This is a genomic window from Amaricoccus sp. (assembly GCF_036846665.1).
Taxonomy (GTDB): domain Bacteria; phylum Pseudomonadota; class Alphaproteobacteria; order Rhodobacterales; family Rhodobacteraceae; genus Amaricoccus.
Genome location: NZ_DAIUBO010000004.1, coordinates 1 through 48,127, shown reverse-complemented (window position 1 = coordinate 48,127; position 48,127 = coordinate 1). Strand labels below are relative to the sequence as shown.

Genomic DNA, 48,127 nt, shown 5'->3' with positions numbered 1-48,127 from the left:
TGACCAGCAGCGCCAGGGTTTCTCCGCGGCTCTTGCTCAGCTCCAGACGCGGGCTCAGGGTCCGGTGGCGAGCCAGGTGGCGATCAAGCAGCTCGGCACCAACGGCGGCGGCTTCTTCGGGATCAATTCGGCGCATCCACTGGAGAACCCGACGATCGTCTCGAACCTGCTGCAGTGCGTCTCGATCCTGCTGATCCCGGTCGCCTTCGTCTTCCTCTTTGGGCGGATGGTCGGCGATCGCCGCCAGGGGCTTGCGCTCTTCGCCGCCATGGGCGTTCTGTTCCTGGCGGGGCTTGCGGTGATCTACGCCGGCGAGGCCGTGGGCAACCCGCTGCTCTCGGCCCTGCCGATCGACCAGGCCGCCGGCAACATGGAGGGCAAGGAGGTCCGCTTCGGCGCCGGGTTGTCGGCACTCTGGGCCGAGGCGACCACCGCCGCCTCGAACGGCTCGGTCAACGCCATGCACGACAGCTTCATGCCGCTGCCGGGTCTAGCGCTGCTTCTTAACATGCAGAGCGGCGAGGTGATCTTCGGCGGCGTCGGCGCCGGGCTCTACGGCATGCTGCTGTTCGTCGTGCTCGCGGTATTCCTGGCCGGGCTGATGGTCGGGCGCACGCCCGAGTACCTCGGCAAGAAGATCGAGGCGCGCGAGGTCAAGCTCGCGGTCCTCGCCTTCCTGTCGATGCCGCTCGGGATCCTCGTCTTCGGTGCGCTGGCGGCGACTGTTCCGGCGGCGCTCGCCGCGGTGCAGGACCCCGGCCCGCACGGCCTCTCCGAGATCCTCTACGCTTACAGCTCGGCGACCGGCAACAACGGCTCGGCCTTTGCCGGTTTCGGCGCGGCGCTGCCCTTCCACACCACGCTACAGGGGATCGCCATGCAACTCGGCCGCTTCGCCTTCATCGTGCCGATGCTGGCGATCGCCGGCAGCCTCGCGGCCAAGACGCCGGCGCAGCCGACGGCGGGAACCTTCCCGACCCACGGGCCGCTCTTCGTGGTGCTGCTGATTGCGACCGTCGTGATCCTCGGCGCGCTGACCTTCTTCCCCGTGCTGGCGCTCGGCCCGATCGCGGAAGCGGTCTCGCTCGCCGCCGGCCAGACCTTCTGACCCGGAAGCACGTCCCATGGCCCGCAAGCACGCGCAGCCGCGCTACACGCCGGCGCTCTCTACCGAGGCGCTCGCCACCTCGGTCGCCAAGCTCGATCCCCGCCGCCTCGCCCGGAACCCGGTGATCTTCGTCACCGCAGTGGTCGCGGCGCTTACCACGGTCATCCTCCTCCTGCGCCTCCTGCCTGGCGGCGGCGCAAGCGACACCGGCCTCATCCTGCAGATCGTCGTCTGGCTCTGGCTGACGGTGCTTTTTGCGAATTTCGCCGAGGCCGTCGCCGAGGGCCGCGGCAAGGCGCAGGCCGCCTCGCTGCGCGCCACAAAGGCGGAGACCAACTGCAAGAAGCTGCCGGCCGCCGATGCGCCGCGCGACGCCTGGAGCGAGGTAACGTCGTCGAGCCTCCGGCGCGGCGACGTCGTTCTGGTCGAGGCCGGCGACATCATCCCGGCCGACGGCGAGATCGTCGAGGGCGTCGCCTCGGTCGACGAGAGCGCGATCACCGGCGTGTCCGCGCCGGTGATCCGCGAGTCGGGCGGCGACCGCTCGGCGGTCACCGGCGGCACGCGGGTCGTTTCGGACTGGCTGGTGGTCAAGGTGACCGCCGAGCCGGGCAAGAGCTTCCTCGACCGCATGATCGCCCTCGTCGAGGGCGCCGAGCGGCAGAAGACGCCCAACGAGATCGCGCTCGACATCCTGCTGGTCGGCTTCACGCTGATCTTCCTGTTCGTCGTGATGACGCTCGAGCCCTTCGCCCGTTTCTCGGGCGCGACGATCCCCGTCGTATTCCTGGTGGCGCTCTTCGTCACGCTGATCCCCACCACGATCGGCGGCCTGCTCTCGGCCATCGGTATCGCCGGCATGGACCGGCTGGTGCGGGCGAACGTGATCGCCAAGTCCGGGCGGGCCGTCGAGCCCGAAGCTCTCGGCGCGGACGACCATCACCGGCATGGCGCCGTCGATCAGCGAGACGGGCACGTCGTCGATGACCTCCAGGGCCGCTCCGGTCGGAAGGAGCCGGCCGGTCTTGGCGCCGACCGCCTCGGTAAAGGCCAGGTAGACCGGCGCCGCAGTTCCAGGCACGCCGTCGATCGCGACGTCGCCTTGGTAGCGAACCCTGCCGCCCGGCGTCTGGACCATGGTCTCGATGATCTTGCCGGTATTGACGTTGTGAACCCGAACCTTGGTTTCCGGCCCGTTCGCCGGCACGAGCCCCGCCTCGATCGCGAACGGCCCTACCGCCGACAGCATGTTGCCGCAGTTCGGAGAGGTGTCGACGAACCGCTCCTCGACCTTCACCTGAGCGAAAAGATAGTCGACGTCGGCACCTTCCCGCGTCGCGGGTCCGACGATTCTCGCGCACCTTCGCGGGCGGTATCGAGGCTGCGGCCTCGTCCGGCGGCACGGTCATGCCGCCGGTGATGGGCGTGGCGGCCTTCATCCTCGCCTCGATGACGGCAGTGCCCTATGGCGACGTGATCGTCGCCGCTCTGATCCCCGCCATCGCCTATTTCTTCTGCCTATTCCTTTCGGTTGTCTTCCAGGCACGCCGGCAGAACATCCAGGCGGTCGGCGAGTTCACCCAGGACATGCACATGAGCCGTCAGGACATCCTGAACCTGGTCATGATCTTCGCGCCGATCTTCCTGATCACCGCCCTGCTGCTGACCTCGAAGGAAGCGGTCGGCTGCGGCCCGTTCGGCGCGCTTCTGGGCGCCGAGCAGACGATCACCGATAACGGCTGCTCCGCGCGGAACCTGCCCTGGGTGCTGCAACTCGTTCAGAACGCGGCCGGTGACGTGGGCGGGGCCGGATGGTGGGCGGTGCTGCTGCTGATGGGGCTCTTGTTCCTCGATCCGGCCATGCGGGCCGCACCGTGCAAGCTGATCGACGCGCTGTCCGATGCCGGTACGCTGATCGCTACCCTTTATCTGATGTTCCTCGTCGTGACGATCATCGACTTCAGCCTGAAGATGACCGGCATGCCCTTCTACATCTCTCTCGACGTGCTGCAATGGCTCAACAGCCTGAATCTCGGCGAAGGCGGTGCGGGCATCTTCCAGTTCCTGGCGCTGGCCGTGACGATGCTGCTGGCCATCCTCCTGGGCATGGGCATGCCCGCGGCGCCGGCCTTCATCAACGTGTCGCTGCTGATGGGGCCGGTGTTGGCCGGGCTGGGACTGTCGATATTCACCGCAAACATGTTCATCTTTTACTTCGCGGCGGCCTCGGCCATCACGCCGCCGGTGGCGCTGGCGGCCTATGCCGCCGCCTCGATCACCAAGGCCGATGCGATCATGACCGGCTTTTCGGCGGTCCGCTCGGGGATCGTGATGTTCGTCATCCCGTTCATCTTCGCAGCCTATCCGGAGCTCCTGCTGATCCCGCAGGCAGTCCTGGATCCGCAGGAAACCGGCATCGTCTACTTGCCGGGCTACGATGGCGAGGTCCACGTCCTGCACCTTCTGCTGCTGATCCTGCGGCTCACTGTCGCGCTCTATCTGTTGGCCAGTGCGCTCGCCGCGTTCGACTTCGCCCGGCTGCGGACCTGGCAGGTGGTGCTGCGTCTGGCGCTCGCTGTCGGGATCATCCTGCACGATCCGTTGATCCACGGCATCGCCACAGCTGCCGGCGTGGTTCTGGTGGTGGCCCACTACCTGATCGCCAGGAATTCGGGCTCTGCCCCGGTCAGGACTGCGGCCGAAGGTTAGGCCGGACGACCCGAGAAACGCTGATGGCAGGCTGGGCCCGGAACGCGACCACGCGTCTTTCGCCGCGTCGCCCCTGGCACAAGGACGTGACGCGGGAGACCCTGCGAAAGGACGCTTTCGCGGGCCTCACCGGGGCGGCCATCGTCCTTCCTCAAGGCGTCGCTTTCGCTCTGATTGCAGGTCTGCCGCCTGAATACGGTCTGTTCTCGGCCATCGTCGTCGCCGTGATCGCCGCGCTTTGGGGCTCGTCCCGGGTGATGGTGTCGGGCCCCACAACGGCGATTTCGGCTCTGGTCTTCGTGACCCTGTCTGCCTTCGCAACAGCGGGCACGCCCGCCTTCACCGCGCTGGCGATCACGCTGACGCTGATGGTCGGAGTGATGCAGCTGATCGCGGGCCTTGCCGGGCTCGGCGCGCTCATCGCCTTCGTTTCCCATTCGGTCATCGTCGGTTTCACCGCAGCGGCCGCCGTGTTGATCGCGGTATCGCAGTTGCCGGCGATCTTCGGCGTGGATGTCGGACGTGGCGGCGAGGTGGTCGAGCGGATTTCCCGCCTGTTGCCGGAGTTGGGCGCCGTGCATTGGAGCACGTTCATTGTCGGCTGCGTCACTCTCGCCAGCGTCGTCGTCATGCAGAAGATCGACCGGCGGCTCCCGGCCTTCGTACTCGCGCTCGTCCTCGGCGGCCTCGTGGCACAGCTTCCAGTCTGGCCCGAAGGCCAGATCGCGTTCTTCTCGCCGCTGGAGTCGGTCGTCCCGGCGCTGACGACACCGTCCCTCGATCTCGACCTCTGGGGTCAGCTTCTGCCGGGGGCCGCCGCGATTGCGTTCGTCGGCCTGCTCGAAGCGATCTCGATCGGCAAATCCTTCGCCGCGCGCCGAGGTGACAAGTACGACAGCAATCAGGAGCTGATCGGTCAGGGCCTGTCCAACGTCGTGGGCAGCGTCACGCAATGCTATGCAGGCTCCGGTTCCTTCACGCGCTCCGGCGTAAATCTGGATAGCGGGGCTCAAACACCCCTGTCTGCCGTCTTCGCGTCCGCATTCCTCCTGCTTGCCCTGCTCGTCGTCGGCCCGCTTGTGCCGCTCGTTCCCGCACCTGCGATGGCTGCGGTCATTCTCTACGTCGCGTGGCGGCTCCTGAACGTTCGCGAGGTCCGGCACATCGTGAAAAGCGGAGGCAGCGAAACCCTCATCCTGCTGTCGACCTTCTTCACCGGCGTCTTCTCCGAACTCGACTTCGCGATCATGGTCGGCGTCGTCGTGTCACTCGTCGTCTTCCTGAAAGACAGCGCACAGCCGCTTGTCGCGGTCGGCGCGCCAACCACGGCCCATGGCCGCAGAGTTTTCAGGAATGCCGAGACGCTGGGACTGCCGGTATGTCCGCAGATCCGCATGACGCGGGTCGAGGGGCCCATCTTCTTTGCCTCGGTCGAACACATCGAGCGCGAGTTCGACCGGATCGAGGCGCGCGCAGAGGGCCCGCAGACCCGCATTCTCGGACTGAAAGGCGTTAGCAAGATCGACCTCACAGGTGCGGACTTCCTGATCGAACGCGCGAAGAAGGCGCGCGAGCAAGGCGGCGACATGCATCTCATCGCGGCGGCGGCTCCTACATTGCGGACGCTGGAGCGGCTTGGGGTCTTGCGCTTCGTCGGGCAGGAAAACGTTCACACCCACAAGACCGAAGCCATCGCCGAAGCCGTGCGGCGCGCGGACGATCGCATCTGCCGGCAATGCACCCTGCGCGTCTTCAAGGAATGTGCGGGCAAGCCCGGACCGGACGACAAGGAGTGACCATGACCGACCGACCGGACTTTCTCGTCATTATGACCGACCAGCACCGCTGGGACTGGCTCGGGTGCAATGGCCATCCGGTCGTCAGGACGCCGAACATCGATCGCATCGCGGCGCACGGCACATCGTTCGACCAGTATTTCGTGGCCTCTCCGGTGTGCATGCCGAACCGCGCGAGCTTCATGACGGGGCGGTTCCCGACGGTTCACGGGCTCCGCTACAACGGCTGCCATCTACCGATCGAAGCCAATACCGTCGTCGATGTCCTGCGCGCGGGCGGCTACCGGACCGGGGCCATCGGCAAGTCTCATCTTCAGCCGATGATCGGGCGAAGGGTCCCGGCCAGGAGTGATGCCGGTCCGATCCCGGAAGCGTGGAAGGTCGATGAAAGCCTATACGAGGAAGAGCAGCCGAGCCGGTATCGCGGCGAGGATGGCTATCGCATTCCGTTGCCCTATTATGGCTACGATCACATCGATATGGTGACGGATCACGGCACCGAAGCCGGCGGACATTACCGCCAGTGGCTGCGTCGCAATTACCCGCAGGTGGCCGAAGATCCGATGCGCGGGCTGCCGCACAATTACACGGTGCCGCAGGCATTGCGCCCCGACATGCCGGAAGAGGCCTACACGACGTCCTACATCCGGGACCAAGCGATCGAGTATCTCGTGGATCAGGCGGGGTCGGAGCAGCCGCTCTTCACCTTCGTGTCGTTCCCGGACCCCCACCACCCGTTCAACCCGCCGGGCCGTTACTGGGACATGTACAGCCCCGACCAATTCGATCTGGGCACGCGCTATGTCGATCACAAGGCGCCACCCGTGCCGCTGGCAAAGCTGCGCGAAGACTACGAAGCCGGCACGCCGCCGGCCGCGCGCACGTTCTCGTTTATGGCGCCTGAACGGCATCTGCGCGAAGCGATGGCTCTAACGGCCGGAATGATCACGATGATCGACGAGGCGGTGGGCGGGATTCTCGCTGCCCTGGAGGCCTCGGGGCGTGCCGACAGGACCGTGGTGATATTCACCTCGGATCATGGCGACTACCTCGGGGACAGCGATCTTCTCCTGAAGGGGCCCTGGATGCGGGAGTCGATCAACAAGGTGCCCCTGATCTGGAGCGATCCGTCCGATCCGGAACAACCGGCCCGATGTGCCGCGTTGACATCGACGGTCGATATCGCGCCCTCGATCCTCCAGCGGGCCGGCCTCGTGCCTTACAATGGTATGCAGGGAAGATCATTCCTGCCCGTCCTCGGCGACGAAACGGCGGAACGGCGCTCCGATGTCCTGGTGGAATATAACGACGCCAACGAGCGGCAAGGCTACCGTTCTCCGGCCCGGATCAGAACCCTCGTTACCGAGGATTGGACATTGATCGTGCCCGCAGGCGAAGGGTGGGGCGAGCTCTATGATCGGAAGGCGGACCCGGAAAACATCGACAACAAATGGGTGGACCGGGATTTCGCGGACGTCCGGGCCAGATTGACCGATCGTCTTCTGGATCGCGTGATCGCGCAAATGGACGAGAGCCCGAAAGCAGTTCATCCCGCATAAGGTCGGCGCATGACGTGACTCGCGCGGATGCGTTGATGAGGACAAACCACTCCCTGAGCGAAGATCGTGCCGGGACCGTTCGAGATGAGCAGGCCGATCGGGATCTGGAGCGGGAGCGCCTGCTCTTCGGTGGTTTTGACCTTTCCCTTGACGTTGTCCCCGCGGGCCGGGCCATTGCGAGCTGGATTTTCCACCTTTGAATGAGCGAAGGAGGACGATCCATGAAGCGCGGCAGGTTCACTGACGAGCAGATCATCACCGTGCTGAAGGAGAACGAGGTGTCCGCCGTCAGCGCCCATGGGACGGTGTGAGGTGATTGAGCAACGGAGGGTTTCTGGCTCATCGTAACCGCCAAGGAGTGGAGATGAGCCAGAAACCCGGGACGCAGAGAGCGGCTGCCGAGAAGGCGGTGAAGGAGATCCGTCGGGCGACGCGGAAGCAGCATTCGGCGGAAGAGAAGATCCGGATCGTGCTGGCCGGGCTGCGCGGCGAGGACAGCATCGCCGAGCACTGCCGGCGCGAGGGGTCTATGTCATCGGCTTCTCGTTTCCGGTAGTGCCGCGCGGGCAGGCGCGCATCCGCACCCAGATGTCCGCCGCCCATTCCCCCGAGGACGTGGCGGCGGCGATCGAGGCCTTCGCCGCCGTCGGGCGCGAACTGGGAGTGATCGCATGAAGAACGAGATGCTGGCACTCGTGAAGGCGCGGCCGGAGCCGGGGCTCTGGATGCAGGAGGTCCCGATCCCCGAACCGGGGCCGAACGACGTGCTGATCAAAGTTACGAAGAGCGCCATCTGCGGCACCGACGTGCACATCTGGAACTGGGATGCTTGGGCGGCGGCGACGGTGCCGGTGCCGATGGTGGTCGGGCACGAATTCGTTGGGCGCGTCGCCGACACCGGCGCCGCGGTGACGCGGTTCAAGCATGGCGAGCGGGTGTCCGGGGAGGGGCATATCGTCTGCGGCTTCTGCCGCAACTGCCGCGCCGGGCGAGGGCATCTCTGCCGCAACACGCTCGGCGTGGGAGTGCACCGGCCGGGGAGCTTCGGAAGCTCGAGGCAATGCTCCCAAAGGCCGCCGCCAGAACCCTCGACATCCTCGGAGCTACCACAGCCGCGGCCCTTCGCGCCAGACGAATGTGCGAGCTACTTCAACACCTCGGGCGCCGAACCGGAATGATCGGAATCTGCTCAAATGGCGCCGGATGGGGTATGATCCGGTGCATGGCGACTCGCGGGGAGCTTCGCCGATCGGGATGACGCATCGGGGTATGCAGCAAACCTCACAGGAGCGCCCGCTGGGCTTCCTGAGGACGGCCGATCGGGCGGACAGGGCGCAGCGAGAAATGCCGATTCCGGCCTTCGCTTAAAAAGTTCCTGCCGCCCGTGTGCTGCATTTCGGAGATTCTGCTGGGACAGAATAGCCAAACTCATTGGCACAACGGAGCGATCCGAAGACGCAATCCGCGGCAGGAGTACCGGCGCGGTCGAAAAGGGGAGGATCTTTGTGGTTGCAAGCATCCAGGCTGTACCCCCCCACGAGGCGGCGCTTTCGGTGCGTGGGCTGACCGTAAGCTTGCCGAAAGGGATGGAACGGACCAACGCCGTCCAGGACATCTCGTTCGATCTCGAGCGCGGGCAGATCCTGTGCGTCATCGGCGAGTCCGGGTCGGGCAAGTCTGTCACCGCAAATGCGATCATGGGGCTTCTGTCCAAGGTGATCCGCGTCGCGTCGGGTGCAATCCACCTGGACGGGACGAACATCGTGGGCATGCCGACCGAGAAACTGCGCGACCTGCGCGGCCGGGTCGTGTCGATGATCTTCCAGGACCCGCTCTCGGCGCTCAATCCGCTGATGACGGTCGGCGCGCAGATCACCGAGGTGATGGCGGCGCATGGCGTCGGCACGCCGGAATCGCGTCGCGCCCGCGCCATCGAGCTTTTGGCCGAGGTGGGTCTGCCCGATCCCGAGCTCATGTATCACCAGTATCCGTTCCGGCTTTCCGGCGGGCAGCGGCAGCGGGTGATGATCGCCATGGCGCTTACGCTCGAGCCGACGATCCTGATCGCGGACGAGCCGACGACCGCGCTCGACGTGACCACCCAGGCGCAGATCCTGAAGCTGATCCGCGACATCCAGCGCCGCAAGGGTATGAGCGTGATGTTCATCACCCACGACTTCGGGGTGGTGGCCGAGATCGCCGACAGCGTCGTGGTGATGGAGAAGGGGCGCCTCGTCGAGCAGGGCAGCGCCGAGCAGGTCCTGAAGTCGCCCCGCCATCCCTATACCCGGCGCCTGATCGCGGCCGTCCCGCATCTGACCGGCAAGGACCGCCCTCCCCTGAAGACTGCCAGCGAGGCGCCGATCCTGAAGGTCGAGGGCCTGGTGAAGACCTATCGCAGCGGCAGCGCGCTGTTCGGCTCGCAGCGGATCGTGCCGGCGGTGAGGGAGGTGTCCTTCGACCTGGCGCCCGGCCGCACGCTGGGCGTCGTCGGCGAGAGCGGTTCCGGCAAATCGTCGCTGGGTCGGCTGCTGATCAAGCTCATGGACAGCGACGGCGGGCGGATCGTGTTCGAAGGCCGCGACATCGCCCAGCTCTCCGAGCCCAAGTTCCGAACGCTGCGGCCGCAGATCCAGATGATCTTCCAGGATCCATTCGCCTCGCTCAACCCGCGCTCGACGATCGGCCAGATCCTGACCGTCGGCCCGGTCGCGCACGGCATGCCCTATGCCAAGGCGCGCGAGGAGGCGCGGGCGCTTCTCGCCCACGTCGGGCTCGATGCCGGCGCCTTCGGCCGATATCCGCACGAGTTCTCCGGCGGGCAGCGCCAGCGAATCGGCATCGCGCGGGCATTGATGTTCAAGCCGAAGCTCCTGGTCGCCGACGAGGCGGTCTCGGCGCTCGACGTGTCGATCCAGGCCCAGATCCTGAAGCTCCTGGATCAGGTCCAGCGGGAGACCGGCGTGTCGATGATCTTCATCACCCACGACCTGCGGGTCGCCAGCCAGATCAGCGACGAGATCGCGGTGATGCAGAAGGGGCGGATCGTCGAGCACGGGCCGCCGTCGCAGATCTTCCTGAATCCGCAGTCGGCCTACACGCGCGAACTGGTGGCGGCGATCCCGGGAGAGCAGCCCGGGGCCGCCCGCTCGGTCGCGGCAAACGGCTGAGAACCAAGGCGAGCATCACCCTAATACGGAGGAGAAATCATGAACCAACGTCCTGAGACTATGGCCAACTTCCCGCGGCGCGCGGCGCTGCGACTGTTGGCGGTGACGGGGGCTGTCGGCCTCATCGCGCTCAATCTGCTGGGCGAGCCGGCCTTCGGGCAGACCCCCCCGGCGGCCCCCAGCGGCCGCGTCGTCGTTGGGCTTTCGCAGGAGCCCACGGTCTTCAATCCGCTGATGGCGAAGATCGAGACCGATGACGGCGTGCACTTCTCGATTTTCGACGCGCTCTTCCGCATCGATCCGCAGGGCGTCATCCAGCCGAACCTCGCGGTCGAGGTGCCGACCCAGGAGAACGGCGGCATCTCGCAGGACGGCCTCGAATGGCGCATCCGCCTGCGCGACGACGTCCGCTGGCACGACGGCGAGCCCTTCACCGCCGAGGACGTGAAGTTTACCCTCGAGCTCATCACCAACCCGGACTTCCGCGCCTGGCGCACGACCGGCCACTCGCTGCTGCGCGACATCACCGTGGTCTCGCCCACCGAGATCACCTGGCGGATGGAGGAGGCCTTCGCGCCCTATCTGTCGTTCCTGACCGAGACCTTCATCGTGCCCAAGCACGTCCTGGAGAAGGAGGCCGATCCCAATGCCGCCGCCTTCAACCAGGCGCCGATCGGCACCGGCGCGTTCAAGTGGGGGCAGCGGGTCGCGGGTGACCACATCGAGCTCGTCGCCAACCCCGACTACTTCGGCGAAGGCCCCTATATCGAGCGGCTGGTCTTCAAGTACATCCCGGATGTCACCGTCCTCTACACCCAATTCAAGAGCGGTGACATCGACCTGGTCGGCAATGCGTTCATCACCGCGGACAATTACGCGGAAGCCAGCAATCTGCCGGGGCGGGTCGTGACGCTGGTGCCGTCGCCCGCGGTCGAGTCGATCTACCTGAACCTCGAGCGCCCGCAGTTCAAGGACCCGGCGGTCCGCGAGGCGCTCTACGCGGCCATCGACAGGCAGGGGGTCATCGACGCGCTCTACTACGGCGTGCCGACGACGACCGAAACTTTCCTGCCGCCGCAGTCCCCCTACCGTAATCCGGACCTTCCGGCGCAGAGATACAACCTGGAGCGCGCGGCCCAGATCCTCGACGAGGCCGGCTGGCTACCCGGGCCGGACGGAATCCGCGCCAAGGACGGCGTGCGGCTGTCCTTCGCCAACTCGACCACCGCGGGCCACCACCTGCGGGAGCAGACCCAGCAGTTCCTGCAGCAGACGTTGGCCGAGATCGGCGTCGAGATGACCATCTCGAACCTGCCGGCGGCGGTGATGTGGGGCGAGTTCTGGTCGCAGTCGCAGTTCGACACGGCCATGGTGGGGATCACCTATCAGATCGGCGGCGACCCGGACGTCACCAACCGCTTCCACACGCGGGCGATCGCCGCGCAGGGCGGCAGCGGCTCGAACAACGCGCAATACTCGAACCCGGAGGTCGATGCCCTGCTTGAGGAAGGCGTTCGCACCTTCGATCCGGAAAGGCGGCGCGAGATCTATTATCGCGTGCAGGAGCTGGTCCGTGGCGACCTGCCTTTCCTGCCCCTTTTCCAGAACACGCAGGTGCGGGGGCACAAGGAAGGGCTGCACGGGGTCGAGGCCAACCCCAACACCCGCACGGAATCCTGGAACGCCGCGGCCTGGTACTGGGCGAGCTCGTGAAGGCGGCCGCCGCCCGGGCCCAGCCCCGGGCGGCGGCAACTCACCGACATCATCCTCGCACCCATGGAGGGCTGAATGCGCGCGTTCCTGCTTAGCCGCCTCTCGCAGAGCCTGGTGCTCCTGGTGATCGTCTCGATCATCGGCTTCACCATCCTGAACCTCATCCCCGGCGGCCCAATGGCGCAGTACGGGCTCGATCCGGGCATGACCGCGGACGATCTCGAGCGACTGAAGGAGCAACTGGGCCTGAACCGGCCGATCTGGGCGCAGTATCTCGACTGGGCCTGGCGGCTCGTGCAGGGCGACTGGGGCCACTCGTTCCGCGACGGCGCGCCGGTCGTGTCGGTGATCGGCCGGCATGTCTTCGCCACGCTGCTGCTGATGGGGTCCTCCACGGTGATCGCGATCGCGCTCGGCACCTGGATCGGCATTCGCGGCGCCACCCACCGCTACTCGGGCTTCGACTACGTGGCGACGATCGGCGCCATGGTCGCGCTGTCGATCCCGACCTTCTGGTTCGGCCTCGTCGGCATCTACGTCTTCTCGCTGCAGCTCGGGTGGCTGCCTGCGGGCAACATGTACACGATCGGCGACGGCTCGGTGCTCAATTACCTGCACCACCTGATCCTGCCGAGCATCGTATTGGCGCTCGTGCATGTCGCGATCTGGAGCCGCTACATGCGGACCGCGACGCTCGACGTCATCAGCCAGGAGTTCGTCAAGACCGCCCGCGCCAAGGGCCTGAGCGAGCGCCGGATCCTGATGAAGCACGTCGTGGGCAACGCGCTCCTGCCGATGATCACCCTGGCCGGCATGCAGCTGCCGAGCCTGCTGACCGGCGCGCTCGTCACCGAGACGGTCTTCACCTGGCCGGGGATGGGGCGGCTGTTCCTCGACAGCCTCGGCTACAGCGACTACCCGGTGGTGATGGGCCTTTTGATGTTCTCGGCCATCCTCGTGATCGCCGGCAACCTGATCGCCGACATCGTCATCGCCATCGTCGACCCGCGCATCCGTCTCGCCTGAGCGCGCAACCCCACGCCCGAACAGGAGTCAGCCGACATGACCGCTCTCGCCGACTACGTAGGTCCGAGCCGCTGGTGGCACAACCGCTCGGTGCGCCGCTTCATGAGTCACCGCCTGGCGCTGCTCGGGCTGGCGATGATCACCGCGCTGACGCTGGCGTGCGTCATCGGCCCCTGGCTGCTGCCCTACGACATGCTCCAGATCGACATCCGCGCCCGCTTCGCCCCGCCGCTGACCGGCGACCATTATCTCGGCACCGACCCCCTCGGGCGTGACCAGGCGGCGCGGCTGCTGATGGCAGGACGGGTGTCGCTGCTGGTGGGCTTCTTCGCCATGGTGCTATCGACGATTGTCGGAACGATTGTCGGCGTCATCGCCGGCTATCGCGGCGGCTGGGTCGGGGCGGCGCTGATGCGCACCGTCGACGGCTTCCTGGCCTTTCCCTCGATCTTCCTGGTGCTGGCGATCGCCGCGGCGCTGAAGCCGAGCCCCGCGATGATCACCGTCGTCATCGCGATCACCAGCTGGATGCAGGTCGCCCGCATCGTCGAGGCCGAGGTCCGCTCGCTCAAGGAGCGCGAGTTCGTCCAGGCCGGGCGGATGCTGGGCCTGAGCGGAACCCACATCATGTTCCGCGAGATCCTGCCGAACGCCACCGGCCCGATCATCGTGGCGGCCACCCTGACCGTCGCCCACGCGATCCTGCTCGAGGCCTACATCAGCTTCCTCGGCTACGGCATCCAGCCGCCGCTGCCGAGCTGGGGCAACATGCTGAACGGCGCCCAGCAGTATCTGGCCACCGCGCCGTGGCTCGCCATCATCCCCGGGGCCGCCATCACCATCGCGGTGACGAGCTTCAACTTCATCGGCGACGGCCTGCGCGACGCGCTCGACGTCCGCGACGACCACATCTGACCCAGGAAGGCCGGCCATGACGCTCGCGTTCGACAGTGGGGCCGCGCGCGGCGAGGAGCTGCGCGCGCCGGCCGCGGACAAGAACACGCCGTTCTGGTGGGAAGCGGCACCGGTCAGGCCGCTGCCGCGGCAGCCGCTGGCCAAGAAGGTCGACGTGGCGATCGTCGGCGCGGGCTATGCCGGACTTTCGGCCGGGCTGGTGCTGGCCCGCGCGGGGCGGTCGGTCGCGGCCTTCGATGCGATGAGGCCAGGCGAGGGTGCCTCGTCGCGCAACGGCGGAATCACCAGCGGAAGCATCCGGCCCGATTACGCAACGATCGCCCGGCGCTTCGGCGAGGAGAAGGCGATAGCCATCGAGGCCGAGGGCAAGGTCGCCCGAGAGTTCCTCTACGACTTCATCAGGACCGAAGGGCTCGAGTGCGACTTCCGACGGACTGGCCTGTTCAAGGGCGCGCTCGGATACGATCAGTACGGGACGATGGCCCGCGGCGCCGAGGCGCTGGCCAAGCGCCTCGGGATCGAGTCCTACGCCGTCCCGCATGCCGAGCAGCGCAACTACATCGGCACCGACTTCTACCGCGGCGGCACCGTCCGGATGGACATCGGCGGGCTGCACCCGGCCAAGTTCCACGCCGAGCTCCTGCGGGTGGCGCTGGCTTCGGGTCTGATCGTGCATGCGAGCACGCCCGTCACTGCGATCGAGCGGGACGTCGACGGATTCCGGGTCGCGACCTCGGCCGGGACGGTGCAGGCGCGGCAGGTCCTGGTCTGCACCAACGGCTACACCGACGGCGCGGTCCCCTTCCTGCGCCGCCGGCTGGTGCCGGTGCGCAGCCGGATCATCGTCACCGAGGAGCTCGCGCCCGAGATGATGGCGCGGCTGATGCCGAAGCTGATGATGACGGGCGAGAACCGCCAGCTCGGCTTCTACTACCGCCCCACGCCCGACGGCCGACGCATCCTGCTCGGCGGCCGCGACAGCTCGCGCGTGGGCGACCCGGCGGCGCCGACGCTGCGTCTGCGCAAGGGACTGATGGAGCTCTTCCCGGAACTGGCGAAGGTTCGGCTTTCGCACTGCTGGTTCGGCAACGTCGCGATGCACCGCGACATGCTGCCCCGCATCTTCGAGAAGGACGGCGTGGTCTATGCCACCGGCTTCTGCGGCTCCGGCGTGGTCTGGGCGCCGTGGGTCGGCACGCGGGCTGCCCACAAGCTGATGGGGGACGGCGAGCGCGCGCGCACCGCCTTCGACTTCCGGCCGCCTGCAGCGATCCCGCTCTATCGCGGCAATCCCTGGTTCATGCCGGCCGTCATCCAGGGCTATGGCCTGCTGGACCGCATCGCCTGGTGGCGCGCCAAACGTTGAGAGCCGGAAGTCACCAAGGCATTCCCGAGCTGAGAACGACGGGGCTTGGATCAAGCCGGCCCTTCAGCGGCCAGAGAGAAGAGCGTCATGCACTACATATCCACGCGCGGTGATCAACGCCCACGATCTCGGCCACTTCGAGCGCATGTCGCGCGTGCTCCAGGGCGAGACCGCACGGGCCGAGCGGCTGATCGCAAGTGTACTTTGAGCAACGAGGGCCCCAGTCGCGGCGTTCGCTTATTGGACCTCCTTGATGATCGGTGCATGCGACATGGCGAGGCTTTTCGCCATCGCCCAGCTGCTGTCCATCGCGCCGGTCGTGACCAGCACGACGTGAAGCAGCGCGAGGACGCGGATCATGGCGGCTACTCCTCCTGGGTGGAGCCGCGGCATCCGCCGATCCACTTGCCGCGGATGCGACGCTCGAAGGTAATCGCCAGCGCGTTGGGATCGAAGTCGAGCACCACAACTTTCCAGTCTCAAGGATACTGAGGAGCGTCAGCGGAAAGTGCGGGTCTGGGCGTCGCGATCGGCCGGAAGTATCGTTGTTGCGGACCGATCGAAAGAAATTGCCGCGAGAGAGGTCCGAGGCCCCGACTCGAGGGGCAGTCCGAAGACGGAAGTCCCGAAAAGCAACCGCCTGGCGACTGCTCGAGATTGCGGCGGTGCCGCGGCCGAGGGTGCAAATCCTCGGCCGTCAGGCGGGCTGACGGTCCTTAAGAACCAAGCAGCACCACTTCGCAGGTTGCGCCGCCGCCCCCGAACTGGAACTCGGTCGGGCTTAAGCAGATCGTATCTATCAAGCGATCAAAAGGCCCGCACATCTGGCGAAGTCCCAGGTGATTTCGGCACATTCTTTCGAGCGCACGATGCGATGAAGGGCTGATCGGAACTTTGCTTCCGCATTCTTGGCAGCCGAGGTTGGTGGAAACATGTCGCCCCGAGTCGAAAGCATTCACAGCGATGAGCGTCTTCCGGCCGAGGCCGATGTCGTCATCGTCGGCGGCGGCATCCTCGGCTCTACGGCCGCCTACTTCCTGGCGAAGCGTGGCCTCTCTGTGGCTCTGCTCGAGAAGGGCCACGTCGCCTGTGAACAATCGAGCCGAAACTGGGGCTGGTGCCGCCAGCAGAACCGCGATCGCCGCGAACTGCCGCTCTCGGTGCTCTCCATGCGACTGTGGGACGAGCTGACGCGCGATATCAATCGGGACCTTGGATTTCGACGCTGCGGTCTCGTCTATGCCACTCACGACGAGGCTGTGCTGGCCGGCTGGGAAAGGTGGCGCGAGGTCGCCAGGGAGTACGAGGTCGGCACCCGCATCCTGAGCCGGGCGGAGGTGGCTGAGCGCGTCCCCGAAGCGCGCGACAAATGGGTCGGCGGGTCCTATTCGGAGCGGGACGGTAAGGCCGAACCTGCGCTCGCCGCGCCGGCTATCGCCGATGGGGCCAGAGCTCTGGGCGCCACGATTCACCAGGAATGCGCCGCGCGGGCGCTGGACTTGGCCAATGGCAAGATTGCGGGCGTGCACACGGAGAAGGGCTACATCAGAACCAGCGCGGTGCTGTGCGCCGCTGGCGCCTGGTCCTCGCGCTTCCTTAGGCCGCTCGGGATCCGTTTCCCCCACCCGATGAACAGAAGCAGCTGATGCGCGACCTTGCGCAGGAGGATCGGCATCCGCCGCCTCGCCGATCATGCCGAGGACACCGCCGGCGCGATCATGACCGCCGACTATGCGACTCTTGGAGCGGACATAACCGCGCGCGAGGCGATTGCCGCGCTGCGCCTGGAGGCTCCCGACAAGGAGACGATCTACCGCTCCTACATCCTCGATGACAGCCGTCGCCTGATCGGCTCGATCCAGCTGCACGAACTGGTCCTGGCCGCCGACGACACGCTGGTCAGCGCGATCATGGATCCGCGGCCGATCTCGGTCACGGTCGATACGGATCGCGAAGATGTCGCAAAGACGATAGAGCGCTACGACATTCTGGCCGTGCCGGTCGTCGATGCGGAAGGCAGGCCGGTGGGCATCGTCACCCATGACGACGCCGCCGATGCGATACAGGCCGAAGCGACCGAGGACTTCCAGCGGATCTCGACCGTGTTGCCGTTCACGCAGAGCTTGCGCGAGGCGGGGATCGGCGTGCTCTATTCGAAACGCATCGTCTGGCTGACGCTTCTGGTGTTCGGCAATCTCTTTTCCGATGCCGGCGTCGCGCATTTCGGGGAGAAGATTCTCGCCTCTGGTGTTCTTCCTGCCGCTGCTGATCGACAGCAGCGGCAATGCCGGCTCGCAATCGGCCACGCTGATGGTCCGGGCCCTTGCGACCGGGGATGTGGCGCTGAGGGACTGGCGCGACCTAATCCTGCGCGAACTGGTCATCGCGGCGGCGCTCGGCGCGTCCATGGCGCTGGTGGTCCTTCCGCTCGGGCGCTGCGCGGCGGGCCCCAGATCGCGCTGGTCGTCGGGCTGACGATGTTTCTCGTGGTGATCGTAGGCAGCCTCGTCGGCATGTCGCTGCCGTTCCTGCTCAGCCGCCTGCGGCTCGATCCGGCGACGGCGAGCGGGCCGCTGGTCACGACGATCTCGGACGGCGTTGGCGTGGTGGTCTATTCTCGATCGCGACGCTGGTACTGGCCGCCTGACCAGGCCGTCCACCGGTCGGAGCAGGGTGGCAGATCAGGACGTCGCAGGCGGCATCGCGCAGCACCCGCCGGGTCACGCTGCCGATGAATGCGCGCCGGATCAGGCTGGCGCGGCCCGGGCCGAGCGCGATGAGGTTCACGTTTCGGGCGGCGCGTCGCGCGGACCAGCGTCCTTGCCGGCGGGCCGTGCAGCACGCGCGTCGTGGCGCGCGGCGCAACCGTGGCGGCAAGCGCGCGCAAACCGTCCCGGGCGCTCCGGGTCAGCGCGTCCCGGTGGGTAAGCGCCGCCCGATCGGTGTCGATACGCAACATCGCCTCTTCGAGTTGCGGTGCGATCTGGACGGCCTGGACCAGGTGCAGCCGGGCGTCCGGCAGCAAGGCGGCCACGAAGGCGAAGCCTCCGGATGCGTCGTCCGCGCCACCCGTCGCGAAAAGGACGCGGTCGTAGCTTCCGGTGTGGAGGCGCTTCACGACCAGGACCGGCGCGCGGCCCGCTGCGATCACCCTGTCGGTTGTCGATCCGACAAACCCGCGCGACCAGCCGGCCATCATGATGCACGCACATTACAGCGATATCCGGCCGGAGATCCGCGCAGATTTCGATGAGGCGCAGAGCAGGCGATCCGGCTTCGATACATATCACCGCATCAGACGCGTTCGCGCGATGCCGGGTCAGGGCCGCTTCGATCCTGACCTGCACGGCCCGCGCCGCCTCCCGATGCAGGTTGTCATGCCAGAGCGAGGCCTGCTTGTGCTCCCAAAGGTCGATGATGTGAACGATGGTCAGAGCGGCACGATGTGTTGCGCGGCGGAACAGGCCGTCATCACCGGTGTCATGGCAAACGCGACGCCATTTCGCACCAGGCCCGGCACTGCGTCGTCATCACACACGGACGGAACGATGTGGTGGGCCGGGAAACCGCGGAATGTCCGGCCCCCGTCATCCTCCCACCGGGCGATGCAGGCCTCGCCTGGCGATCTCGGTTCGGTGCCCGGTGCATGATGGCGCCGCGGTCGGGACATGGAAGGGAAGAGTTCGTCGAAGTCAGCTGCGGAGATCATGATCGGTCCTTTCCGTCCGTTCAAACCGTCCGGTGGGTGCCCGTGCGTCCGACGATCGCACGCACGGGCGCCGTTCACGCCGCCAGCTGAAACGCGTCAGATTCCTCATCTGCTTCGGTCTTGGGACCGGCCAAAGGGCTCATGCGGAGTTCCCGATCGGTGAGTTCTTCCGCAAAGCGCGGAATATCGGCGCGGTGAATTCCGATGTCGGCAAGCATCCAGTCATCCAAGTCATTCAGTACCTGGATCATCTTGCTCCGCTGCCAGCGCCGTACCGCCGCGGTCATCCACTGGCGGAGACGGTGGGCGCCGTCATTCGCGATGTGCCCGCGCCACGCAGGGTCGAGCATTTGGCTTGTCAGGTATCCGGACATGTCATCCTCCGATTCCGAGATTGCTGAAACCCAAAGCTTCAACGCGGCGCGGCCGGGAGCACGAGACACAAGCTCCGCGTGCAAGGAACCCGGCGGCGCAGGCGCCTCCGCTTCTTCATTCGATCAGTGGGAGATCACGAAAACCCCGGACGAGGTCAGGCCATACCGGCCAACCCCACCGGGGTTACCGGCGGTTCAGCAGCTTTCCCGCGAAAAGCAGGAACCTCGCATGAAGGCTGAACTTGGTCATGATGCATATGTAGGACTTGCGACTGAGCCTTTCAACACCCGCCGCGGCGGGGTGCAACCTTTCAGTACGAAAGCGCCCATGTCTGAACCACGCGTTGAAGATGCCGCCCGCGGGCGGCAACGGCGGCAACACTGACGTCCGCGGGCGATTGACTAATGCTGGGCGCGTGCCTAACTCAAAGGCCATGTCGGCATATGCAGATCATTTCCGGTTGCTCCTGCTGAACCGCCCGCTTCCCCGGGCGGTCTAGGCGCGTTCGCGCCTGTCGTACCGACCGGGGCCTCCTCACATTCCTTGAATGAGCCCATGACGCCAGTCGTCCGAAGAGAAGCCATGTTCAGCATTCGCCGTTTGCGGCTTTCGAGCCCGCGAAGACTCGTCGGCCAGGGGACGCCGCGTCGCAGGTGGCCATGTTGCCTGACGCCGACCACCGGAATCTCCCGCTGCATCCTGAGACATGCGAAACGGAAGACGATCAGACCCCGCCCGTTCTCGCCCATGTCCTGCTGCACAAGCTCACCTCATCCGGACCGCCCAGACGTACGGTGCCCGACGATGTCGTGGCCCGGGGGATGCCATGTCAGCTGTTCGATCGATGGCACCCAGTTGCGGACTGGCTTTCCGTTGCACAGGGCCAGGAAGGCGTTGGGCAGCGGAGTGATGCCGGCTTCCTCGCTTCTAGGTGCGACCTGATTGGGACGCGGGTCGGAGAACGCGCGCCGCTTCTGTGCGACGACGGCACGATCAGCGCGGTAGCCGTTCTGAAGGTCACTCGTCCCTCCTGAGCCGAAGACCGCTCCCCTCCGGATCCGTGCCGGGTTCGTGTTGCAATACCCGTTAAAGGAAGAATACCAATGGAACCTCATGTGACCCAGGCAGCCAGGAAACGCCGCACACGCGCTCCCGGTATCGTCATCAGTTCAGCCGACCTCGCCCATATCGAAGCGCTGGCGGACGGCGCCATGAAGCGCAATCCAGCGCTGGCGGACCGGCTTCTGGATGAGATCGGACGCGCGCGCATCGTCGCGCCCGCTAAGATGCCGAAGACTGTCGTTTCGATCGGCAGCACCGTGACCTACCGGGACGAGACCACCGGGCTCGAAAAGTCCGTGACGCTGGTGTTTCCGGAGAATGCGGATATCGCCCATCAGCGGGTATCCGTGATGACGCCGATCGGCGTGGCGCTCCTAGGGCTGGCCGAAGGCGCCGTCTTTTTCTGGGACACGAACGACAACCAGCGCCGGACACTGACGGTGATCCGCGTCGAGCAGCCCTCGGCCGCCAACGTCGATGCGGGCGGATCGTGACGCGATCCGCGACGCTGCACTGGCTGCGAGCGACTCCCCGCGGATCGGGTCGGCCGCGCTTGCTCGCCGATCAGTCTGGCAGGGTATAGCGCGCGTTTATCAGTTCGCAGATGATCTCCCGCGCTTGCCATGAGTCGATGTCGGAGCGGCGTTCGATCCGCTCGGCTTCGGCAGCAAGGTATTCGTCCCTGATTGCATGGCGAAACCAGCTGGAATAGTCGCCGCGGCGGAGATGGTATGTCCACGTCTGCTCGTCGATTCCCTCGGCGATCTGACAGAATACGACGAGATTCTGTGCCCGCAGGTTGTGGCTGCCAGTGGGACCGCGAAAATAGAAGCTGTGCCATCGCAGGTTGCCTTCCGCGTACTTGCGATGATGGCGAAGCCGCTCCGACCGGTTCGGCAGTGTCCGAATTGCGAACGGTGGCCGGTTGTCGGCCAGGGTCCAGGTGACGACATGACCCGGCTGGTGAACGAGATCAACAGGCCACGCGAGTTCCTGATCAGTCGCTTGGGCAAATCGCGTGAGTGTCTCCTCCGGCCTCGGGCCTACCGCGACCACGACATCGACCGGCCTGAGGATGTCGCGTGCCACATGCTTGGGATGGACGGTGACGAGGATCGTTTCGTGGAGCCGCAGCGGCAGCACGGACGCGGTATGCCCCCATGTGCTCGGCAGTAAGTGATGCGCTTCGTCCACGATGATCCAATGTGGTCTGCCGGTGCGGGCCCGCATGGCCTGGAGACTTGGAACCAGCTGTGCAAAGAATCCCGGCCGATCTTCCAGCGTGGTTCCGAGCAGATTCACACTGACGTTGACAGCCGGATCTTCCAGAATCGCCAGGACTTCGTCGATGCTTGGCGTGCGCCGCTGATTTCCGATGGCAACGACATTCCGGATGGTGCCGTAGTCGCCCTCGGGATCGAGTATGCACACCTGGTAGTCCTTGGCGATCAGGCGCTCAATGATCCCGGCGGTGAAAGTGGACTTGCCGCACCCTGAAGGACCCGCCACCAGGACATTGTGGCCGTATGGCGCAAGAGAAACGGCAGCTCCGTCCACGCCTTTGCCAAGGGTGATCCAATGCTGCGGAAGCTTGCCGCCCATTCTCTCCAGATCGCTCGCGATCAGTTCGTCGATGAGTTCGACCACTCCGCCGCCGTTAGGTGCGCTCGTCGCGAAGGCGGTGATTTCCTTGATGGACAATGCGGCGTTGGACACAGCCACGGGGCACTCACACTGCACGAGGAAGGAATGATCGTTCTCCGCGTCACCGACCCCCACGACCTCGTGGCGCGAGAGGCCTAGTTCGCGGAGCGCGTGCTGCAGGCCGGTTCCTTTGTTCGTGCCCGCCGGCAACAGCATTACCGATCCGCGATTCCCGATGACCTGCACTTCGAGACCCAGGTTCCAAACGACATCCTGGACCGCTCTGCGGTGCGGTTCGTGCGTTGCGATCAGGACCTCGCCGATCTCCAGGGGTTCGACACCAAGCGCCTTCAGGTCCTTCACCAATGCGTCAGGCGGCGGGTCGGCAAGTAGCCTGACCTCCCGACTCGCGGGAATGTAGAGCAAAGCGCCGTTCTCAGCGACGATCATTTCGAAGAGCTGCGGTCTGGGGCAGACGGTGAGAAGGTCGTCGAGCCGACGGCCAGTTACCAGAATGACGCGCCGTCCGGAAACCCGCAGGCGTTGCAATGCGGATTCGGTGGTCGCCGACAAGGTGTCGTTTTCGGCGAGAGTGCCATCGAAATCGGTGACGAGTGCAAGATATCGCATGTGCGGCGGGCGTTCCAGGGCAAGATGAAGCGCGTAGCCCGCCAGGAGCTTATGCGACCTGTCTTCGCTGTCGCAAGCGCCGCCGCTCCAACTCCGCTTGCGCGTCCAGCTTCAGGTAGCTGAACGCCTCGCTCCGCCGTGACTATAAGACCGCGCGCCGCGACGCCGATGCTGCCGCAACTTGGTTCGGGGAATTCAAGCCCGTTCTTCCACCTACCTGGCGCGCCCATGGCGGCGCGCCGGCCAAGGCTCGCCCGGAATGTGACCTATCTGAAGCTTCTCAGGCCCTCCTGACCAAAATTTCGGCGCGCGACGTGAGCCTTAGGCGGCTGCGTCCCGCTCCATCTTGACCTCGGCCTCGAGGCTTTCGATATCCCGGCGGATCGTGGCGACGGCGAGCGTCCGGTCGCGGCGCTTGAAGAGCAGCGAGCAGTCCCTGGCAGCAATTTCGCCATCGATCTCAAGCGTGTCCCATGCCTCGGCGTGGCCGACGTAGTTGATGCGGAGGTCGTAGTGGCGGCTCCAGAAGAAGGGGATGGCGGTGTGCTTCTCGCGGTAGCCGAGCATGTTGAGAGCCGCCGTCTGCCCCTGGCGCTCGGCAACCACCCAATGCTCGACGCGGATCGCATCACCGCCGCGCGGATCGGGCCACCGTGCGATGTCGCCGGCGGCGAAAATCCCCGGGACGCTCGTTTCGAGATAGGCGTCGACGACGACGCCGCGGTCAACGGTAAGCGCCGCCGCCTCGGCCAGCCGGATCCGGGGACGCACCCCGACGCCAAGGACCACGAGATCGGCCTCGAGCGTGTCACCGCCCTTGAGCTTCACCTGCTTGCCGTCGATGGCGATAGCGGTGTCCTCGAGGTGGAAGACGACGCCGTGTTCCTCGTGCAGGGAGCGGATGAAATCGCCCAGCTGCGGACCGAGGACTCTCTCCATCGGCCGTGCCTCGGGCGCCACGACGTCGACCTCGATGCCGCGGGCGCGCAGTGAGGCCGCGACCTCGAGGCCAATGAAGCTCGCGCCCATGACCACCGCGCGGCGCGCCGTCCCGGCAAGGTCGATGATCGCCCTGCAGTCGGCAAGCGAGCGCAGCGTGCGGACGTGCGGCAGATCGGCTCCCGGGATCGACAGCCGGACCGGCTCGGCGCCGGTGGCGAGCAGGAGCCGGTCGTAGGGAACGCTGCTCCCGTTGGCGAGCCGGACCTCGCGCGAGCGCAGGTCGACGCCGGTGGCGTCCGCACCTAGCCACACATCGATGCCGTTCTTGGCATAGAACCCGCCGGAGCGCAGGGGCATCCACGCCTCGGGCGCGGTGCCGGCGAGGTAGTCCTTGGAGAGGTTGGGCCGGTCGACGGGCAATGCCTCGTCGTTGCTCAGCATCACGATGCTGCCCTGGTAGTCCGCGCGCCGAAGCTGTTGGGCAGCGGCGAACCCGGCAGCCCCGCCACCAACAATTACGATTTTCCCCGGGGCATTCTCGATGACGCCGCGGGGCGGGCGCGTGGGTGCCGCCTTCTTCTCGCCGACGAAGACCTTGCCATCGCGCTGTGTCACCGACCAGCACGCGACCGGGCTCAGCGCCGGGGCGCGCAGGGCCTCGCCGGTCCGCAGATCGAAACAGGCGTGATGCCAGGGGCAGCGGATGGTGTCCTCCACCACAAGCCCGTCGACGAGAGGACCACTGTAATGCGTGCACTCGGCCGCGATCGCGTAGATCTCGGCCCCGTGCCGCACAAGCAGGACCCGGGAATCGCCCACATGGCCGACGAGCTTCGCACCGTCCGGAAGCGCGGCGAGCGCGACGCCCTCTGCCAGGTCAGGTCCGGTTCGCTTGGAATGCTCTTGAGCCATCGACTCCTCCCCGGCGTTGCAAGGATCGGGTTGCCGCGTGCGAAGGGCCGCACCGGACGTGGCCCCACCCGTAGCCGGCAGGGACCGAAAGTGTGACGGAGACTCGTTGCCTCCGTCGCCGTTTGTCGTAGCATGCCATCCCCACGCGCGGGTCCGGTCAGAATCGCTCCGCGAACTGCTGGGCGAGCGCGTCCGCCGTTGCATCGGCGATGACGTACATGTGCTGCGTCATCTCAGTCCACGTCCGCGCCTCTTCCAAGTATTCCTTGCCGAGCAACTGCTGGATCTGGGCGATGTGGTGGCCGCCATGCGCCTGCAAGAGCCCCTCGACGGCGTCCTTCGGCAGGTACGGGTTTGCAGTGCTCAGGAAATCGGCGATCCCCGTCGCATTGCCGAGCAGCATCGCCGTCGCGTCGGATTGCTCGCCGGTGTCCCCAGCGACGGAGGCATCGAGATAGGCCTTGACCGCGCCGTAGTGTCCGGCGAGCAGTTCGAAGAACTGCGCCCTGGCATCGGCCCCGTAGAACGGTTCAATCGAGGCAGCAATCGCCTGCGCATTGGCGACGACCTGAACTTCGGCCGCGTCCTGCGCGGCTGCATCGCCGGCGAGTTGGGCGACCACGACGTTGCGGACCCAGAAGACGTGACCGATCCAGAGATCGCGAAGCACCGCCTTGGTCGCGTCGACCTCGCTCTGGTCCGCCGTCGCCGCGGCGAGCACGACGGGCGCGTGGTCGTGCGCCTGCGTCTCCAGTGGGCTCTGCGCGTTCGCGGGCTGCGTCAGCAGTATTCCGAACGTCACGGATGCTGCGATCGTCACCAATCTTACTATTTGCATGGGGAGAGCTCCTGTTTGTGAGAAATTGCCAGCCTTTGCTCGAAGCCACGAACCTGCGCTGCCTATCCCTTATGTAACCGACCCATGCATCATGCAAACGAATATTATTACCAGTTAAGTGCATAATTTTTGCATCGTTCATGTGTCGCGAGAGGCCTGCGCCGCGAAGACCGCGGCCAAGCGCAGCACGCAGCGTCATCAGGACGTCTCGGAGGACCCGGCATCGTTGTCCAACTCATCCCGGGCGGCGTAAACGAGGGTTATCGTGTCACCGCGCTCCAGGTCTCGTAGTCGGTCAAGGTCACTGGATTCCGGCGCAGTTCCGTTGCAAAGCGTTGGTGAAACTCCTCCCATCAGGCGGGATCGTGTCCGAACCATTTCCGCAACTCGTGCTGGGCGACAGGTCTTTGACCCAATGATCGATTGCCGCATCCGCCCTTTTGACCCCACGCGGCCAAAGCCGGTCGACCAGGACCCGTGTCCCATCCTCGGCTGACGGGCTTGCATAGGCGCGCTTCAGCCTGACGTTCTTGGCCGCCACCCCGATACCCATTTCAACGCTCCTGTGCTTGCGCTCCATTTCTATCCGTCGAGCCATCCTGAGGCTCAGGCGGCGTCAGGCGGCCCTCGGCGTCAAACGTCCCCAGGTAGGCGATGACGTCGGCGATATCCTGGTCATTCGGGAGACCGGGAAAGCTCATCCTCGTCCCTGGGGCCAGCTTTCGCGGCGCCCGGAGATACGTGGTCAGGGTCGCTTCATCCCAGACCAGCCCTGAGTCCCCGATCGCCGAGGAATACCTGTAGGTGGGATTCGTTCCCGCGGGCCGTCCGACAACTCCGTTCAGTGCAGGGCCTACACCGTTTCTGGCGTCGGGGCCGACCTTGTGACAGGCAAGGCATTTCTTGAAGACGGCGGCGCCGACCTCGGCATCGCCGGCAGGCGGTTTCTCCTGCGCCTGGGCCGGCCCGATGAGGCCAAGAAAAACAGTCGCGACTGCAAAGAGGACAGACTTCATTCCTCTTCCCTCCGAATATTCGCGGCAAGTCGCCATGAGCCGACCTCCGAGCCCCTTCGGTGTGCAGGCGTAACCTCGGACGGGCCTGGAGGCTGCCGGGCCGAGGTTTCATTGGGCCGGTGGGCTTTCCATTAGGCCTGAACCAGCGGACCGGGGTTCTTCAGATACCGGTTCTTGATCGCGTCGGCGGCCCAGTAGGCCAGCGCCCCGACCGGGCCGGTCGGGTTCTTCCCGGCGTTCTGCGGGAACACGCAGGCACCGGTGACGAACACGTTCGGGACGTCCCAGGCCTGCAGGTACCTGTTCAGGACGCTGGTGCCGGGATCGGCGCCGAAGACCGCGCCTCCGGTGTTGTGCGTGCTCTGGTACGGCACGATCGAGTAGGGCACCGGCGAGATGTTTCGATCGACCCTGGCGGCTCCCATCTCCGTGGCGATGGCGACACAGATATCGGCCTGGCCGTTCATCAGCTTCACCTCGTTGTCCTGGAAGTCGAACGTCATGCGCAGCAACGGGCGGCCGAAGGCGTCCGTGTAGGTCGGATCGAGGCTGAGGTAGTTCTGCCGGTAGGCCATCACTGCGCCCTGGTTGCCGACGCTGGTGGTATGATCGTAGTGATCGACAACCGCCTTCTTCCACCCGCTGCCCCAGCGCGGCGTGCCGCGCGGCGTGGGGTGATACTGGATCGGCCGGGCGCCGGAATTGCTGCAACTGATGCCGCCGCCGCCGATGTAGCCAGCCTTCTCGAAGTCGTAGCTGTCGCCGTTGAAGTCATCTATGCAGGTGCCGAGCGCGCCGGCGCCCATGAAGTGGTTCATGATGGTCTTCTCGTCGAAGAACGCCGTCGCGCCGCCGCCGCACTGATAGGCATAGTTGCGACCCACGACGCCCTTTCCCGTGGCCGGATCGTAAGGCACGCCGATGCCCGAGTTCAGGAGAAGGTGGACGTTGCCAAGCGCATAGGCCGACAGAATGATCAGATCGGCAGGCTGTTCATATTCGCGCCCGCGTGCGTCGAGGTACGTGACGCTCACCGCCCTCTTGCCGGTCGCGTCGAGATTGACCTTCAGCACAATGGCGTTGGTTCGCAGCTCGAAGTCCGGGTTCTGCATCGCCAGCGGAATGACCGTGAAATGCGGGCTTGCCTTGGCATTCGCCTCGCAGCCGAAGCGCTCGCAGAAGCCGCAATAGTGACACGCGCCGAAGGCCACGCCGTCGGGATTAACGTAGTCCTGCGAAGCGTTGGATGCAGGATTGGGGAAAGGATGATAGCCGAGATTGCGCGCCGCCGTCTCGAACATGACCATGCCCTGGGCCGCGATCAGCGGCGGGTTGGGATACTCCGCCGCGCGAGGTCCTTCGAATATGTTGCCCCCGTCGACCCTCTCGCCGTTGAGATTGCCGGCCTTTCCCGACGTCCCGCAGGTCTTCTCGAACCGGTCGTAGTAGGGTTCGAGATCGTCGTAGGTGATCGGCCAGTCCTGCAGGTTCATGTCCGCCGGGATGATCCTCTCGCCGTACCTGTCGACCGTCCTGGAACGGGCCTGATGGTCCCATTCGAGCCAGCGCCACGTGACGCCGTTCCAGTGGACCCCGGCCCCGCCGACGCCGCTGCCCGGGAGGAACGAGCCGAGCTGACGCATCGGCAATGCGGTCTGAGAGTCGTTGTTGCGGAAGGTGATGGTCTCGCGTCGGACGTTTTGCATGAGGTCGTGACGGGCCGCGTAGCGCAGCTCGTCGTGGATCTGCGGGTCGAGAAAGTCAGGATTGGTGTCTCGTGGCCCGCCGCGTTCGAGCGCCACGATCTTCAGGCCGGTGGAGGTAAGCTCCTTGGCGATGATGCCGCCCGTCCATCCGAGGCCAACGATGAGAATGTCGACGGAGTTCAGTTTGGTGGTCATTTTGCGTTCTCCTTGCCCGCCGATCAACTGAGATCCGCGATGCCCATCGGTTCGACCGTATAGGGCCTGTTCCGGAAGGGCTCGATCTTGTCCATGTACATCGCGCTGGCGCCGGGAAAGCCGATCATCTTCCAGGCGGCCTTGTCCTTGTTGCCGCCATACATCGGATCGGCGAAATAACCTTCGACCGTCAGCTGAAGCAGCAGCCCGAAGAACGTCGCCAAGGGCACCGTCGTAAGCTCGATCTTCTCGTCTTCCAAGTCGGTCAGGACTGCGATCCGATCCTGCTCCGAAAGCGCGCTGAAGGGCCGCCGGTAGGTTTTCTGCGCATGGGCATTGATGTCGGCGATGCCGGCCCTGATCAGTTCCGCAGGTGTCATGAGCAGCTGATAGCCCTGCTGCGGCGTTCCCTCGCCGAACGGACCTTCTAGATACAGTCGATCGCCTTTGCCGTAGGCACCGGCCATCTGCCGGTCGATGTATGTCGCGACGCCGAGTTCCATGGCGCCCGGCCCGACTGTATCGCTGGGGATGAGCGTGTCGATTGCCGCTTCGATGAAGGCGGACTCGTCTACATTGAAGAACTGGTAGGCGGCGGTCGCCGGGTCCGGCCGGGAGAGCGCCGCGGCCTCGGCATGCATCGCGTGACTGGAGTTGACCGCGGGCTCCGCGGCGGACGCGGCCTCCGTAGGCGGCAGGGCGCCCGCTGTGGCCCCCGCAGCCGCGGCCAACGCGAGGAAATTGCGACGATCTACGTTGCTTCCGCCTTGAGCTTGCTTCGGCATCGTTTCCTCCGTGGCCGCTGGCCCGCAACGCAACCGGGGCTTACCGCCCTGCCAGGGTCCGTCGCATCGATCTACCGCTTAGTTGCACCGACAAACCCATCAAGCAAACGAATTTTAGTGGCACTTCAGTGCAACATTTATGCTAGGTATGATTCATGGACACCGAAATCGTCAGAACATTCTTAGAAATCGTCTCGACCGGCAGCTTCATCCGCACCGCAGAACGGCTCAATGTCGCTCAGACGACCGTGAGTGCGCGAATCCGCACGCTCGAGGAGCGTCTAGGACGATCTATGTTCGTGCGACACAAGGGTGGCGCTTCCCTCACGCCCGCCGGCGAGCAGTTCCTTCGCTACGCCCCGACGTTCGTGCAGCTGTGGCAGCGCATGCGTCATCAGGTGGCGGTGCCGCCGGGCCATAGCTCGTTGCTGATAATCGGCGGCGAAGTGAGCCTTTGGCAGCCGCTTGTGCTCGACTGGATGTCGTGGATGCGACGTTCGCGGCCGGACATCGCCCTGCGCATTCACATCGACGTGCCGCAGGACTTGATCAATCAGGTGGCGGCCGGATTGGTCGACGCCGCTGTGATGTACGCGCCGCCGCATCGTCACGGCGTGAGAGTCGACCTGCTCCTGGACGAAAAGCTCGTGCTTGTGACGACTGATCCCGAGGCCGGTCGCGTTGACTCTCCGGGCTTTGTTTCCGTGGATTGGGGCCCGGAATTCGCGCGTGAGTTCGGCTCGAGCTTTCCCGACGCCACAGGCCCCGGACTGTCCGTCAATCTCGGCCCGCTCGCGCTCCGCTACATTCTTGCAGCCGGCGGGTCCGGCTATTTCAGGATGCACGCGGTGAAGCCCTACTTGGCGTCCGGACGACTGCACCTCGTGCCTGGCATGCCTCAGTTCTCGTACCCAATTTACGCAGTGAGTTCTGTCGATGCGGACGATTCCTTGCTTGGTCCGGCCTTGGCAGGCCTGCGTGAGGTCACATCGGCTGGGACGCCCGCCTGATCAGATGTACCGGTGGAACTGGCGGCGCGGGATCATTCGGTGAGTTGGATCGTGTCACAGGCAACAACCGGCAGCGTCACGTTCCCCGGCACATCCGGCAGCGACTGCACCGAAGCCGGCACTCGATCCCTTCCGGAACGCCGTGAATGATTACGACGCTACCCATGCGCTCTGCAGTCATCTCTTCGGACACCACCCCGACCGAATTCCACGTCGGGTCATCGCCGCGGAGAACGGTCGCCCCTATCTATGCCTTCAGCACTGCCGAAACGGGTGGTACTGAGGATTGTCGCCGCCGTCGGGTTCGGGATGAGCTTGACCTTCTTCCTGCGGCTGGTGATCTGAGCCCCGGCGCACGCGCCCGGTCCGCCTGGTCTGCCTAGCGATTGCAGTGTTTGCCTCGGAAGAAAAAAAAGCGCTTGCCACCTCCAGATCGGCAAGAAAATGCCAAGCCTTCCGAAGAACTCACGAGGGCTTGAAAATACCCGAAGCCGGGGCTATCTCTCCATTTATGTTGCAGGGTAGACGTAATATTTGGACTCCGCGGTTCGCGGGCCCGCTCCTGAACCGCTCGCTTCCCCGAGCGGGGTAAGGCGTCCGCGCCCATCCCCGTTCGGGGCTCCTCCACCTTCAAACGTCAAATTTGGAACGGACGACTCAAGCGTCGCTCGGGGGATGTCATGCGCGCACTCGACAACTTCAACTCTCACATCACTGTATCACGGCCGCTCATGCTCGATGCTGCCCATGTGTCACGGCTGAACATGCTCGCGTCCGAGCCGCTCTACGGTGCGGCTCGGCTCGCCAGCTTCTTGCGCAAGGAAGCGGCACGGTTGGTAGTCGTACCTTCGCACGAGATGCCCGACGACGTGGTCAACATCGGCTCCGACGTGATCTTTCGGGACGAGGCCACCGGCCACGTCTACTCGGTGACGCTGGCAATGCCGCAGGACGCCGACATCGGCGCGCGCTGCGTCTCGGTGCTTACGCCGGTGGGTACGGCTCTGATCGGACGGGCGGAAGGAGCGGTCATCGACTACGAGTTCCCGGTAGGTACGAGCCGGTGTCTGACCATTCTGCGCGTCACCAGGCATGTGCCTGAGCAGTACGATGTCGCGATCTCTCCGCGCGAGCCAAGCGGCCGGACGAGCGGTGCGGCACGCGATACGGGGCGTTCCGCAGCCCGCCGCGGAGATACCGGTAGAGCAACCTTCATCCGGCGCGCCATCGCCGCGGCCTTGCGACGCTACCAGCGCGCCAAGGCAATCGCCCAGTTCGAAGGCATGAGCGACCATCTGCTCGCGGACATCGGTGTTTCGCGCCGCGACATCCCGCAGGTGGTTGACGCTATGATCGAAGGGGGCGCCCGCGGCCCCTCGGCGCCAACGCCGCTCCAGTCGACCGAAGCACCCGGCGATCAGCTGCGGCGGGCTGCCTAACTGGTCTGTTCCCAACTCGGGGTCCGGGCATTGCCGCCGATGGCCAGACCCAGACCAAGATCCGGGTTGCGATCCCGCAACCCGGATCCGAGCAGAACTTCTTCAAGAGGAGCCGACCAATGCTTTCAGCAGCAGACTTTTCGGAGATCTTTCCCTGGATCTCCGGACGACCCGAGCACGTGCGGGGATCTTCAACCAGGCCATCCATGGCGAATTGCGTCGCAAGGTGGGAGGACGACGGCGGGCGAACCTTGCGTTCGTCCGATGTGAGGCGGCCAGCCGATGAACCGACGGTGCCGCACTTGGAACCTGATCCGTGGGTCCTGCCTCTCGCGGCTTGTGCGATACCTGCACTCGCCATTGCAACCATGGCTATTGTGATTGCAGCCTGTATCGCGCAATTGCGATGACGGCACGGTCGCAACGCCACGCTGTTGCCATTGCCTCAGCCAACACAGCCAAAGGAGTGAATGGGACGCTCATACAGCGTTGCTTGAGTGGTTTGATCGGCCGCGATTCCGAATCCGCAGGTCACGTCCGTCAAGCTGGTGGAATTTCCGGTGTAGCCGATGGTGTGCATCGGTCAGGCGGCCTCTGTTGTAATGCTTAGAACGGGGTCGGTCTGGACGGCATCGATCTGCGCGAAGGCCCCACCTGCATGTAGCGGTGCTGGCTCTGCCACTCGTCGTTCTGCTCGAAGAGGACGGCACCGATGAGGCGGATGATGGCCTCCTCGTTGGGGAAGATGCCGACGACGTCCGCGCGCCGCTTGAGCTCCTTGTTCAGGCGCTCGAGCGGGTTCGTGCTGTGAAGCTTGGTCCGGTGCTGGCTGGGGAAGCTTATGTAGGCGAGGACGTCGGCCTCGCTCTCGTCCATGAGCGTCGCGAGCTTGGGCCAGCGGCTGCGGAGTTGGTCGGCGACGTGGCGCCAGGTCTGGCTTGCGCTGTCGCGATCGGGCTGGTTGAAGGCCTGGCGGATCGCCGCGGCAACGACGGTGTGCTGGCCCTTCGACACGTGGCCAGGGCATTCCTGATCCAGTGCACGCGGGGGCTGTTGAAGAAGCTGGCGTCGGGGGGTCTGGTCGGGTCCGGCTGTGTGGGCGCGGCAGGGCAGTCGAAGGGGCTGCGGACCGACGATGTGGGATCGGCAGGCCGACCTGCTGTAGAATCAGGAGCAAGACCGCGAGCAGAGCGGCCGCAAGTCGCTTCAGGTTGACTGCCGCCTCGGCCCGAAGCCGTGCTGCTTCGGCGGCCATGCGTTTCAATCGTAGGCCCGCCGGGCAGACGTCGTCGATGTGTCTGGCGCCCCGCCCGGAATAGAGAGCCATCGCCTCGAGGTCGCCCTCGGTGGTCCGAAGGGGCGAATCCGTGCTGAACCGAAGGCGCGGCAGATCGCCGTCGCGGGCAATTACTTCCCGTGGAAGCCTCTAGGGGTCGTGGCCCGTGAGCTGGTCGCCGAGCACTGCCGTGACGCTGTTCTGCAGGACGCGCACCGCTGCGCCCTTTGGCCAGTTCAGGACAAATGCATCGGTCAAGACCGTGTCAGATCCATCGGACTCGACAATGCGCTTGTGGTAGTCGTGGGCGAAAGACTCGTCGGTGGCGAGGAAGGCGGTAACACTGAACGCCGGCGAAGCCGGCCGAAAGGGCGGCGGCAAGGCCGGCGCCATCCGTGATGCCGCCTGAGACCACCACCGGCAGGCGGGTTTCGTCCATCACCTGCCGTGCGAGATCGAACGCGCGTGTCCGTCCATGCACATGGCCGCCCGCCTCGATCCCCTGCGCGATCAGGGCGTCTGCGGCCGCGGCTTCGGCTTCGCGCGCTGCATTCTGCGTGCCGATCTGGTGAATAACGAGGCACTCTGCAGCCTTCACACGTTCCACGGCCTTCGGGACAACGTCCCAGAAGAAGGAAAACGCCTCGACCCCGAGGTCGAGGCAGCAGGCGATCTGCGCGTCGAGCAGGGCCGGATCGGTGGCGGCCGGGATCAGGTTGACCGCGAAGGATCGGGGTGGCGGCACGTAGCGCCAGCACCTCCCGTTTGATTAGGTCCGGGGGCTCGCGCACCATGCCGATGGTCGGGTAGCCGCCTCCGCCAGCAACCGCGGCGGCGAGTTCCCAACGGGCGACGCCCCCCATTCCGGCCAGAAGAACAGGGACTTCGCAGCCGAGCAGATCGCAGAGCGGGGCCCGGAGCAGCGGCCAGTCGCGTTCGGTCAAGAGGTTCCCTCCCGAGCGAGCAGCCCGCAAAGGTGATCGCGCAGGACGACGGCCTGATTGCGCTCTCGGTCCCTGGCGGCGAACAGCAGCGTGACATTTCCTTTTCGGCACCATTGGAGGCACCGTTCGACCGCTTCGGGGTTATCTCCGAGCTCCGACAGGTAGCGGCGGCGGAACTCCGGCCATTTGTCCGCGTCGTAGCCGAACCATTTGCGAAGGTCTGACGACGGCGCAACCTCACGGATCCAATCGTCGTGCTCCAGGTCCACCTTGGAGATCCCGCGCGGCCAGACGCGGTCGACGAGAATCCGTGCGCCGGTCGTCTCGCCGACGTCGTCGTACACCCGCGCCACGCTCACTTTGCCTCCAGATGCCACAGGGTCAGTCCTCGTCCATCAGCTCAAGCGCCTTGATCGAATGGGCGTAGGCCGCGCCGGCGCGCATTTCGGCTGCGACCCAGACCGACTCCATGATCTGTTCGTTCGTCGCCCCCGCCCGGCGCGCCGCCTTCACGTGGCCCTCGATGCACCAGGGACATTGCGTGACGTGCGCCACCGCAATGGCGATCAACTGCTTCGTACGGGTGTCGAGAGCGCCGTCGGCGAAAACGGCCTTCGAGAATCCCCGAAACGCGTCCTCGGCATCAGGGGCCAGCGCCCTGCGGCGCTCGGCCGTCTCACGGGTGGGCCTGGGAAAGCGGAGGTCCGACATCGGCGCCGCCCTTGCTATTCGCGCCAGTAGTCATTTGCGGCCGCGACCGTCGCGAAGTACTGCGCCACGACGCCGGACACTTCGATCAGGCTTTGCGGATCGTGGGAGTAGTTCGGACGCAGCGCGTGCAGAGCCTCGACATCCGTCTGCGTGGTCGTCACGGCTTTCCGCGCCATCGAGAGGGCGAGGTCGAACCCTTCGGCTGGCGTGTCGGTCATCAGGCTCGGCAGCCAGGACTCGCTGTCTTGGGTCGCGTCCTGGGCGATGGCCGGCCCGGCTGCAAGCGCGGCTGCGCACATGATCATGGCGGAAGTCTTGCGCATGGTTCTGTCTCCTTCTTGGCTGGAGGCCACTCGGGGTTCACCGCGAGAACTCCAGGGCCACCCCTGAACTTTCGGGAACAGCACGTCGTTCTCGAGTCGGATGTGCTCGGTCAGATCGTCGACGAATTCCGCCAGGCCGGCATAGAGCGTAGCCCAGCTGGTGCATGCGCCCTCTGGCGGGGTCATGCCTTGAGTGAGCCGCCGGATCTGATCGACCTCACGTTCGTGACCGTCGTGATCGACACGTATCACCGCGATCGGATGCTCGATGCCGGAACCGCCGCCTTTGCGGATCGCCGGAAAGAGAATCAGCTCTTCCTTCTTCATGTGGACCTCCATCTTGCCGACCATTCCGGCAAGGAGGCCGGAAAGCCCCTTCGGAACGCCATCGTCGTCGCAATGGAGATCTTCGACCATTTCGGCCAACTTGACCAAGCGAGGCAGTTGCTCGCGGTGACGGGCGTGATAGCGCGTCTCGATGTAGCGGGTCAGTTCGGTGACGTCGTAAATGGGGGCCGCTTCGGCCATCATGCTCTCCTCGCTTCAGCACAGGTTGGGAACGGCGTCTGGGCCGGCTCTCGCCTCCTCGACGGCGATGCTCAGCGAGCGGGCGATGCGCTCGGCTCGTTCAATCACGTGCGCGGCGCCGGCGGGCGTGCAGGTTTCCCGGGCCGTCTCGCGGAACAGACCGAGCCACCGTTCGAAATGCGCCCCTCCGACGGGCAGCCGCGCGTGAGCCGGCACCGGCCGACCATGATAGCGCCCCGTCATCAGCGCGACGGAGGACCAGAAAGCCACCATGCGGTCGAGGTGCGGCGCCCAGTCGGAGATCCGCGCCTCAAAGATCGGGCCGAGGACCGCGTCCCGGCGTACCTTGTCGTAGAAACGCTCTACGAGTGAGCGCAGAACCCGCTCGTTGAGACCTGTCTCGGCCATGATGGCCGAGGTCATCTCGGGCCTCGCCGAGGCGATTTGTGGCTTGGCGCTGCGCGGCGTCATCGATTGCTCCGGCATTTCGCTCTTGCAAAACAGCCTATGTCTGCTAATCGGTATTGTAAATACCTATTCAGAGCGAAGCCCGGCGACCATGCGCCTCACTTCCTTCACCGACTACGGCCTGCGCATGCTGATGCGCATGGCGAGCGAGCCAGAGCGCGCCTACTCCTCGGCCGAACTGGCCGAGGAGTTTGCCCTGTCGCGCAATCACCTCGCGAAGATCATGCAGCGGCTCTCACGCGGCGGACTGATCGAGACGCGACGCGGTGGCGGCGGCGGCGCCGTGCTCGCAAAGCCGGCGCGCGAGATCCGCCTCGGCGCGATCGTGCGGCTACTGGAGGAGGGTCAGCCGCTTGTCGAATGCTTCGCGGCCGACGGGGGCGACTGCTCCATAGATGGAAAGTGCCGCCTGAAAGTCCGCCTCCGCTCCGCTGAAGCAGCATTCATGACCGACCTGGACCGCTCGACGCTTGCCGACATTGCCCTGCAACCCGCCCGCGCGGCCTGAACCTGCAAGGCTGGAGAGAGACATGATTGCAAACCTCACGCTCAAAGAAAGACGCATAGGGCTCGGCCTGTCGGGCGTGCTGGCTGTGCTCGGGCTCGCCATGGCGGCGGCGGCGAGGACGGGGCCGATGGCCGTTCATGGCGGCATGGCCCTGATCCTGGGTCTGGTGCTGATCTTCGCCATCGGCGGGGCGCTCTACGATCACCCCGACCAAGGCGAGGGTCGCCTGAGCCGCTACTACGACGCGCCGACGCGGTTCGGCATCGTCATGACGCTGATCTGGGCCGTGATCGGGATGGGCGTGGGCGTGTGGCTCGCCGCGCTGATGTACTGGCCCGAGGCGACGCCACGTTGGCCGGCGACGAGCTTCGGCCGCCTGCGGCCTGTGCACACGTCAGGGGTTATCTTCGGCTTTGGTGGCAACGCACTAATCGCGACCTCGTTCTGGGTGCTGCAGCGTACCTCGCGCGCCCGGCTGGCAGATGCTGTCAGCCCGTGGTTCGTGCTGATCGGCTACAACCTCTTCTGCCTCTGGGCCGTGAGCGGCTACCTCATGGGCGCGACCCAGTCCAAGGAATATGCCGAGCCTGAATGGTACGCAGACGTTTGGCTGACGATCGTCTGGGTGACGTATTTCGTGCTCTACATCCGAACGCTCGCGCGCCGGGCCGAGCCACACATCTACGTCGCCAACTGGTACTACATGGCCTTCATCCTGGTCGTGGCGATGCTGCACATCGTCAACAACCTGGCCCTGCCGGTCAGCTGGACGGTCGCGGAGAGCTTCCCCGTCTGGGCCGGCGTGCAGGACGCGATGATCCAGTGGTGGTACGGGCACAACGCGGTCGCCTTCTTCCTGACGGCCGGGTTCCTGGGGATGCTCTACTACTTCCTACCGGTGCGCGCGCAACGGCCGATTTGGTCCTACCGGCTGTCGATCCTGAGCTTCTGGGGCATCGTGTTCTTCTACATGTGGGCGGGTTCGCACCACCTGCACTACACAGCGTTGCCCTACTGGGTGCAGACGCTGGGCATGACGTTCTCCGTCATGCTGCTGGTGCCCTCATGGGCTTCGGCGGGCAATGCCATCGCCACGCTCAACGGCGCCTGGCACAAGGTGCGCGACGATGCGACGCTGCGTTTCATGTTCGTGGCCGCGGTGTTCTACGGGCTCTCGACATTTGAAGGGTCCTTTCTCGCCATCCGGCCGGTCAACTCGCTGTCGCACTACACCGACTGGACGGTGGGCCACGTCCATTCCGGCACGCTTGGATGGGTTGCGATGATCGTCTTCGGCGCGATCTACTCGCTTGTGCCGAAGTTCTCCGGGCGCGAAGACATGGCCTGGCCCGCCGCGGTGGAGTGGCATTTCTGGCTCGCCGTCGCGGGCACCCTGGTCTATGTCGTCGCGCTCTAGAACGCGGGCATCACGCAGGGCCTGATGTGGCGGGCCTACGACGAGAACGGCGCGCTCAGCTACAGCTTCATCGAATCCGTCGAGGCGATGCTGCCCTACTACGCCGCGCGCACCCTTGGCGGCGCGCTGTTCCTGGCCGGCGCGGTGCTCTGCGCGCTCAACTGCCGTGCCACCATGCGAACCGTGGGCGACCGGGTCGATGAGTCCGACCGTCCGCTCGTGGCACAGCCGGCGGAGTGATGCCATGCTGAAGCTGCACTACAACCTCGAGAAGATCTCCATGGGCCTCGTCGGCGCGATCATTGCCGTGGCCTCGGTGGGCGGGATCGTGGAGATTGCGCCCCTCTTCACCATCGAGCAGACGGTCGAGATCCCCGACGACCTGCGCCCGCACACACCGCTGGAGCTTGCCGGACGAGAGATCTACATCCGCGAGGGCTGCTATGCCTGCCACAGCCAGATGGTGCGCAGCCTCGCCGACGAGATCGACCGCTACGGCCCATATTCGCTGGCCGCGGAAAGTGCGTGGGACCGCCCTATGCTCTGGGGGTCCAAGCGCACCGGGCCGGACCTCGCTCGCGTGGGGGAGAAATACTCGGACGACTGGCACGTCGCGCATCTGATCGACCCACGCAGCGTGATCCCGGTGTCGATCATGCCCGCCTATCCATGGCTGATCAGACCGCTCGACACCGATCTGATCGAAAGCAATCTCGCGACGCTGGCCCGGCTCGGCGTACCCTACGGCGAGGCGATGATCGAAAACGCCATGGCCGACGCCCTTGCGCAGACCCGGCCCGATGGAGACGGCGTCGGCGAGTTGCAGGACCGCTACGGCGAAGACGTCGCCGTGCGCGCCTTCGACGGTGACCCGTCGCGCCTGACCGAGATGGATGCGCTCGTCGCCTATCTGCAATCGCTCGGCACGGTGACCGATGCCGCCGACGGCCTGCTCGCGGAGGACGCGCGATGAGCCACGAGACGCTGGTGCTGATCGCTAAGATCTTCGGGCCGATCTGGATGGGCGGCTTTCTTCTCATCGTGATGTTCCGGGCCTACAGCCCCAGGCGCCGGGCCGAGCAGGAGAGGATCGCGCGGTCGATCCTAATCTCCGATGGCGCGGAGGAGCAGCGATGACGACCGATCCGAAGGCTCTGCCCGAAGCCGATCCGCATACCGGTAACCGCGAGATTGATCCGATCACCGGCTACGACTCGACCGGCCACGAATGGGGCGGGATACGGGAGCTCAACACGCCCTTCCCGAAGGTGGCGCTGATCGCACTGGTGATCACCGTGATCTACTCGATCATTGCCTGGGTGCTGCTGCCCGCCTGGCCGCTCGGGCGCGACTACACGCGCGGGCTTCTCGGGCTCGACCAGAACGAGATGGCGGTCGAGCGCCTCCACCGCGTCGAGACCCGCCGCGAGGCGTGGCTTGCTGCATTCGACGATCCGAACTTCGACTCCACCACGGCGGACGTGACCCTGTTGGCGCGCACTCACGCCGCTGCGGACCGGATCTACCAGGACAACTGCGCCGCCTGCCATGGGGCGGAAGGACACGGCGGCCCCGGCTTCCCCGTGTTGACGGACGATTACTGGCTATGGGGCGGGGATCCCGGAACGATTGCAGAGACGCTCCGGGTCGGCATCAACACGGCCCATCCCGAAGCGCGCTATGCCCAGATGCCGGCCTTCGACTGGATGGACCGGCCAGATCGCCTCGCGCTGGCCGAGTACGTCGCGTCGCTTCCGTCCGGTGCCGCCAACCACGACAGCGCGGCCGCCATCCTCTTTGAGGAGAACTGCGTCGCGTGTCATGGCGAACGGGGGCGGGGCGGGTTAATGAACGGTGCGCCCTCCCTGACCGACGACGCGGTGATCTACGGACAAGACCCAGACAGCGTTGTTGAGACGCTCCGGAACGGACGCCAGGGCCTCATGCCTTACTGGTCAAATCGCCTGAGCGGCGCCGAGATCAACCTTCTGGCCGTCTATGTCTCGAATCTTGGGAATGCGACCGAGGGAGGCGACCCCTGAACGCCACTTCTCAGAAGCGGCTTGCCGTGTTTGCCGCCGTTTTGACCGGAACGGTCGTCGCCGCCGCCAACGCGCATCTGCTGGTGGTCGCCTTCCGCTCACAGCCGTCCTGCGTCGTCGACAATGGTGCTGCCGCGCCTGCAGAACGCGCCTGCTAGGAGGCCCGCCAATGCTTGAACCGCTTCCGACCCTTCGTCCGCCGCAGCGTCCCGCATCCACCTTGGCACGGGGCCTGCCGGCAAGCGCGGCCCTCGACTGGCTGGCTGCCGGATGGCGCGATCTGCGCGCGGCACCGGGGCCGGGCCTAGCCTACGGTGCCCTCCTCCTCGTGATCTCCTACAGCGTGCTGGGTGCGCTCTGGGGCGCTGGGCTGCTCTACCTGGCACTGCCCGCAGTCTCGGGATTCTTGATCGTGGGGCCTTTTCTGGCCATCGGTCTCTACGAACAGAGCCGCCTGCAGGAAGAGGGCGACCGCGCCACGTTCTTGCAGATGCTGCTGACGCGCCCGGCGGCCGGCACGCAGCTGGCCTATGCGGGCCTTCTGCTGGGCCTTCTGGTCCTCTTCTGGCTGCGCGCGGCGGATCTGCTCTATGCGCTGTTCTTCGGACTTGCGCCTCTTCCGCTCGCTGGCGACGCGCTCGCCAATGTTCTGACGACGGCCCCTGGCTGGGCGCTCCTCGTCGTCGGTAGCGCGGTGGGTGGGCTCTTCGCTGCCTTCGCCTTCGCGCTCAGCTTGTTCTCGGTCCCGATGCTGATGATCGAGCGCCGGGACGCTCTTACGGCCATGGGGTTGAGCCTGGCGATGACCCTCCGCAACCTGCAGCCCTGCGTCGCCTGGGGCGCGATCATTACCGCCGGGATGGCGCTTTCGGCCGCCAGCGGGCTGCTGGCTCTCGTCGTCGTCTTCCCGGTGCTCGGCCATGGAACATGGCACGCCTGGCGCGCGATCGGAGCAGACACGGAATGACAGCGTTGCTCGTGCTCATTCCTGTTTCGATCGGCATGGGGGCGATCGGCCTCTGTGCCTTCTTCTGGGCCTTGGACCGGGGCCAGTTCGAGGATCCGGAAGGCAACGCCTGGCGGGTGATCGAGACATCCGAAAAGAAAGGAAAGCCGGATGACCAACTGGCTACCCACACTGAAGATCAGGACGCAGGTAGGCTATGACCTCTCAGTCAAGATGGCACGCGTCGCCGTAAAGATGACGCAGCCCGATGCCGAGGTGCGGGCGAAGTTGCGCTCCGTCTGTTCCAAGGACGTAGCTGCCCTGATCGCATCGAGCCAGGTCGTCGCCACATATTTCGCATGCCTGACGGAAGCCAACGACTATTGGAGGGCGCCGGATGTCAACGATTGAGCGGAACGGAAGTGATTTCGTCGTGTCTGCCGGCCTGCTTGCCAGTGCGTTCGGTCTGAGCGAAGAGGCAGTTCGACAGGGCATGCGGGCGAACAGGATCACGTCGCAGTCGGAGACCGGCGTGGGTGAAGACGAGGGCCGCTGGAGGCTGACCTTCTTTTTTCAGGACCGTGCCGTCCGGTTCATTGTCGATGAGCATGGCCAAGTGCTGAAACGTGTCGGCTTCCCGATCCGCCAAAGAACGGCGCAAGAAACGCGGGCGAAGCCCAAGCTCAGAAGAGAATGACATGCGCGCCGATGTCGCGCCTTTCGAGGTGAGACCCACACGTTCCGGCTTTACGACGCTGGAGGGCCGCATGCGCGCCGCAGTGCCGCACTTCCTTACCGAGCTTGATCGTTCGATCTCGCCGACATCCGCCGCGGCGCCTCGCGATAAGGAGGCTGGAAAAAACCGCGGTTCGATTCTTGTGAAGGAGAAACCAGATGTCGATTGCTGAGCTAATACTGTGGCCGGGAACGAAGGTCTGCCAGTTCTTGGGGGTTGACCCTGAGAGTGATGCGGGACTGATCCGATCAATGTTCAACATGATCGTGTATTTGTCCGTCATACTAGGGTTCATGTGGGCTATCATGGGATGAAGATCCTACGCGCGCAGGGCAGCCTAGCGCGGCCCCCGCCGTGCGAGTGGGTCCAGTGAGGGCACGCCGACGTGGCAGATGACCATGCCACAAACGGAACCGGAGCCGACAAGCCATCCCGCTTCGCTGCCAACGGCCGAGCGCGGCGCTTGTCAATGCTCTCGGCTGGCCTCGTCGACTGATCGGGTCGGGTTTGACATGGAACATTCTCCGCGGTAGCAGGACGGCATCATGTCAATGATCGTACGCCCTAGGTTTCAGCTTGCGGGAGCACGCCTCCTGAACCGCTCGCATCCCCGAGCGGGGTAGGCGTCCGCGCCGATCCCGTCGCTCGGGGCTTCGGTTCCACACGGGTTCCCGGCGGTAATTTTGCTCTTCTCGACGGTCTAACAGTCGGGCTCTGTTCACGGGTTCCCTGGCAGGGGCTGCCTCCCGGCGGCCAGCATCACGATCAGGAGGCAGAAAATGCCAATCAGCAGCACGTCCGCGTGCGCCGCTTCAAGCGCCCCGGAAATCATTCTGGAGCTCACGCAGGCCGACCGTCTCGAAGCGGCGGCAGAGGGGGCAATGCGTCGCTTCCCCGCCATGGCGGCTCGACTGCTCGACGAGATCGCGCGGGCACAATTGGTCCCATTGGCGGACCTGCCTCCGGATGTCGTTGGTCTCGGCAGGGAGGTCACCTATCGTGACGACGTCGCTGGCCGGAAGGAAACAGTAGTTCTGGTGATGCCACGGGAAGCGGATATCGCCCAAGGTCGCGCCTCGGTGCTTACGCCGATCGGGGTTGCCTTGATCGGCCTACGGGTTGGCGCTTCCTTCACGTGGGAGACTCGCGACGGCGAATCCCGTCAGCTGACCGTGACTCGGGTGGAGTAGTCTTCGCCCCTGCGGTCACTTGAAGGATCTCGAAATGCCAGACACGGCGTGGCTTGTCGTTGCCGCCTTGGGTGCAGGTATCCTCAACACCCTGGCGGGGGGCGGAACGTTCCTGACGTTTCCGGCGCTGGTCTTCACGGGCGTTCCGCCGGTGGCGGCAAATGCTACGAGCGCGGTCGCGGTCTTTCCCGGGTATCTCGGAGGCGCGCTCGGCTTCAAACGGGAGTTGCAGACGTTCGATCGGCAAAGCCTCCGGCGACTGGTCGGAATCACAGTCGCCGGCGGCTTGGCCGGATCGATCCTGCTGCTCATCTCTTCCAACGAGGCCTTCTCGATCGTGGTGCCATTCCTGCTGCTCGCAGCAACGCTGGCTTTCCTTCTCGGCGACCGCATCCGAGCCTGGGCGGCGATGCACAGTCGTGCCATCACGCCGTTCGGCTCCGCGGGTCTGTTCGCGACCAGCATCTACGGCGGATACTTCAATGGTGGGCTCGGGATCGTCTTGCTGGCGTTGTTCGCGCTCTGGGGTATGACGAACATCCACACGATGAACGGTCTCAAGAACGGGTTGTCCTTCGCATTGTCGGCTATTTCTGTCGTGACGTTTGCTGCCGCTGGGATCGTCGCCTGGCCACAGGCTACCATCATGATGGCTGCCGCTACGGTGGGCGGCTATTTCGGCGCTCCGATCGCGCGAGCGCTGCCGAAAGGGGTGGTCCAGGGGATTGTCGCCGTAGTCGGGTTCGCGATGAGCCTGATCTTCTTCCTGCGGCTTGTGATATGAGCCCCGGCGCCGGGCCTGGCCTACCTGATCTTTCCTGGCCTCAGCGTTGTGCTTTGACAGAAAAGACGCTCGCCGGTGCCAAATGAGCAACAAAATATCGACAATCTCGAAGAACTCCACAAAAGCTTGAAAATATTCGGAGCCGAAGCTATCTCTCCAATTATGTCGCACTGTGGACGTCATATGTGGATCCCGCGGCTCGCGGGCCCGCTCCTGAACCGCTCGCTTCCCCGAGCGGGATAGAGCGTTTGTGCTCATCCCCGTTCGGGGCTCCTCCACCTTCAACGTCAAATAGAACGGACGACGCAACCGTCGCCCGGGAGGATGTCATGCGCACTTTTGACAACGTCACTTCTCAGATCCACGTATCACGTCCACTCATGCTCGATGCAGGCCATCTGCCACGGCTGAACATGCTTGCGTCCGACCAGCTTCACGGTGCGGCTCGACTCGCCAGCTTCCTGCGCAGGGAAGGGACACGGTTGGTGGTCGTACCGTCACACGAGTTGCCCGACGACGTGGTCAGCATCGGCTCCGACGTGACTTATCGGGACGAGTCCACTTGCCACATTTACTCAGTGACGCTGGTAATGCCGGAGGACGCCGACATGGGCGAGCGTCGCGTCTCGGTGCTCACGCCGGTCGGTACGGCGCTGATCGGACGGGCGGCAGGAGCGGTCGTCGACTGCGAGTTCCCGGCAGGTACTAATCGGTGCCTGAGTATTCTGCGTGTTGCCAGGCATGTGCCTGAGCAGCACGACGTCGCGATCTCTCCGCACGAGCCCAGCGGTCGGATGATGGAAGCGGCACGCGTTATTGGGGATTTTCTGCCCCGCTGCACAGCCTTAGGTAGAACGACCTTCATCCGTCGTGCCGTCGCCGCGGCTTTGCGTCGCCATCATCGTCGCAAAGCTATCGCACAGTTCGAAAGCATGAGCGATCATTTGCTTGATGACATCGGGTTAGCGCGTGGCGACATCCCGCGGGTAGTTGACGCGATGATCGATGGCGAACCCCGCGGCACCTTGGCGCCAACGCCGCTCCAATCGTTCAAGGCACCTCGAGATCAGCTGCGGCGAGCTGCTTGAGGGCTTGTTTAAGCTGGGCTCCCGCCATCGCCGCCGATGGTGGGGTCCATCCCGAAATCCCCGTCTCGGCCTCGTTCCGGCGTATAGGGGCGGACCTTCATGAGGAGGCGAAGAGTGCTTTCAGCAGCAGACTTTCCGGACATCTTTCCTTGGATGGCCGAACGATCCGAACAGGTGCGGGGGCCTTCAACAGCACAATCCATGGCGAACTGCATCGCGAGGTGGGAGGACGACGGCGGGCGAACCTTGCGTTCGTACGATGTGAGACCGCCAGCCAATAGACCGGCACTTCCGCCGCACGTAGCAACAGGTCCGTGGATCTTGCCACTCGCGGCTTGTGCGATACCTGCACTCGCCATTGCCCACTATGGCAATCTTAGCCGCATTTTGCTTCGCGCAATTGAGATGAGGGCACAGTGGCAACGCCATCATTTGCCCGTTGCCTTCGATTGATCGTCGGCGACGATGCTCGTCAGAGATCAATGTTTTGCTTCGGAAGGAGGAGCGCGGCCGCCACTGCGTCCGCGCTCCATCGCTATCACCTGACGACGTTGAAATCCGGTCCGTAGGGGTAGCCGGTGATGTTCTCGTTCCCGTTCTCCTCGATGATCAGGATGTCGTGCTCGCGATAGCCACCGGCGCCCGGGCGACCCTCCGGTATCGTCAACATCGGCTCCATCGAGATCACCATGCCGGGTTCCAGCACGGTGTCGATGTCCTCGCGGAGCTCCAGACCCCGGCGCTGTTGAAAGGGTTGATCTTCGGACCGACCGGTGCGGCGATGTCGCCCACGCACACCCGCAAGGGCAACCGGCTTTACCGCTACTACGTGAGCCAGGACGTGCTGCAGCACGGGCGCGATGCTTGCCCGATTGGGCGTGTCCCAGCAGCGGAGATCGAAGCGGCGGTCGTGAATCAGCTGCGCCGCGTATTCCTGCAGCCGGAGATCGTCATTGGCACGTGGCGCGCGGCGCGGGAGGAGCAGAACGACGTGACCGAGGAGGAGGCGCGGGAAGCACTCAGGCAGCTCGACCCGATTTGGGAGGAGCTGTTCCCCGTCGAGCAGACGCGGATCGTACAGCTCCTGGTCGAGCGGGTGGACGTGCATGAAGAGGGCGTCGACGTCCGGTTCCGCATGAACGGCATCGGTGCGCTAGCCCGGGAAACCGCGAGGAGGGCCGCATGACTGACGACGATCGCACGCTAACGGTGCGCATCCCGCTGGTGTTCAAGAAGCACGGCGGACGGAAGACAGTGATCTCGCCGGACGGTCACGTCTGGCAGCCGTTGGAGCCGCTTGTCGACCGCGCTCTGGTTAGGGCGCTGGCCAGGGGGTTTCGCTGGCAGAAATTACTCGACGATGGAGTGCACGCGACCCTCAATGACCTGGCGAAGGCCGAGCATGTGAGCCAGTCCTACGTGAGCAAGGTGCTGCGGCTTACTTTGCTGGCGCCGAGCAGTGTCGAGGCGATCCTCGATGGTCGGCAACCGTCCGCCCTGAAGCTTGATGATCTTCTGGAGGGGTTTCCGGCGGAGTGGAGCCAGCAGAGCCAATAGTTGGTAGGGATGTCTCATATCACGCGATGATGAGAGGGAAACCAGGCGCGTCGCAAGGCACCCAACTGGTCGCCAATGCGGATGCGAAACTCGCTCGGCGGCGCAGCTCAAGCGCTGAAGTCGTCTCTGACTGGGCTCTGACTCGATCCGGCATCTTGAGCCAATAGTGCGTCCAGCTTCGCAATCTCGGCTTCAGCCAGCCAGATACCTTCGGACTGACACCGTGCACGTGCCGCGAAGCGGCGCTGTGACGGCAGGCGGGCGCCCTGTCCGACAATTGCATCGAAGAGGATTTCGGCGCGAGCGAAAGGGTCGCCAGACCGCCCCCCGACGAAGACCTCGGGAGCGAACGCGATCAGGAGTTCACCATGGACCGGGGCGAGCGTCGTGGTGCCGATCCGGTCGAGGCAGTCGCGGCTGGTGAGATCGCCGATCAGCACGGCACCGAGGAGCTCGATCATCGTGCCCATGGCCGAGCCCTTGTGCCCGCCGAATGGGAGCATCGCGCCGGCAAGCGCCCTCTCGGGGTCGGTCGTGGGGCGACCCTCGGAGTCGAGCGCCCAGCCTTCGGGGAGCGGCTCGCCAGCGCGGCGGTGGAGCTCGATCTCGCCACGGGCGGCCGCCGAGGTGGCGAAGTCGAAGACATAGGGGTCGCGTCCGGGGCGCGGCCAGCCGAAGGCGAATGGATTGGTGCCGAGAAGCGGCATGGTGCCGCCGGCCGGTGCAACCGTGGCGTAGCTTGGACACAATGCGATTGCTGCGAGCTCGCGCTCGGTCAGCATCTCGACCTCGGGCCAGAGTGCCGAGAGGTGGGCGCAGTCGTTGACGACCAGGGCGGCGATGCCGACCGAGCGGGCGCGTTCGGCGAGAAACGGGATCCCGAGCTCGAGCGCAGCAGGAGCGAAGCCGAAGCCCGCGTTGACCCGCACAACGGCGTAGCCGTCGTCGGGCAGCAGCACCGGTTCGACGTGCGGGTCGACGGTGCCGGCGCGCGCCGAGGCGAGCATGCCATCGAGCCGATAGAGGCCGTGCGACTTGCAGCCGTCGCGTTCGCCGGCCGCTACCACGCGCGCGAGCGCCGCCGCCTGAACCGCGCCAAAACCTGCGGAGACGAGGATCTCGCAAACCCGCTCTTCGAGCGCCGCCATGGAGATTGTCGCTCCGTCTGTATTGTTCTCGGCCATCAGCGTGCTCCCCAGGTGTCGGTCAGGCGGTAGCCGCCGGGCCAGGGATCGGACGGGTCGAGCAGGTGCTGGTGGATGCCGGTGATCCAGCCCCGGCCGGAGATCTCGGGCAGAACCGCATCGGTGTCGCCGACCTTCGCCGTCCCGAGGATGCGGCCCGTAAAGGTTGAGCCGATCAGCGACACGGCGGTCAGCCGGTCGTCGAGCCCCATCTCGCCGCGGGCGTGCAGCACCGCCATCCGCGCCGAAAGGGCGGTGCCGGTCGGGGAGCGGTCGACCTTGCCCGGCTGGATTGCCACCGCCGCCCCGGCGCGGAGGCCCGCGGGTGTGCGGGTGACCGGGCCGGCGAAGAGGCAAAAGGAGATGTGCTTCCAGTCCGGGTTCGTCGGGTGCGTGAAGCGGAGGATTGCGTTGGCGGCGTTCGTGATCCTGACTCCGAGCCGGGCGATGTCGTGCGCCTCGTCTGCGTTCAGGGCGAAGCCAAGGGCGGCCGCGTCAACGATGACGAAGCTATCGCCGCCATAGGCGGTGTCGACGGTCAGCGTACCGAGCCCTTCAACTTCGAGCGGCACCCCGAGGCGATCGGCGAAGCTCGGCAGGTTCTGGACGAAGATGCGCTCGGCCTTGCCGTCCCGGCATTCGGCGCGAACCCGGACGATGCCGCCGGGCGCTTCCAGCGTTATGTGCGTCTCGGGCTCCGTCATCGGCAGGATGCCGGCGTCGAGCAGCACGGTCGAGACGCAAATCGAGTTCGAGCCCGACATCGGCGGCGTGTCCTCGGGCTCCATGATGATGAAGGC

General features: G+C 65.3%; 46 protein-coding genes and 8 pseudogenes. 33 read left to right on the top strand and 21 right to left on the bottom strand.

What is annotated here, in order from left to right:
- On the top strand, positions 1-1,108 hold a 1,108-nt coding region (kdpA, locus tag V7050_RS01045; protein ID WP_324374152.1), incomplete at its 5' end, for a potassium-transporting ATPase subunit KdpA.
- 16 nt (positions 1,109-1,124) lie between these two features.
- Positions 1,125-2,021, top strand: a pseudogene (locus V7050_RS01040) (HAD-IC family P-type ATPase); the annotation flags it as partial.
- Positions 2,022-2,072: 51 nt separating this feature from the next.
- Here V7050_RS01040 and V7050_RS01035 read toward each other — a convergent pair.
- Positions 2,073-2,405, bottom strand: a pseudogene (locus tag V7050_RS01035) (PrpF domain-containing protein); the annotation flags it as partial.
- A gap of 77 nt (positions 2,406-2,482) precedes the next feature.
- On the opposite strand from V7050_RS01035, the gene V7050_RS01030 reads away from it, so the two are divergent.
- From V7050_RS01030 to V7050_RS00980, 11 genes and pseudogenes are all read left to right on the top strand, one after another.
- Positions 2,483-3,817, top strand: coding sequence for a TRAP transporter large permease subunit (locus V7050_RS01030; protein WP_324374250.1), 1,335 nt, complete (start codon positions 2,483-2,485; stop codon positions 3,815-3,817).
- Between the two features lie 23 nt (positions 3,818-3,840).
- Positions 3,841-5,613 (top strand): SulP family inorganic anion transporter, encoded by a 1,773-nt coding sequence (locus V7050_RS01025; RefSeq protein ID WP_324374154.1) that lies wholly within the window; start codon positions 3,841-3,843, stop codon positions 5,611-5,613.
- A gap of 2 nt (positions 5,614-5,615) precedes the next feature.
- Positions 5,616-7,172, top strand: coding sequence for a sulfatase family protein (locus V7050_RS01020; protein WP_324374157.1), 1,557 nt, complete (start codon positions 5,616-5,618; stop codon positions 7,170-7,172).
- A 364-nt stretch (positions 7,173-7,536) separates the two neighbouring features.
- Positions 7,537-7,710, top strand: a pseudogene (locus V7050_RS01015) (IS3 family transposase); the annotation flags it as partial.
- Positions 7,695-7,847, top strand: a pseudogene (locus tag V7050_RS01010) (glycine C-acetyltransferase); the annotation flags it as partial. The pseudogenes V7050_RS01015 and V7050_RS01010, both read left to right, overlap by 16 nt.
- Positions 7,844-8,350: an alcohol dehydrogenase catalytic domain-containing protein gene (locus V7050_RS01005; protein WP_324374159.1), complete on the top strand. Its 507-nt coding sequence runs from the start codon at positions 7,844-7,846 to the stop codon at positions 8,348-8,350. The pseudogene V7050_RS01010 and the gene V7050_RS01005, both read left to right, overlap by 4 nt.
- 339 nt (positions 8,351-8,689) lie before the next feature.
- Positions 8,690-10,342, top strand: a complete 1,653-nt coding sequence (locus tag V7050_RS01000; RefSeq protein ID WP_324374252.1) for an ABC transporter ATP-binding protein — start codon at positions 8,690-8,692, stop codon at positions 10,340-10,342.
- Positions 10,343-10,381: 39 nt separating this feature from the next.
- Entirely contained in the window at positions 10,382-12,055 is a 1,674-nt protein-coding gene (locus V7050_RS00995) for a peptide ABC transporter substrate-binding protein (protein WP_324374161.1), read from the top strand.
- A gap of 75 nt (positions 12,056-12,130) precedes the next feature.
- Positions 12,131-13,081 carry an ABC transporter permease gene (locus V7050_RS00990; protein WP_324374162.1) on the top strand — a complete coding sequence of 317 codons (951 nt, stop codon included), beginning with the start codon at positions 12,131-12,133 and terminating at the stop codon, positions 13,079-13,081.
- 36 nt (positions 13,082-13,117) lie between these two features.
- A complete protein-coding gene (locus V7050_RS00985) occupies positions 13,118-13,996 on the top strand; it encodes an ABC transporter permease (RefSeq protein WP_324374164.1) in 879 nt (292 codons plus the stop codon).
- Between the two features lie 16 nt (positions 13,997-14,012).
- The gene (locus V7050_RS00980) at positions 14,013-15,362 is read left to right on the top strand and encodes an NAD(P)/FAD-dependent oxidoreductase (RefSeq protein WP_324374166.1); all 1,350 of its coding nucleotides are present in this window, start codon (positions 14,013-14,015) and stop codon (positions 15,360-15,362) included.
- Between the two features lie 237 nt (positions 15,363-15,599).
- On the opposite strand, the gene V7050_RS00975 is transcribed toward V7050_RS00980, so the two are convergent.
- Positions 15,600-15,722, bottom strand: coding sequence for a hypothetical protein (locus tag V7050_RS00975; protein ID WP_324374168.1), 123 nt, complete (start codon positions 15,720-15,722; stop codon positions 15,600-15,602).
- A gap of 548 nt (positions 15,723-16,270) precedes the next feature.
- Between V7050_RS00975 and V7050_RS00970 the strand changes: the two genes are divergently transcribed.
- The gene (locus V7050_RS00970) at positions 16,271-17,008 is read left to right on the top strand and encodes an NAD(P)/FAD-dependent oxidoreductase (protein ID WP_324410177.1); all 738 of its coding nucleotides are present in this window, start codon (positions 16,271-16,273) and stop codon (positions 17,006-17,008) included.
- 72 nt (positions 17,009-17,080) lie between these two features.
- Positions 17,081-17,917: pseudogene (locus V7050_RS00965) on the top strand (CBS domain-containing protein); the annotation flags it as partial.
- Between the two features lie 22 nt (positions 17,918-17,939).
- Here the strand turns inward: V7050_RS00965 and V7050_RS20990 are convergent.
- From V7050_RS20990 to V7050_RS00955, 3 genes are all read right to left on the bottom strand, one after another.
- The gene (locus tag V7050_RS20990; RefSeq protein WP_442885676.1) at positions 17,940-18,149 is read right to left on the bottom strand and encodes a universal stress protein; all 210 of its coding nucleotides are present in this window, start codon (positions 18,147-18,149) and stop codon (positions 17,940-17,942) included.
- A 643-nt stretch (positions 18,150-18,792) separates the two neighbouring features.
- Positions 18,793-19,071 (bottom strand): hypothetical protein, encoded by a 279-nt coding sequence (locus V7050_RS00960; protein ID WP_324374173.1) that lies wholly within the window; start codon positions 19,069-19,071, stop codon positions 18,793-18,795.
- A 74-nt stretch (positions 19,072-19,145) separates the two neighbouring features.
- Positions 19,146-19,445 (bottom strand): DUF1127 domain-containing protein, encoded by a 300-nt coding sequence (locus V7050_RS00955; RefSeq protein ID WP_324374175.1) that lies wholly within the window; start codon positions 19,443-19,445, stop codon positions 19,146-19,148.
- A 1,104-nt stretch (positions 19,446-20,549) separates the two neighbouring features.
- Here V7050_RS00955 and rnk (V7050_RS00950) point away from each other — a divergent pair.
- A complete protein-coding gene (rnk, locus tag V7050_RS00950) occupies positions 20,550-21,002 on the top strand; it encodes a nucleoside diphosphate kinase regulator (RefSeq protein WP_324374177.1) in 453 nt (150 codons plus the stop codon).
- Positions 21,003-21,072: 70 nt separating this feature from the next.
- Here the strand turns inward: rnk (V7050_RS00950) and V7050_RS00945 are convergent, their stop codons facing one another.
- From V7050_RS00945 to V7050_RS00915, 7 genes are all read right to left on the bottom strand, one after another.
- Positions 21,073-22,782: an HAD hydrolase family protein gene (locus V7050_RS00945; RefSeq protein ID WP_324374179.1), complete on the bottom strand. Its 1,710-nt coding sequence runs from the start codon at positions 22,780-22,782 to the stop codon at positions 21,073-21,075.
- Between the two features lie 321 nt (positions 22,783-23,103).
- Positions 23,104-24,636 carry an FAD-dependent oxidoreductase gene (locus tag V7050_RS00940; RefSeq protein ID WP_324374181.1) on the bottom strand — a complete coding sequence of 511 codons (1,533 nt, stop codon included), beginning with the start codon at positions 24,634-24,636 and terminating at the stop codon, positions 23,104-23,106.
- Positions 24,637-24,793: 157 nt separating this feature from the next.
- Entirely contained in the window at positions 24,794-25,474 is a 681-nt protein-coding gene (locus tag V7050_RS00935; RefSeq protein WP_324374183.1) for a hypothetical protein, read from the bottom strand.
- A 301-nt stretch (positions 25,475-25,775) separates the two neighbouring features.
- On the bottom strand, positions 25,776-26,027 hold the full coding sequence (locus V7050_RS00930) for a DUF488 domain-containing protein (RefSeq protein ID WP_324410175.1): 252 nt from the start codon (positions 26,025-26,027) through the stop codon (positions 25,776-25,778).
- A gap of 1 nt (position 26,028) precedes the next feature.
- Positions 26,029-26,490 carry a c-type cytochrome gene (locus V7050_RS00925; protein ID WP_324374186.1) on the bottom strand — a complete coding sequence of 154 codons (462 nt, stop codon included), beginning with the start codon at positions 26,488-26,490 and terminating at the stop codon, positions 26,029-26,031.
- Between the two features lie 131 nt (positions 26,491-26,621).
- Positions 26,622-28,391 carry a GMC family oxidoreductase gene (locus V7050_RS00920; RefSeq protein ID WP_324374188.1) on the bottom strand — a complete coding sequence of 590 codons (1,770 nt, stop codon included), beginning with the start codon at positions 28,389-28,391 and terminating at the stop codon, positions 26,622-26,624.
- A gap of 23 nt (positions 28,392-28,414) precedes the next feature.
- On the bottom strand, positions 28,415-29,176 hold the full coding sequence (locus tag V7050_RS00915) for a gluconate 2-dehydrogenase subunit 3 family protein (RefSeq protein ID WP_324374190.1): 762 nt from the start codon (positions 29,174-29,176) through the stop codon (positions 28,415-28,417).
- 155 nt (positions 29,177-29,331) lie between these two features.
- On the opposite strand from V7050_RS00915, the gene V7050_RS00910 reads away from it, so the two are divergent.
- On the top strand, positions 29,332-30,186 hold the full coding sequence (locus V7050_RS00910; protein WP_324374192.1) for a LysR family transcriptional regulator: 855 nt from the start codon (positions 29,332-29,334) through the stop codon (positions 30,184-30,186).
- Positions 30,187-30,866: 680 nt separating this feature from the next.
- Positions 30,867-31,625: a GreA/GreB family elongation factor gene (locus V7050_RS00905; protein WP_324374194.1), complete on the top strand. Its 759-nt coding sequence runs from the start codon at positions 30,867-30,869 to the stop codon at positions 31,623-31,625.
- Positions 31,626-32,208: 583 nt separating this feature from the next.
- Here the strand turns inward: V7050_RS00905 and V7050_RS00900 are convergent.
- The 6 genes and pseudogenes from V7050_RS00900 to V7050_RS00875 all read right to left on the bottom strand — a co-directional run.
- Positions 32,209-32,671 (bottom strand): annotated as a pseudogene (locus V7050_RS00900) (transposase); the annotation flags it as partial.
- A gap of 495 nt (positions 32,672-33,166) precedes the next feature.
- Positions 33,167-33,646: a nitronate monooxygenase gene (locus V7050_RS00895; RefSeq protein ID WP_324374195.1), complete on the bottom strand. Its 480-nt coding sequence runs from the start codon at positions 33,644-33,646 to the stop codon at positions 33,167-33,169.
- A gap of 195 nt (positions 33,647-33,841) precedes the next feature.
- Positions 33,842-34,204, bottom strand: coding sequence for a DUF488 domain-containing protein (locus tag V7050_RS00890; protein WP_324374197.1), 363 nt, complete (start codon positions 34,202-34,204; stop codon positions 33,842-33,844).
- A 22-nt stretch (positions 34,205-34,226) separates the two neighbouring features.
- Positions 34,227-34,556, bottom strand: coding sequence for a carboxymuconolactone decarboxylase family protein (locus tag V7050_RS00885; RefSeq protein WP_324374199.1), 330 nt, complete (start codon positions 34,554-34,556; stop codon positions 34,227-34,229).
- Between the two features lie 14 nt (positions 34,557-34,570).
- A complete protein-coding gene (locus V7050_RS00880) occupies positions 34,571-35,410 on the bottom strand; it encodes a hexameric tyrosine-coordinated heme protein (protein WP_324410171.1) in 840 nt (279 codons plus the stop codon).
- 12 nt (positions 35,411-35,422) lie between these two features.
- Positions 35,423-35,830 carry a group III truncated hemoglobin gene (locus V7050_RS00875; protein ID WP_324374203.1) on the bottom strand — a complete coding sequence of 136 codons (408 nt, stop codon included), beginning with the start codon at positions 35,828-35,830 and terminating at the stop codon, positions 35,423-35,425.
- Between the two features lie 136 nt (positions 35,831-35,966).
- Here V7050_RS00875 and V7050_RS00870 point away from each other — a divergent pair, with 136 nt between their 5' ends.
- The 13 genes and pseudogenes from V7050_RS00870 to V7050_RS00805 all read left to right on the top strand — a co-directional run bounded on the left by V7050_RS00870 (position 35,967) and on the right by V7050_RS00805 (position 44,586).
- Positions 35,967-36,383: an Rrf2 family transcriptional regulator gene (locus tag V7050_RS00870; RefSeq protein ID WP_324374254.1), complete on the top strand. Its 417-nt coding sequence runs from the start codon at positions 35,967-35,969 to the stop codon at positions 36,381-36,383.
- Between the two features lie 22 nt (positions 36,384-36,405).
- Positions 36,406-38,040, top strand: a pseudogene (gene ccoN, locus V7050_RS00865) (cytochrome-c oxidase, cbb3-type subunit I).
- 4 nt (positions 38,041-38,044) lie between these two features.
- The gene (gene ccoO / locus V7050_RS00855) at positions 38,045-38,773 is read left to right on the top strand and encodes a cytochrome-c oxidase, cbb3-type subunit II (RefSeq protein ID WP_324374209.1); all 729 of its coding nucleotides are present in this window, start codon (positions 38,045-38,047) and stop codon (positions 38,771-38,773) included.
- Positions 38,770-38,937: a cbb3-type cytochrome oxidase subunit 3 gene (locus tag V7050_RS00850; RefSeq protein WP_324374210.1), complete on the top strand. Its 168-nt coding sequence runs from the start codon at positions 38,770-38,772 to the stop codon at positions 38,935-38,937. Before ccoO ends, V7050_RS00850 begins: the two co-directional genes overlap by 4 nt.
- The gene (gene ccoP, locus V7050_RS00845) at positions 38,934-39,842 is read left to right on the top strand and encodes a cytochrome-c oxidase, cbb3-type subunit III (RefSeq protein WP_324374212.1); all 909 of its coding nucleotides are present in this window, start codon (positions 38,934-38,936) and stop codon (positions 39,840-39,842) included. The genes V7050_RS00850 and ccoP overlap by 4 nt, the downstream gene beginning before the upstream one ends.
- A gap of 169 nt (positions 39,843-40,011) precedes the next feature.
- Positions 40,012-40,809, top strand: coding sequence for a DUF2189 domain-containing protein (locus V7050_RS00840; protein ID WP_324374214.1), 798 nt, complete (start codon positions 40,012-40,014; stop codon positions 40,807-40,809).
- Entirely contained in the window at positions 40,806-41,009 is a 204-nt protein-coding gene (ccoS, locus tag V7050_RS00835; protein WP_324374216.1) for a cbb3-type cytochrome oxidase assembly protein CcoS, read from the top strand. Before V7050_RS00840 ends, ccoS begins: the two co-directional genes overlap by 4 nt.
- Positions 40,960-41,199: a hexameric tyrosine-coordinated heme protein gene (locus tag V7050_RS00830; RefSeq protein ID WP_324374218.1), complete on the top strand. Its 240-nt coding sequence runs from the start codon at positions 40,960-40,962 to the stop codon at positions 41,197-41,199. Before ccoS ends, V7050_RS00830 begins: the two co-directional genes overlap by 50 nt.
- Positions 41,186-41,485 (top strand): DUF6522 family protein, encoded by a 300-nt coding sequence (locus V7050_RS00825; protein WP_324374220.1) that lies wholly within the window; start codon positions 41,186-41,188, stop codon positions 41,483-41,485. The genes V7050_RS00830 and V7050_RS00825 overlap by 14 nt, the downstream gene beginning before the upstream one ends.
- A gap of 1 nt (position 41,486) precedes the next feature.
- Positions 41,487-41,696 carry a hypothetical protein gene (locus V7050_RS00820; RefSeq protein ID WP_324374222.1) on the top strand — a complete coding sequence of 70 codons (210 nt, stop codon included), beginning with the start codon at positions 41,487-41,489 and terminating at the stop codon, positions 41,694-41,696.
- Positions 41,697-42,303: 607 nt separating this feature from the next.
- Positions 42,304-42,714 carry a nucleoside diphosphate kinase regulator gene (gene rnk, locus V7050_RS00815; protein WP_324374224.1) on the top strand — a complete coding sequence of 137 codons (411 nt, stop codon included), beginning with the start codon at positions 42,304-42,306 and terminating at the stop codon, positions 42,712-42,714.
- Positions 42,715-42,748: 34 nt separating this feature from the next.
- Positions 42,749-43,498: a sulfite exporter TauE/SafE family protein gene (locus V7050_RS00810; RefSeq protein ID WP_324374226.1), complete on the top strand. Its 750-nt coding sequence runs from the start codon at positions 42,749-42,751 to the stop codon at positions 43,496-43,498.
- Between the two features lie 329 nt (positions 43,499-43,827).
- Complete coding sequence (locus tag V7050_RS00805; RefSeq protein ID WP_324374228.1) at positions 43,828-44,586, top strand: GreA/GreB family elongation factor; 759 nt, start codon at positions 43,828-43,830, stop codon at positions 44,584-44,586.
- Between the two features lie 538 nt (positions 44,587-45,124).
- Here the strand turns inward: V7050_RS00805 and V7050_RS00800 are convergent.
- Positions 45,125-45,325 (bottom strand): annotated as a pseudogene (locus V7050_RS00800) (creatininase); the annotation flags it as partial.
- Positions 45,326-45,331: 6 nt separating this feature from the next.
- On the opposite strand from V7050_RS00800, the gene V7050_RS00795 reads away from it, so the two are divergent.
- Both V7050_RS00795 and V7050_RS00790 read left to right on the top strand, forming a co-directional pair.
- Entirely contained in the window at positions 45,332-45,772 is a 441-nt protein-coding gene (locus tag V7050_RS00795; RefSeq protein ID WP_442885365.1) for a zinc ribbon domain-containing protein, read from the top strand.
- Positions 45,769-46,143 carry a hypothetical protein gene (locus V7050_RS00790; RefSeq protein WP_324374230.1) on the top strand — a complete coding sequence of 125 codons (375 nt, stop codon included), beginning with the start codon at positions 45,769-45,771 and terminating at the stop codon, positions 46,141-46,143. Before V7050_RS00795 ends, V7050_RS00790 begins: the two co-directional genes overlap by 4 nt.
- A 107-nt stretch (positions 46,144-46,250) precedes the next feature.
- On the opposite strand, the gene V7050_RS00785 is transcribed toward V7050_RS00790, so the two are convergent.
- Positions 46,251-47,327, bottom strand: coding sequence for an Ldh family oxidoreductase (locus V7050_RS00785; RefSeq protein WP_324374232.1), 1,077 nt, complete (start codon positions 47,325-47,327; stop codon positions 46,251-46,253).
- Positions 47,327-48,127: proline racemase family protein (locus V7050_RS00780; protein ID WP_324410169.1), on the bottom strand; the 801-nt coding region annotated here is incomplete at its 5' end. The genes V7050_RS00780 and V7050_RS00785, both read right to left, overlap by 1 nt.

Coding starts and splice junctions, on each gene's coding strand:
- V7050_RS00880 (WP_324410171.1), bottom strand. CDS start 35,410: ATGATGGCCGAAGCGGCCCCCATTTACGACGTCACCGAACTGACCCGC.
- ccoP (WP_324374212.1), top strand. CDS start 38,934: ATGACGACCGATCCGAAGGCTCTGCCCGAAGCCGATCCGCATACCGGT.
- V7050_RS01025 (WP_324374154.1), top strand. CDS start 3,841: ATGGCAGGCTGGGCCCGGAACGCGACCACGCGTCTTTCGCCGCGTCGC.
- rnk (WP_324374177.1), top strand. CDS start 20,550: ATGGAACCTCATGTGACCCAGGCAGCCAGGAAACGCCGCACACGCGCT.
- V7050_RS00830 (WP_324374218.1), top strand. CDS start 40,960: ATGACCAACTGGCTACCCACACTGAAGATCAGGACGCAGGTAGGCTAT.
- V7050_RS00920 (WP_324374188.1), bottom strand. CDS start 28,391: ATGACCACCAAACTGAACTCCGTCGACATTCTCATCGTTGGCCTCGGA.
- V7050_RS01020 (WP_324374157.1), top strand. CDS start 5,616: ATGACCGACCGACCGGACTTTCTCGTCATTATGACCGACCAGCACCGC.
- V7050_RS00945 (WP_324374179.1), bottom strand. CDS start 22,782: ATGCGATATCTTGCACTCGTCACCGATTTCGATGGCACTCTCGCCGAA.
- V7050_RS01005 (WP_324374159.1), top strand. CDS start 7,844: ATGAAGAACGAGATGCTGGCACTCGTGAAGGCGCGGCCGGAGCCGGGG.
- V7050_RS00955 (WP_324374175.1), bottom strand. CDS start 19,445: ATGTCCGGATACCTGACAAGCCAAATGCTCGACCCTGCGTGGCGCGGG.
- rnk (WP_324374224.1), top strand. CDS start 42,304: ATGCCAATCAGCAGCACGTCCGCGTGCGCCGCTTCAAGCGCCCCGGAA.
- V7050_RS00975 (WP_324374168.1), bottom strand. CDS start 15,722: ATGATCCGCGTCCTCGCGCTGCTTCACGTCGTGCTGGTCACGACCGGC.
- V7050_RS00915 (WP_324374190.1), bottom strand. CDS start 29,176: ATGCCGAAGCAAGCTCAAGGCGGAAGCAACGTAGATCGTCGCAATTTC.
- V7050_RS00810 (WP_324374226.1), top strand. CDS start 42,749: ATGCCAGACACGGCGTGGCTTGTCGTTGCCGCCTTGGGTGCAGGTATC.
- V7050_RS00925 (WP_324374186.1), bottom strand. CDS start 26,490: ATGAAGTCTGTCCTCTTTGCAGTCGCGACTGTTTTTCTTGGCCTCATC.
- V7050_RS00940 (WP_324374181.1), bottom strand. CDS start 24,636: ATGGCTCAAGAGCATTCCAAGCGAACCGGACCTGACCTGGCAGAGGGC.
- V7050_RS00930 (WP_324410175.1), bottom strand. CDS start 26,027: ATGGGTATCGGGGTGGCGGCCAAGAACGTCAGGCTGAAGCGCGCCTAT.
- V7050_RS00785 (WP_324374232.1), bottom strand. CDS start 47,327: ATGGCCGAGAACAATACAGACGGAGCGACAATCTCCATGGCGGCGCTC.
- ccoO (WP_324374209.1), top strand. CDS start 38,045: ATGCTGAAGCTGCACTACAACCTCGAGAAGATCTCCATGGGCCTCGTC.
- V7050_RS00960 (WP_324374173.1), bottom strand. CDS start 19,071: ATGATCTCCGCAGCTGACTTCGACGAACTCTTCCCTTCCATGTCCCGA.
- V7050_RS00805 (WP_324374228.1), top strand. CDS start 43,828: ATGCGCACTTTTGACAACGTCACTTCTCAGATCCACGTATCACGTCCA.
- V7050_RS00870 (WP_324374254.1), top strand. CDS start 35,967: ATGCGCCTCACTTCCTTCACCGACTACGGCCTGCGCATGCTGATGCGC.
- V7050_RS00790 (WP_324374230.1), top strand. CDS start 45,769: ATGACTGACGACGATCGCACGCTAACGGTGCGCATCCCGCTGGTGTTC.
- V7050_RS00905 (WP_324374194.1), top strand. CDS start 30,867: ATGCGCGCACTCGACAACTTCAACTCTCACATCACTGTATCACGGCCG.
- V7050_RS00825 (WP_324374220.1), top strand. CDS start 41,186: ATGTCAACGATTGAGCGGAACGGAAGTGATTTCGTCGTGTCTGCCGGC.
- V7050_RS00875 (WP_324374203.1), bottom strand. CDS start 35,830: ATGACCTCGGCCATCATGGCCGAGACAGGTCTCAACGAGCGGGTTCTG.
- V7050_RS00910 (WP_324374192.1), top strand. CDS start 29,332: ATGGACACCGAAATCGTCAGAACATTCTTAGAAATCGTCTCGACCGGC.
- V7050_RS00840 (WP_324374214.1), top strand. CDS start 40,012: ATGCTTGAACCGCTTCCGACCCTTCGTCCGCCGCAGCGTCCCGCATCC.
- V7050_RS00850 (WP_324374210.1), top strand. CDS start 38,770: ATGAGCCACGAGACGCTGGTGCTGATCGCTAAGATCTTCGGGCCGATC.
- V7050_RS00885 (WP_324374199.1), bottom strand. CDS start 34,556: ATGTCGGACCTCCGCTTTCCCAGGCCCACCCGTGAGACGGCCGAGCGC.
- V7050_RS00985 (WP_324374164.1), top strand. CDS start 13,118: ATGACCGCTCTCGCCGACTACGTAGGTCCGAGCCGCTGGTGGCACAAC.
- V7050_RS00980 (WP_324374166.1), top strand. CDS start 14,013: ATGACGCTCGCGTTCGACAGTGGGGCCGCGCGCGGCGAGGAGCTGCGC.
- V7050_RS00820 (WP_324374222.1), top strand. CDS start 41,487: ATGCGCGCCGATGTCGCGCCTTTCGAGGTGAGACCCACACGTTCCGGC.
- V7050_RS00995 (WP_324374161.1), top strand. CDS start 10,382: ATGAACCAACGTCCTGAGACTATGGCCAACTTCCCGCGGCGCGCGGCG.
- V7050_RS00935 (WP_324374183.1), bottom strand. CDS start 25,474: ATGCAAATAGTAAGATTGGTGACGATCGCAGCATCCGTGACGTTCGGA.
- V7050_RS00990 (WP_324374162.1), top strand. CDS start 12,131: ATGCGCGCGTTCCTGCTTAGCCGCCTCTCGCAGAGCCTGGTGCTCCTG.
- ccoS (WP_324374216.1), top strand. CDS start 40,806: ATGACAGCGTTGCTCGTGCTCATTCCTGTTTCGATCGGCATGGGGGCG.